Source organism: Pseudomonas sp. S2_H10 (assembly GCF_054668285.1).
Map to the genome: position 1 here is coordinate 3,030,001 of NZ_CP162754.1, position 57,671 is coordinate 3,087,671.

52 protein-coding genes (2 of these 52 only partly in view) are annotated in these 57,671 nt (G+C 60.2%); 27 read left to right on the plus strand and 25 right to left on the minus strand.

Annotation, left to right across the window (positions count from 1 at the left end):
- Positions 1-212, minus strand: partial view of a tyrosine--tRNA ligase gene (tyrS, locus tag AB4O16_RS13575; protein WP_460158059.1) — the beginning only. It extends 988 nt beyond the left edge of the window; 212 of the gene's 1,200 nt are visible here — the first part of the coding sequence; the start codon lies at positions 210-212; its stop codon lies off the left edge, out of view.
- 211 nt (positions 213-423) lie between these two features.
- Here tyrS and AB4O16_RS13580 point away from each other — a divergent pair, with 211 nt between their 5' ends.
- Both AB4O16_RS13580 and AB4O16_RS13585 read left to right on the plus strand, forming a co-directional pair.
- Positions 424-1,854, plus strand: coding sequence for a peptidoglycan DD-metalloendopeptidase family protein (locus AB4O16_RS13580; RefSeq protein ID WP_460157898.1), 1,431 nt, complete (start codon positions 424-426; stop codon positions 1,852-1,854).
- 2 nt (positions 1,855-1,856) lie between these two features.
- Positions 1,857-2,948 carry an anhydro-N-acetylmuramic acid kinase gene (locus tag AB4O16_RS13585; RefSeq protein ID WP_460157899.1) on the plus strand — a complete coding sequence of 364 codons (1,092 nt, stop codon included), beginning with the start codon at positions 1,857-1,859 and terminating at the stop codon, positions 2,946-2,948.
- Between the two features lie 68 nt (positions 2,949-3,016).
- Here AB4O16_RS13585 and erpA read toward each other — a convergent pair whose 3' ends face one another.
- Positions 3,017-3,367 (minus strand): iron-sulfur cluster insertion protein ErpA, encoded by a 351-nt coding sequence (gene erpA, locus AB4O16_RS13590; protein WP_027617200.1) that lies wholly within the window; start codon positions 3,365-3,367, stop codon positions 3,017-3,019.
- A 167-nt stretch (positions 3,368-3,534) separates the two neighbouring features.
- Positions 3,535-4,569 (minus strand): N-acetyl-gamma-glutamyl-phosphate reductase, encoded by a 1,035-nt coding sequence (argC, locus tag AB4O16_RS13595; RefSeq protein ID WP_160388378.1) that lies wholly within the window; start codon positions 4,567-4,569, stop codon positions 3,535-3,537.
- 135 nt (positions 4,570-4,704) lie between these two features.
- On the opposite strand from argC, the gene hemJ reads away from it, so the two are divergent.
- The 6 genes from hemJ (at position 4,705) to coq7 (ending at position 9,255) form a co-directional block, all read left to right on the plus strand.
- Positions 4,705-5,133, plus strand: coding sequence for a protoporphyrinogen oxidase HemJ (gene hemJ, locus AB4O16_RS13600; RefSeq protein ID WP_460157900.1), 429 nt, complete (start codon positions 4,705-4,707; stop codon positions 5,131-5,133).
- Between the two features lie 33 nt (positions 5,134-5,166).
- The gene (locus AB4O16_RS13605; RefSeq protein ID WP_160388380.1) at positions 5,167-6,135 is read left to right on the plus strand and encodes an NAD(P)H-dependent flavin oxidoreductase; all 969 of its coding nucleotides are present in this window, start codon (positions 5,167-5,169) and stop codon (positions 6,133-6,135) included.
- Between the two features lie 89 nt (positions 6,136-6,224).
- Complete coding sequence (locus tag AB4O16_RS13610; protein WP_460157901.1) at positions 6,225-7,190, plus strand: DUF805 domain-containing protein; 966 nt, start codon at positions 6,225-6,227, stop codon at positions 7,188-7,190.
- A 61-nt stretch (positions 7,191-7,251) separates the two neighbouring features.
- Positions 7,252-8,040, plus strand: a complete 789-nt coding sequence (locus AB4O16_RS13615; protein ID WP_460157902.1) for an SDR family NAD(P)-dependent oxidoreductase — start codon at positions 7,252-7,254, stop codon at positions 8,038-8,040.
- Between the two features lie 80 nt (positions 8,041-8,120).
- Complete coding sequence (locus AB4O16_RS13620; RefSeq protein WP_008027110.1) at positions 8,121-8,459, plus strand: histidine triad nucleotide-binding protein; 339 nt, start codon at positions 8,121-8,123, stop codon at positions 8,457-8,459.
- Between the two features lie 148 nt (positions 8,460-8,607).
- Positions 8,608-9,255 (plus strand): 2-polyprenyl-3-methyl-6-methoxy-1,4-benzoquinone monooxygenase, encoded by a 648-nt coding sequence (gene coq7, locus AB4O16_RS13625; protein WP_160388383.1) that lies wholly within the window; start codon positions 8,608-8,610, stop codon positions 9,253-9,255.
- A gap of 110 nt (positions 9,256-9,365) precedes the next feature.
- Here coq7 and speD read toward each other — a convergent pair whose 3' ends face one another.
- Both speD and AB4O16_RS13635 read right to left on the minus strand, forming a co-directional pair.
- Positions 9,366-10,160, minus strand: a complete 795-nt coding sequence (speD, locus tag AB4O16_RS13630) for an adenosylmethionine decarboxylase (protein ID WP_160388384.1) — start codon at positions 10,158-10,160, stop codon at positions 9,366-9,368.
- 239 nt (positions 10,161-10,399) lie between these two features.
- On the minus strand, positions 10,400-10,822 hold the full coding sequence (locus AB4O16_RS13635) for an OsmC family protein (protein WP_008061600.1): 423 nt from the start codon (positions 10,820-10,822) through the stop codon (positions 10,400-10,402).
- A gap of 228 nt (positions 10,823-11,050) precedes the next feature.
- On the opposite strand from AB4O16_RS13635, the gene crp reads away from it, so the two are divergent.
- On the plus strand, positions 11,051-11,695 hold the full coding sequence (gene crp, locus AB4O16_RS13640) for a cAMP-activated global transcriptional regulator CRP (protein ID WP_150719237.1): 645 nt from the start codon (positions 11,051-11,053) through the stop codon (positions 11,693-11,695).
- Positions 11,696-11,705: 10 nt separating this feature from the next.
- On the opposite strand, the gene AB4O16_RS13645 is transcribed toward crp, so the two are convergent.
- The 4 genes from AB4O16_RS13645 to AB4O16_RS13660 form a co-directional block, all read right to left on the minus strand.
- Positions 11,706-12,407: a lipoate--protein ligase family protein gene (locus AB4O16_RS13645; RefSeq protein ID WP_460157903.1), complete on the minus strand. Its 702-nt coding sequence runs from the start codon at positions 12,405-12,407 to the stop codon at positions 11,706-11,708.
- A gap of 99 nt (positions 12,408-12,506) precedes the next feature.
- Positions 12,507-13,343, minus strand: coding sequence for an indole-3-glycerol phosphate synthase TrpC (gene trpC / locus AB4O16_RS13650; RefSeq protein WP_460157904.1), 837 nt, complete (start codon positions 13,341-13,343; stop codon positions 12,507-12,509).
- The gene (trpD, locus tag AB4O16_RS13655) at positions 13,340-14,389 is read right to left on the minus strand and encodes an anthranilate phosphoribosyltransferase (protein ID WP_460157905.1); all 1,050 of its coding nucleotides are present in this window, start codon (positions 14,387-14,389) and stop codon (positions 13,340-13,342) included. The genes trpC and trpD overlap by 4 nt, the downstream gene beginning before the upstream one ends.
- A 9-nt stretch (positions 14,390-14,398) precedes the next feature.
- Positions 14,399-14,992: an aminodeoxychorismate/anthranilate synthase component II gene (locus tag AB4O16_RS13660; protein WP_085727855.1), complete on the minus strand. Its 594-nt coding sequence runs from the start codon at positions 14,990-14,992 to the stop codon at positions 14,399-14,401.
- A gap of 408 nt (positions 14,993-15,400) precedes the next feature.
- On the opposite strand from AB4O16_RS13660, the gene estP reads away from it, so the two are divergent.
- Positions 15,401-17,311: an esterase EstP gene (estP, locus tag AB4O16_RS13665; RefSeq protein WP_160388388.1), complete on the plus strand. Its 1,911-nt coding sequence runs from the start codon at positions 15,401-15,403 to the stop codon at positions 17,309-17,311.
- Between the two features lie 106 nt (positions 17,312-17,417).
- Here the strand turns inward: estP and trpE are convergent, their stop codons facing one another.
- The 10 genes from trpE to AB4O16_RS13715 form a co-directional block, all read right to left on the minus strand.
- Positions 17,418-18,899, minus strand: coding sequence for an anthranilate synthase component I (gene trpE, locus AB4O16_RS13670; protein ID WP_460157906.1), 1,482 nt, complete (start codon positions 18,897-18,899; stop codon positions 17,418-17,420).
- 70 nt (positions 18,900-18,969) lie between these two features.
- Positions 18,970-19,788: a phosphoglycolate phosphatase gene (locus AB4O16_RS13675; RefSeq protein WP_460157907.1), complete on the minus strand. Its 819-nt coding sequence runs from the start codon at positions 19,786-19,788 to the stop codon at positions 18,970-18,972.
- A complete protein-coding gene (gene rpe / locus AB4O16_RS13680) occupies positions 19,785-20,459 on the minus strand; it encodes a ribulose-phosphate 3-epimerase (protein WP_053162900.1) in 675 nt (224 codons plus the stop codon). The genes AB4O16_RS13675 and rpe overlap by 4 nt, the downstream gene beginning before the upstream one ends.
- Before the next feature lie 80 nt (positions 20,460-20,539).
- Positions 20,540-21,688: an iron-containing alcohol dehydrogenase gene (locus AB4O16_RS13685; RefSeq protein WP_460157908.1), complete on the minus strand. Its 1,149-nt coding sequence runs from the start codon at positions 21,686-21,688 to the stop codon at positions 20,540-20,542.
- A gap of 223 nt (positions 21,689-21,911) precedes the next feature.
- Positions 21,912-22,736, minus strand: coding sequence for an ABC transporter permease (locus AB4O16_RS13690; protein ID WP_007980200.1), 825 nt, complete (start codon positions 22,734-22,736; stop codon positions 21,912-21,914).
- Between the two features lie 12 nt (positions 22,737-22,748).
- Positions 22,749-23,996 (minus strand): ABC transporter permease, encoded by a 1,248-nt coding sequence (locus AB4O16_RS13695; protein ID WP_007980201.1) that lies wholly within the window; start codon positions 23,994-23,996, stop codon positions 22,749-22,751.
- A 229-nt stretch (positions 23,997-24,225) separates the two neighbouring features.
- Positions 24,226-25,269 (minus strand): ABC transporter substrate-binding protein, encoded by a 1,044-nt coding sequence (locus tag AB4O16_RS13700; protein WP_160388392.1) that lies wholly within the window; start codon positions 25,267-25,269, stop codon positions 24,226-24,228.
- Positions 25,270-25,317: 48 nt separating this feature from the next.
- Positions 25,318-26,442: an ABC transporter ATP-binding protein gene (locus AB4O16_RS13705; RefSeq protein WP_160388393.1), complete on the minus strand. Its 1,125-nt coding sequence runs from the start codon at positions 26,440-26,442 to the stop codon at positions 25,318-25,320.
- 316 nt (positions 26,443-26,758) lie between these two features.
- On the minus strand, positions 26,759-27,388 hold the full coding sequence (locus AB4O16_RS13710) for a response regulator (RefSeq protein ID WP_103396764.1): 630 nt from the start codon (positions 27,386-27,388) through the stop codon (positions 26,759-26,761).
- 17 nt (positions 27,389-27,405) lie between these two features.
- Positions 27,406-29,808, minus strand: coding sequence for a PAS domain-containing sensor histidine kinase (locus AB4O16_RS13715; RefSeq protein ID WP_460157909.1), 2,403 nt, complete (start codon positions 29,806-29,808; stop codon positions 27,406-27,408).
- 73 nt (positions 29,809-29,881) lie between these two features.
- On the opposite strand from AB4O16_RS13715, the gene AB4O16_RS13720 reads away from it, so the two are divergent.
- Entirely contained in the window at positions 29,882-30,871 is a 990-nt protein-coding gene (locus AB4O16_RS13720) for an alpha/beta hydrolase family protein (protein ID WP_460157910.1), read from the plus strand.
- 106 nt (positions 30,872-30,977) lie between these two features.
- Here AB4O16_RS13720 and AB4O16_RS13725 read toward each other — a convergent pair whose 3' ends face one another.
- The 3 genes from AB4O16_RS13725 to AB4O16_RS13735 are packed head-to-tail and all read right to left on the minus strand — an operon-like array spanning position 30,978 to position 33,434.
- Entirely contained in the window at positions 30,978-31,745 is a 768-nt protein-coding gene (locus AB4O16_RS13725) for a TerB family tellurite resistance protein (RefSeq protein WP_160388396.1), read from the minus strand.
- A gap of 1 nt (position 31,746) precedes the next feature.
- Positions 31,747-32,418, minus strand: coding sequence for an N-acetylmuramate alpha-1-phosphate uridylyltransferase MurU (gene murU, locus AB4O16_RS13730; RefSeq protein WP_460157911.1), 672 nt, complete (start codon positions 32,416-32,418; stop codon positions 31,747-31,749).
- A complete protein-coding gene (locus tag AB4O16_RS13735) occupies positions 32,415-33,434 on the minus strand; it encodes an aminoglycoside phosphotransferase family protein (protein ID WP_460157912.1) in 1,020 nt (339 codons plus the stop codon). Before AB4O16_RS13735 ends, murU begins: the two co-directional genes overlap by 4 nt.
- Before the next feature lie 130 nt (positions 33,435-33,564).
- On the opposite strand from AB4O16_RS13735, the gene AB4O16_RS13740 reads away from it, so the two are divergent.
- From AB4O16_RS13740 to AB4O16_RS13790, 11 genes are all read left to right on the plus strand, one after another.
- Complete coding sequence (locus tag AB4O16_RS13740; protein WP_460157913.1) at positions 33,565-36,378, plus strand: LPS-assembly protein LptD; 2,814 nt, start codon at positions 33,565-33,567, stop codon at positions 36,376-36,378.
- A complete protein-coding gene (gene surA / locus AB4O16_RS13745) occupies positions 36,353-37,675 on the plus strand; it encodes a peptidylprolyl isomerase SurA (protein WP_371925960.1) in 1,323 nt (440 codons plus the stop codon). The genes AB4O16_RS13740 and surA overlap by 26 nt, the downstream gene beginning before the upstream one ends.
- Positions 37,672-38,661, plus strand: coding sequence for a 4-hydroxythreonine-4-phosphate dehydrogenase PdxA (pdxA, locus tag AB4O16_RS13750; protein WP_460157914.1), 990 nt, complete (start codon positions 37,672-37,674; stop codon positions 38,659-38,661). The genes surA and pdxA overlap by 4 nt, the downstream gene beginning before the upstream one ends.
- Positions 38,658-39,476 carry a 16S rRNA (adenine(1518)-N(6)/adenine(1519)-N(6))-dimethyltransferase RsmA gene (gene rsmA, locus AB4O16_RS13755; protein ID WP_460157915.1) on the plus strand — a complete coding sequence of 273 codons (819 nt, stop codon included), beginning with the start codon at positions 38,658-38,660 and terminating at the stop codon, positions 39,474-39,476. Before pdxA ends, rsmA begins: the two co-directional genes overlap by 4 nt.
- Before the next feature lie 115 nt (positions 39,477-39,591).
- Positions 39,592-39,972: a Co2+/Mg2+ efflux protein ApaG gene (apaG, locus tag AB4O16_RS13760; RefSeq protein WP_160388403.1), complete on the plus strand. Its 381-nt coding sequence runs from the start codon at positions 39,592-39,594 to the stop codon at positions 39,970-39,972.
- Positions 39,972-40,853 (plus strand): symmetrical bis(5'-nucleosyl)-tetraphosphatase, encoded by an 882-nt coding sequence (locus tag AB4O16_RS13765; RefSeq protein WP_460157916.1) that lies wholly within the window; start codon positions 39,972-39,974, stop codon positions 40,851-40,853. The genes apaG and AB4O16_RS13765 overlap by 1 nt, the downstream gene beginning before the upstream one ends.
- A 33-nt stretch (positions 40,854-40,886) precedes the next feature.
- Complete coding sequence (glpE, locus tag AB4O16_RS13770; protein WP_060541633.1) at positions 40,887-41,216, plus strand: thiosulfate sulfurtransferase GlpE; 330 nt, start codon at positions 40,887-40,889, stop codon at positions 41,214-41,216.
- Positions 41,217-41,513: 297 nt separating this feature from the next.
- Positions 41,514-43,436: a PrkA family serine protein kinase gene (locus AB4O16_RS13775; RefSeq protein WP_007980217.1), complete on the plus strand. Its 1,923-nt coding sequence runs from the start codon at positions 41,514-41,516 to the stop codon at positions 43,434-43,436.
- Between the two features lie 204 nt (positions 43,437-43,640).
- Positions 43,641-44,912 (plus strand): YeaH/YhbH family protein, encoded by a 1,272-nt coding sequence (locus AB4O16_RS13780; RefSeq protein WP_150717988.1) that lies wholly within the window; start codon positions 43,641-43,643, stop codon positions 44,910-44,912.
- Positions 44,909-46,471: a SpoVR family protein gene (locus tag AB4O16_RS13785; protein WP_460157917.1), complete on the plus strand. Its 1,563-nt coding sequence runs from the start codon at positions 44,909-44,911 to the stop codon at positions 46,469-46,471. Before AB4O16_RS13780 ends, AB4O16_RS13785 begins: the two co-directional genes overlap by 4 nt.
- Positions 46,472-46,534: 63 nt before the next feature.
- Complete coding sequence (locus tag AB4O16_RS13790; RefSeq protein ID WP_460157918.1) at positions 46,535-47,764, plus strand: multifunctional CCA addition/repair protein; 1,230 nt, start codon at positions 46,535-46,537, stop codon at positions 47,762-47,764.
- Between the two features lie 81 nt (positions 47,765-47,845).
- Here AB4O16_RS13790 and folK read toward each other — a convergent pair whose 3' ends face one another.
- Both folK and folB read right to left on the minus strand, forming a co-directional pair.
- Positions 47,846-48,364 (minus strand): 2-amino-4-hydroxy-6-hydroxymethyldihydropteridine diphosphokinase, encoded by a 519-nt coding sequence (gene folK, locus AB4O16_RS13795; protein ID WP_460157919.1) that lies wholly within the window; start codon positions 48,362-48,364, stop codon positions 47,846-47,848.
- On the minus strand, positions 48,355-48,711 hold the full coding sequence (gene folB, locus AB4O16_RS13800) for a dihydroneopterin aldolase (RefSeq protein WP_419708298.1): 357 nt from the start codon (positions 48,709-48,711) through the stop codon (positions 48,355-48,357). The genes folK and folB overlap by 10 nt, the downstream gene beginning before the upstream one ends.
- 74 nt (positions 48,712-48,785) lie before the next feature.
- Between folB and plsY the strand changes: the two genes are divergently transcribed.
- Positions 48,786-49,355, plus strand: a complete 570-nt coding sequence (gene plsY, locus AB4O16_RS13805) for a glycerol-3-phosphate 1-O-acyltransferase PlsY (RefSeq protein WP_007993197.1) — start codon at positions 48,786-48,788, stop codon at positions 49,353-49,355.
- 23 nt (positions 49,356-49,378) lie between these two features.
- Here plsY and tsaD read toward each other — a convergent pair whose 3' ends face one another.
- Positions 49,379-50,404, minus strand: a complete 1,026-nt coding sequence (tsaD, locus tag AB4O16_RS13810) for a tRNA (adenosine(37)-N6)-threonylcarbamoyltransferase complex transferase subunit TsaD (protein WP_460157920.1) — start codon at positions 50,402-50,404, stop codon at positions 49,379-49,381.
- Between the two features lie 199 nt (positions 50,405-50,603).
- Between tsaD and rpsU the strand changes: the two genes are divergently transcribed.
- The 4 genes from rpsU to AB4O16_RS13830 form a co-directional block, all read left to right on the plus strand.
- Positions 50,604-50,819, plus strand: coding sequence for a 30S ribosomal protein S21 (rpsU, locus tag AB4O16_RS13815; RefSeq protein ID WP_002551877.1), 216 nt, complete (start codon positions 50,604-50,606; stop codon positions 50,817-50,819).
- Between the two features lie 481 nt (positions 50,820-51,300).
- Positions 51,301-53,268 (plus strand): DNA primase, encoded by a 1,968-nt coding sequence (gene dnaG, locus AB4O16_RS13820; RefSeq protein WP_460157921.1) that lies wholly within the window; start codon positions 51,301-51,303, stop codon positions 53,266-53,268.
- A 67-nt stretch (positions 53,269-53,335) separates the two neighbouring features.
- Positions 53,336-55,183, plus strand: coding sequence for an RNA polymerase sigma factor RpoD (rpoD, locus tag AB4O16_RS13825; RefSeq protein WP_160388410.1), 1,848 nt, complete (start codon positions 53,336-53,338; stop codon positions 55,181-55,183).
- A 123-nt stretch (positions 55,184-55,306) separates the two neighbouring features.
- Positions 55,307-57,671 carry the 5' portion of an EAL domain-containing protein gene (locus AB4O16_RS13830; RefSeq protein ID WP_460157922.1) on the plus strand. The gene runs 1,382 nt beyond the window's last position, so only the first 2,365 of its 3,747 coding nucleotides appear in the window; its start codon is at positions 55,307-55,309; the stop codon falls past the right edge of the window.

Consider the following 57,671-nt stretch of genomic DNA (forward strand, 5'->3'; position numbering starts at 1 on the left):
AGGAAGATCACCTGATGCCCCAGCTCCTGGAACTGGCGCAGCTTATTAATAAGCACGGTGTGACCCAGATGCAGATCCGGAGCCGTTGGATCGAAGCCCGCCTTAATACGCAGCGGCTGGCCGCGCTTGAGCTTTTCAATCAGCTCGGACTCGACCAACAGTTCTTCCGCACCACGTTTGATCAGCGCTAGCTGCTCTTCAACCGACTTCATAACAGACCCGCAAGGCTCAGATTCAAAGGGAACCAACCATACAAGATCGCGCGTCAAATACAAGGTTTGCCCGGCGCACGGACGCCAATCCGCAGACAGGGTGTCTGCAGACTTGCTTCAGAGATGATTTGGTTATATTTTATACAGTTATTTCATCTTCATCATGTCATTCATCTTTTCCAATTCATCTTTTTCAAAGTCAAAACCACTTATGACCACAGAATCGTCTAAAGCGCCGCCGCTTTACCCGAAAACCCACTTGCTCGCAGCAAGTGGCATCGCCGCCCTTCTCAGCCTGGCGCTCCTGGTATTCCCTTCCAGCGATGTTGAAGCCAAAAAGACGACCCTCAGTCTTGAACTGGAAAGTCCTGCTGAACAACTGACACAAGATCAAGACGCTGCCGAAGCCGCTCAAGCCACAAATGAACCGGCAACATCTCCCTTCGCACAGATCGACAACAGTGCCGAGGACACTCAGGAAACCGCTCAAGCCGAGCCGGTACCAGCACCAGTACCGGCGGTAGAAGAAAAGAAACCGGCAAGCCACAGGGAAGTGATCGTGGCCAAGGGCGACACCCTTTCTACGCTGTTCGGGAAAGTCGGCCTGCCTGCCACCGCCGTGCATGAAATACTGGCCAGCGACAAGCAGGCCAAGCAGTTCAGCCAGCTCAAGCACGGGCAAAAACTCGAATTTGAACTGAGCCCCGAGGGACAGCTGACCAACTTGCACAGCAAGCTCAGCGACCTCGAAAGCATCAGCCTGACCAAGAACGACAAGGGCTACACGTTCAACCGCATCACTGCGAAACCGACCGTGCGCTCCGCTTACGTTCACGGCGTGATCAACAGTTCGCTGTCGCAGTCCGCGGCCCGCGCGGGCCTGTCTCACAGCCTGACCATGGACATGGCCAGCGTGTTTGGCTACGACGTCGACTTCGCCCAGGATATTCGCCAGGGCGACGAGTTCGACGTGATCTACGAACAAAAGGTGGTCAACGGCAAGGCTGTCGGCAACGGCCCGATCCTGTCGGCGCGCTTTACCAACCGCGGCAAGACCTACACCGCCGTGCGCTACACCAACAAACAAGGCAACAGCAGCTACTACACCGCCGACGGCAACAGCATGCGCAAGGCGTTCATCCGTACACCGGTGGACTTCGCCCGCATCAGCTCGAAATTTTCCATGGGGCGCAAACACCCGATCCTGAACAAGATCCGCGCCCACAAAGGCGTCGACTACGCCGCACCACGGGGCACGCCGATCAAGGCCGCCGGTGATGGCAAGGTCCTGCTGGCCGGTCGTCGTGGCGGCTACGGCAACACCGTGATCCTCCAGCACGGCAATACCTACACCACGCTGTACGGCCACATGCAAGGTTTCGCCAAAGGCGTGAAGACTGGCGGCACGGTGAAACAGGGCCAGGTGATTGGCTACATCGGCACCACCGGCCTCTCCACCGGCCCGCACTTGCACTACGAGTTCCAGGTCAATGGTGTGCACGTCGACCCGCTGGGCCAGAAACTGCCAATGGCCGATCCGATCGCCAAGGCTGAGCGCGCACGCTTCCTGGCCCAAAGCCAGCCGCTGATGGCGCGCATGGAACAGGAAAAAGCCACTCTGCTGGCTTCGAGCAAGCGTTAAGCATGGCGCTCTATATAGGTGTGATGTCCGGGACCAGCCTGGATGGCCTGGACATCGCATTGATCGAGCAAGCCCCGGCGATCAGGTTGATCGCCTCCCACTACATCCCGATGCCCGACACCCTGCGCGCCGAGCTTCTCGGCTTGTGCGCCAGCGGCCCGGACGAAATTGCCCGCTCCGCCATCGCCCAGCAGAACTGGGTGAAACTGGCAGCCCAAGGGATTCATGCCCTCCTCGCCCAGCAGCAACTGAAACCTGACGACATACGCGCGATCGGCAGCCATGGCCAGACCATACGCCACGAACCGGCTCGTGGTTTCACCGTGCAAATCGGCAACCCGGCCCTGCTGACGGAGCTGACCAGCATCACCGTGGTCAGCGATTTCCGCAGCCGCGACGTCGCTGCCGGCGGCCAAGGCGCACCACTGGTTCCGGCCTTTCACGAAGCCCTTTTTGAAGAGCAGGCGGGCAATCGCGCAGTGCTTAACGTTGGCGGCTTCAGCAATCTCAGCCTTATCGAGCCCGGCAAGCCGGTTGCCGGTTTCGACTGCGGCCCGGGCAACGTGCTGCTGGACGCCTGGATTCATCAGCAACGCGGCGACCACTTTGACCGTGACGGCCAATGGGCTGCCAGTGGCAAGGTTCAACCGATGCTGCTTACTGCGCTGCTCAGTGATCCGTTCTTTGTGACCAAAGGCCCGAAGAGCACCGGCCGGGAAGTGTTCAACCTGCCATGGCTGACACAGCATCTGGCGAACCTGCCAGCCTTCACTGCCGAAGATGTTCAGGCGACGCTGCTTGAACTGACCGCGTTGACCATCGTCGAATCACTGCAAAGCGCCCAGGCAGATACGCAACAACTGCTGGTCTGTGGCGGAGGTGCCCATAACTCCACGTTGATGAATCGCCTGGCCAACCTGCTGCCAAACGCCAGTGTCGGCAGCACCGCCACTTACGGCGTAGACCCCGACTGGGTTGAAGCCATGGCCTTTGCGTGGCTGGCTCATTGCTGCCTCGAAGGCATCGCGGCCAACCGTCCAAGCGTTACCGGCGCTCGTGGCTTGCGCGTACTCGGCGCCATCTACCCCGCGTAAATCCTCCACACAGCAAAACGCCGCAAGACCCTGAGGCCCTGCGGCGTTTTGTGAAACCGGTGCGTTGATCAGATAGAGAACGAAGAACCGCAGCCACAAGTGGTGGTCGCATTCGGGTTCTTGATGACGAAGCGCGAACCTTCCAGACCTTCCTGGTAGTCCACTTCGGCACCTGCCAGATACTGGTAGCTCATCGGATCGACCACCAGACTCACACCTTCGCGCTCGACAATGGTATCGTCATCGGCCACTTCTTCATCGAAGGTAAAGCCGTACTGAAAACCTGAACAACCGCCGCCCGTAACGAATACGCGCAGCTTCAAGCGATCATTCCCCTCTTCATCGACCAGGCTCTTCACCTTGTGCGCGGCACCGTGGGTGAATTGCAAAGCCGTGGGGGTGAAGGATTCGACGCTCATGCTGACTATCTCCCGGCGTTACGCCGTCATATTGCGTGATGACGCGCATTATCCGCTTCTCCTAGAAAAGCGGTCAACTATTGTTATGGTATATCAGCCAATCGAATCGCCGGCCTGAAATGCAAAAAGGCCCGTCAGACGGGCCTTTTCCTGCGCGGGGTAAAGCCTTACGGCAACATGCCAGCGTGAGACAGGCCCAGACGCTCATCCAGCCCGAACAGAATGTTCATGTTCTGCACAGCCTGACCTGACGCGCCCTTGACCAGGTTATCGATCACCGACAGCACAACCACCAGATCGCCATCCTGAGGGCGATGCACCGCAATACGGCAGACGTTGGCACCCCGTACGCTACGAGTCTCCGGATGGCTGCCGGCCGGCATGACATCGACAAACGGCTCGTTGGCATAACGCTTTTCAAACAGCGCCTGCAGATCCACCGAGCGATCAACAACAGTGGCGTAGAGCGTCGAGTGAATGCCGCGAATCATCGGCGTCAGGTGTGGAACGAAGGTCAGGCCGACGTCCTTGCCTGCCGCACGACGCAACCCTTGGCGAATTTCCGGCAGGTGACGGTGACCTTTGACGGCATAGGCTTTCATGCTTTCCGACGTCTCGGAGTACAGCGAACCTACGGAAGCACCGCGACCGGCACCGCTGACACCGGATTTGCAGTCAGCAATCAGATGAGAAGCATCGGCCAGGCCGGCTTCGAGCAATGGCAGGAAACCCAATTGCGTTGCAGTCGGGTAGCAGCCCGGCACGGCAATCAGGCGCGCTTTCTTGATTTGCTCGCGATTGACTTCCGGCAGGCCGTAGACCGCCTCGTCCAGCAACTCCGGAGCGCCGTGTGGCTGGCCGTACCACTTGGCCCACTCATCCGCGTCCTGCAGACGGAAGTCGGCCGACAGGTCGATGACCTTGGTCCCGGCCGCCAGCAGCTCGCCCGCCAGGGCATGGGCAACACCGTGCGGCGTGGCGAAAAACACCACATCGCAGGCACCGAGGGTCTTGGTGTCCGGAACGCTGAACGCAAGGCCGTCGTAATGGCCTCGCAGGTTCGGGTACATGTCGGCCACGGCCAGGCCAGCCTCGGATCGGGAAGTGATGACAACCACTTCAGCTTGCGGATGTTGCGCCAAAAGACGCAGCAATTCGACACCGGTGTAACCCGTGCCGCCGACGATACCGACCTTGACCATAAACCTGCCCTCAACGAACCCACTGGAAAGCCGTCGATAATAGGGGCCGCGCGCCCCTGCGACAACCGTCAAGGTGACGTGCGGACGCTCAAGCCTCTACTATTCGGGCTACCGTGAATTGGGGAATAACCAAAAATGCTCTATCTGTGGCTCAAAGCGTTTCATATCGTCAGCGTCGTGTGCTGGTTTGCCGGCCTGTTCTACCTGCCACGACTGTTCGTTTATCACGCACAAAGTGAAGACACGATCAGCAAGGAACGCTTCAGCGTCATGGAGCGCAAGCTGTACCGCGGCATCATGGGGCCGGCGATGATCGCTACGCTGATCTTCGGCGGCTGGCTCGTCTACCTCAATCCAGGCATCTTCAGCCAGGGTGGCTGGATACACGCCAAGCTGACTTTGGTCGTGCTCCTGATCGGCTACCACCACATGTGCGGCGCGCAGGCAAAACGTTTTGCCCGTGGCGAAAACACCCGCAGCCATGTCTTTTTTCGCTGGTTCAATGAGGTACCGGTTCTGATATTGCTGGCAATCGTAATTCTGGTCGTCGTTCGGCCGTTCTAAACCCAACAGGCACAACTCACCGGGGTACTTCCAATGTCGCTGCCCGCTTTGCTCGAACAACGTTTGCGTCTGCCCGTGGTGGCTGCGCCGATGTTTCTGATTTCCAACCCGCAATTGGTACTCGCCTGCTGCCGCCAGGGCGTGGTCGGCAGCTTCCCGGCGCTGAATCAACGCGAAAGCAGCGGCTTCAAGGCCTGGCTGGAAGAAATCGAAGCCGGGCTGGCGACAATGGAAAACCCGGCGCCTTACGCCGTGAACCTGATTGTGCACAACAGCAATCCGCGCCTGCAGGCGGATTTGCAGATCTGCGTCGAACATAAGGTGCCCATCGTGATCACCAGCCTCGGCGCCGTGAAAGAAGTGGTCGACGCGGTTCATGGCTACGGCGGCCTGGTGTTCCATGATGTGACAACTCGTCGTCATGCCGAGAAAGCGGCCGAAGCCGGTGTCGATGGCTTGATCGCCGTGGCCGCCGGCGCCGGTGGCCACGCCGGGACCTGGAGCCCGTTCTCGCTGATTGCCGAAATCCGCCAGTTCTTCGACAAGACTTTATTACTGGCCGGCTGCCTGAACCACGGCCACGAAATTCTGGCCGCGCAACTGCTAGGCGCGGACCTGGCCTACTTTGGTACTCGATTTATCGGCACGACCGAAAGTCACGCGCCCGACGCCTACAAAGACATGCTGCTGACCTCCAAAGCGGCAGACATCATCCATACTCCAGCCGTGTCAGGCGTTCCTGCGAGTTTCATGCGCCAGAGCCTGGAAGCCGCCGGTTTCGACATGGCGGCGTTGCAAGGCAAGGGCGAGATCAACTTCGGCTCCAAGCTCAAACCTGTAAGCGATGAAGCCAAGGCCTGGAAAACCGTTTGGTCTGCCGGCCAGGGCGTGGGAGAAATCGAGGACTTGCCGAGTGTCGAGCAGTTGATTGCTCGTCTCGATGCGGAGTACCGCCAAGCCCTGGAGCATGCTGCCCAGTTACCCAAGCGCTGGCCGCGCTGACAAGCTTGGCCAGTCTTGCCCGACTGGCCTTACACTGGCCCGGACACAACATTCTTCTTTGAACCTCTCGCGACAAGGATGCCTCGCACATGGGCGAAAACCGTTTCAAGATCGTCTTCGAAGGAGGCTTGCTGCCGGGTGTCGATAGCACCACAGCAAAGCTCAATCTCGCCGAGCTGTTCAAAAGCGATGTCACGGCTATCGAGCGCCTGTTCAGCGGACGCCCGGTAGCACTCAAACGCAACCTGTCGCAAGCCGATGCCCAGACCTATCTCCAGGCACTGAGCAAAACCGGTATCGACGCCCGCATCGAAGCCGAAACGCCGATCGAGCTGAACCTCGCCGAAGTTCATGACCATACCCCGGCCAGCAGCCAAACCACCTCGGCAGATCCGCAGTCCCCTTACGCCCCGCCTCGCGCCCCCGTCGGCGAAGCCGTGGCGCAGTTCGCCACCCTCCAGCCATTCAGTTTCGATGGCCGTATCGGCCGTTTGCGTTATCTCGCCTGGACGCTGGTACTGACACTCGTACTCATGACTGTTTGCGGGGTGTTTGCCTTGATCGCCCTGGCTCTCATCGGCGCGGACTCGACCGCCGGCCTGATATTGGGCAGCTTGCTGGCCTTTATCCTGTTTGTCGGATTTGCCTTCGTCAGCATCCAGATCACCGTTCAACGTTTGCACGATGCTGGCTGGTCTGGCTGGCTATGGTTGCTGAACCTGGTGCCGTTTGTTGGCAGCTTCTTTCCGTTTGTGATCATGGCCGTACCGGGTAACGAAACTGCCAACCGCTACGGCCCAGCACCTCCGCCGAACAGTGCCGCAGTCAAGGTTTTGTCTTCGCTGTGGCTGGTCGTTATCGCGCTGATTCTGTTCGGCTCGCTGGCCGGCGGTCTCACGGCGATACGCGAAGGATACGAAAACGCCGCCCAGAGCAGCTACGACAGCAGTTCGGTTATCACCGATGAAATCGATGTCGAAGTCGAACCGGTGCCTAATTCCACCGACGATGCAGCCGAAGAGGCCCGCCCCCCTGTAGACTCTGCGAAAGAATGAACAGCGCTCCTGGCCCGTGACACCTGCGTCGCGGCGCGGAGCTGTTGCGATGGAGAACTGCATGACCCGTTACGCTCTGATCACTGGTGCCTCCAGCGGCATCGGCCTGGCAATGGCCGAAGCGCTGGCCCGCCGCGGCCGCAGCCTCATATTGGTGGCCCGACAACGTGATCAGCTGGAAAGCATTGCGATTGAACTGACCCAAAGGTTCGGCGTGGAAGTGTTGTTCCGAGCCTGTGACCTGGGCGAGCCGCTGCGCCTGTCCGGCTTCCTGCTGGAACTGGAAGAAGGCGACCGGCAGATCGATCTGCTGGTCAACTGCGCCGGCATCGGCACATGCGGCCCGTTTCTGGCACAGGACTGGATGACCGAGCAGGACCTGATCGAGGTCAACATCCTCGCCCTCACCCGCCTGTGCCACGCCATCGGCAACAGCATGGCCCTGCAAGGCGGCGGGCAGATTCTGAATGTGGCCTCGGTGGCGGCATTCCAACCGGGGCCGTGGATGAGTACCTATTACGCCAGCAAGGCGTATGTGCTGCACTTTTCCGAAGGATTGCGCGTCGAGCTGAAAAAGTGCGCGGTCAAGGTTTCCGTACTCTGCCCCGGGCCGACCCGCACGGCGTTTTTCCGTACCGCCCAACTCAACAGCGACAAGCTGACCGGCAGCAAGCTATTGATGAGCCCCGAGGAAGTGGCGCTCTATACCGTGCGCGCGCTGGAAAAGAATAAAGCGATCATCATTCCGGGGCGGCGCAACCGCTGGTTCGCCTTCCTGCCAAGGCTCGGCTCACGCTGGCTGACCCGTACAATCGCCGGCATGGTCAACAAGGCCTACTGCCCGCGCTGATCCAACTCAAGGTAAAAGGCTGGGCGCTGGCATAAGCCATGAGTACACTCAGGCCAGCCCAAACAACGGAGAAAACAGCTGTGGATACTCTGTTCACCAAGATCATCAACCGGGAAATCCCGGCGAAGATCATTTACGAGGACGACCAGGTACTGGCCTTCCACGACATTGCCCCACAGGCACCGGTACATTTTCTGGTGATCCCGAAGAAACCGGTTCGCACCTTGAACGACCTGACCGAGGACGACAAGGCACTGGCCGGACACATTCTATTCACCGCCCAGCGCCTGGCACTGGAACTGGGCTGCGAAAAAGGCTTCCGCGTGGTCATGAACTGCAATGAAGAAGGCGGGCAAACCGTCTACCACATTCATATGCACGTGCTGGGTCAGCGCCAGATGCACTGGCCGCCGGGCTGATTGCAGCAAACCCGTTGGGAACGGCGCAGCGTCGCTCCCATTGGGGCATCACAGCATTGTCATCACACCTGCATCACAATGACCCAGCGCAAACCTTCCCCGGCCGATTGGGTTAAACTGGCCGCCGAAATTCCCCCCGGAGGTCAGCATGACTACCCAACGTCACTACTCGCCGATTGACCGCCTGCTGCTGCAAGCCGATGCCGCGATGCGCACCCTGCTGCCCTTCAGCGGCCAGCCGTACCGCCCGTCGCCTGCCATTGTGCAGCCCGACGTGAAGATGAGCGACGAAGACACGCGCCACGTTGCCGGCCTGATGCGCATCAACCATACCGGCGAAGTCTGCGCCCAGGCCCTGTATCAGGGTCAGGCGCTGACGGCCAAGCTGCCGCAAGTGCGTGCCGCCATGGAGCATGCCGCCGAAGAAGAAGTCGATCACCTGGTCTGGTGCGAACAGCGCATTCACCAGTTGGGCAGCCACACCAGCATCCTCAACCCGCTGTTTTATGGCATGTCGTTCGGGATCGGCGCAGTGGCCGGCCTGATCAGCGACAAAGTCAGCCTGGGGTTCGTGGCGGCGACGGAAGATCAGGTCTGCAAACACCTGAACGAACACCTGGAACAACTGCCGGCCGAGGATGAGAAGTCCCGGGCGATTCTCGAGCAGATGCGTATCGATGAAGAACAGCATGCCGAAAGCGCACTGGAGGCCGGCGGGTTCCGGTTTCCGGCGCCAGTGAAATTCGGGATGAGTTTGATGGCCAAGGTGATGACCAAGAGTACTTATCGCATCTGACTTTTGCGCAGTCAGACAGGGCCTCTTCGCGGGCAAGCCCGCTCCCACAGGGGATTTGCGGCAGACATGAAAAAGGCGACCGAAGTCGCCTTTTTTTGTGCTCGCGGTTCTTAGTTCGGCATGTTGCGCGCGTAGAAGATCTCGAGCATTTCGTGTTTCACACGATCGGTCACCTGGGCGCGTTGCTCAGAAGACAGGTTGCTGGTGGCGTCACCGAACAGGTAGTTATCCAGTTCGAAGTTCTTCAGCAGCATCTTGGTGTGGAACAGGTTTTCCTGGTACACGTTCACGTCGGTCATCTGGTACGCGTCGCGGGTGTCTTCGGAGAGGTAGTTCTGGATCGAGTTGATCTCATGATCGATGAAGTGCTTTTTACCTTCAACGTCACGGGTGAAGCCGCGCACACGGTAGTCCACGGTCACGATGTCCGAATCGAACTGGTGAATCAGGAAGTTGAGCGCTTTAAGCGGTGAAATGACCCCGCAAGTCGACACGTCGATATCCACACGGAAGGTCGCAATACCGTCGTCCGGATGGATTTCCGGGTAGGTGTGCACCGTGATGTGGCTCTTGTCGAGGTGGGCCAGGATGATTTCGGGCAATGGGCCCGGGGATTCTTCGATCTGGCTTTCAGTCGGGGTCACCGGCTCTTCCGAGATCAGAATCGTGACGCTGGCGCCCTGTGGCTCATAGTCCTGACTGGCAATGTTCAGGATGTTGGCACCAATGATATCGACAACTTCCGTGAGGATCTGCGTCAGGCGCTTGGCGTTGTACTCTTTATTGATGTACTCGACGTAGGCCTGTTGGTCTTGCGGGGTTTCCGCGTAGCAGATGTCATAGATGTTGAAGCTCAAGGTCTTTGTCAGGTTATTGAACCCGTGGAGCTTGAGTTTGCTTTTCACCGTTAAAAACTCTCTATGTGTTTGCGGCCCGGCCGCGTGATCAAGCATGCCCGTCAGATGCGAACAACGCACCTGCGTAGGACGGTTAACACCTCTTCGCGATGGCGATTTTGGTTGTCTGTTCGGGTGCGAGGCCTGTCGGCTGACAGGCCACTACCCTGAAAAAAGTGGCGCATTATGCAGACGTCAGCAAGGGATCGCCAGAGTCTGCACTGCTTTTATGATAGTTGAATGTCGATTCAACCGAGCTCGATGATTTCGTAGTCGTGGGTAATCTCGACACCGGCCGCGCCCAGCATGATCGAGGCCGAGCAATACTTCTCGGCGGACAGCTCGATAGCACGCTTGACCTGGGCTTCTTTCAAGCCACGGCCCTTGACCACGAAGTGCATGTGGATCTTGGTGAACACCTTTGGATCTTCGGTCGCTCGCTCGGCTTCAAGGAAGGCTTCGCAGCTCTCGACCGCCTGGCGGGATTTCTTGAGGATGCTGACCACGTCGAAATTGCTGCAACCGCCGACACCCAGCAGCAGCATTTCCATCGGCCGGACACCCAGGTTACGTCCGCCGGCATCGGGCGGACCGTCCATGACCACGACATGACCGCTACCGGATTCGCCGAGGAACATGGCTTCGCCAGCCCATTGGATGCGTGCCTTCATCGCCAAGACTCCACTGTATAAAAAAGGGTCGCCAGCTTAGCACAGCCCCCGTGATTGACAGCGCCCGGCGTCCTGGGACATATCCTACGACCCTGTAGGTAAATGCTCGAATATTTCAGGAAGTGTCTGGTAAGCTGACGCCAATCCAATGGCGCATGGCCAGCTTCACTCCAGCTTTCGCTATTCATAAAAACCAAACACACCGTGCAGTCTTTTCGGGATACAACCATGGTTGCTATTGCCCCCACCCCCAGGATCAAAAACCTCGACAAGCTGTTGATGCATTGCCAGCGCCGCCGCTATCAGGCCAAGAGCAACATCATTTGTGCCGGCGACCGCTCGGAAACGCTGTTCTTCATCATCAAAGGCTCAGTCACCATCCTGATCGAGGATGACGACGGACGGGAAATGATCATCTCCTACCTGAACGCCGGGGACTTTTTCGGTGAGCTCGGCCTGTTTGAGCAAGCCGGCCTGGAACAGGAGCGCAGCGCCTGGGTGCGGGCCAAGGTCGAATGTGAAGTTGCGGAAATCAGCTACGCAAAATTCCGCGAGTTGTCTCAGCAGGATCCGGATATTCTTTACGTCCTCAGCGGACAAATCGCACAGCGCCTGCGCAATACCACGCGCAAGGTGGGTGACCTGGCATTTTTTGACGTGACCGGCCGTGTTGCTCGCTGCCTGCTGGAGCTGTGCAAACAGCCAGACGCCATGACTCACCCCGACGGGATGCAGATCAAGGTGACCCGTCAGGAAATCGGGCGGATTGTCGGTTGTTCCCGGGAGATGGTCGGTCGTGTGCTCAAGGATCTGGAAGAGCGCAACCTGGTGGACGTCAAAGGCAAGACCATGGTGGTCTTCGGTACGCGATAAGCTCGAAAACCTAGCTGCTGAACATCTGCGCCAGCATCAACCGGTAGAGTTCGTCGAGACGTGCCAGCGCATGGGGCGCGGCGAACTTCTCATGCAGCGCAATGTGGCTTTCGGCGCGTACTCGTTGTTCCAGGCCGCAGGCCTCGTTGAAAACATTGACCGCTGCGACCATCGATTCCCGCTCGTTATCCACCAGCATCGCGCCATGTACCAGCCCCACCGGACGCTGCCCACCCTGACTCTGGCGCCAGCGCTGGGCGGTACCGACCATCTTGCGTCCATCGAGATTGACGTTGAAGCGACCGTCACAGAATGCGCCTTCGATTTCACCCAGGGACGAAGTACCGCCCAGTTCATCCAGCAACTGGCAAATCGGGTCGCACAGACGACGATAACCGGATTCGATGCGATTCAGATCCCCTTCGCTGCGGGGAGGCGCATAAACCAGTGCGATGTTGATCGTGGTGGCCGATTGCGGTACCGGCTCGCCACCGGTATCGCGCAACAACACGGGCCAACCCGCTGCCGCCGAGACCTCACAGGCGGCTTCGAAGCCTGGTAATCGATTCAAACGACGCGGCATCACCAATGCCTGATCGCTCGGCTGCCAGAACAACAGACCGAACTCCCCATTGCCGGCACAGACCGACGCCAGCAAATCCTGCTCGGCTTGCAGGCCGGCTTCGATGGTCATGGAGGTGGGCAACGACATAGGCGACTCCGGCAGACATGAGGTCTTTAGGGAATTTGAGGGCCTCATCGCGGGCAAGCCCGCTCCCACAGGGAATCGGGTTGCCTGCAATGGCGGGGGTCAGTCGAGAGTTGAGCCGCTGACAGGCAGACCGCGCTCGGGGAAGAACAGACGCTGCAACTCGGTGCCCGGGCTTTCGGCGCGCATGAACGCCTCACCGACCAGGAACGCATAGACTTCGCTGATTTCCATCAGTTCGACATCGGCGCGGTTGAGAATGCCGCTCTCGGTGATGACCAGACGATCACGCGGAATACGCGGCAGCAGATCCAAGGTGGTTTCCAGGCTGACTTCGAAGGTGTGCAGGTTGCGGTTGTTCACACCCACCAGCGGAGTGTCGAGGGTTTTCAAGGCCCGCTCCAGCTCGTCACCGTCGTGAACTTCCACCAGCACGTCGAGGTTGACGCTTTTGGCCACGGCCGCCAGTTCGGCCATTTTCACGTCATCCAGCGCGGATACGATCAACAGCACGCAATCGGCGCCCAGGGCTCGGGCTTCGACGATCTGGTACGGATCGATCATGAAGTCCTTGCGGATAACCGGCAGCTGGCACGCCGCGCGGGCCTGCTGCAGGTAGGCATCGGCACCCTGGAAATAGTCGATGTCGGTGAGCACCGACAGGCAGGTCGCCCCGCCCTTCTCGTAGCTTCTGGCGATATCGGCGGGAACGAAGTTCTCGCGGATCACGCCTTTGCTCGGCGAGGCTTTCTTGATTTCGGCAATGACCGCCGGCTGCTTCAGCTTGGCCTGAGCCAGCAAGGCATTGGCAAAACCACGGGGTGCATCGGCCGCCTTGGCCAGACCTTCCAGCTCGGCGAGGCTGACACGAGCGCTGCGCTCAGCCACTTCCTCGACCTTGCGCGCCAGAATCTTTTCCAGAACCGTCGGTACACTCATCCCTCATTCTCCACTTTGAATACCGCGGTAAACGCACCCAGTTCCTCGAGCTTCTCCCGAGCGAGACCGGTGTGCAGCGCATCGTGCGCAAGTGCGACTCCCTCTTTCAAACTGCTGGCATGGTCGGCGGCGTACAGTGCGGCACCGGCATTGAGCATGATCATCTCGGCCGCTTTCTGACCGTTCTCGGTCTTGCGCTTGCCCAGGGCATCGCGAATCAACTCCAGGGACTCCGCCGGGCTATCCACCGCCAGGCCATGCAGGCTCTGGCTCTTCATGCCCAGGTCTTCCGGTTCGACCCAATACTCGGTGATCTGGTCGTTTTTCAGCTCCGCCACGAAGGTCGGTGCCGCCAGGCTGAATTCGTCCAGGCCATCCTTCGAATGCACCACCAGCACATGCTTGCTGCCCAGACGTTGCAACACTTCCGCCAGCGGCCGGCACAGGGCCTGGGTGAAAACGCCTACCACCTGATGCTTCACACCGGCCGGATTCGTAAGCGGGCCGAGCATGTTGAACAAGGTGCGCAAGCCCAGATCACGACGCGGGCCAGCGGCGTATTTCATCGCAGAGTGATGGGTCTGGGCAAACATGAAACCAATACCAACGTTGTCGATGCAACGCGCCACTTGCACCGGCGTCAGGTTCAGGTAGATGCCGGCCGCCTCCAGCAGATCGGCGCTGCCGCTCTTGCCCGACACCGCACGGTTGCCGTGTTTGGCGACCGTACAACCGGCCGCCGCAACCACGAAAGCGGAAGCGGTCGACACGTTGAAGATATTGGCGCCATCGCCGCCGGTGCCAACCACATCGACCACGCCGTCGAGGGTCTTGAGCTCGACCTTGTCCGCCAGCTCGCGCATCACCGACACCGCGCCGACGATCTCGTCAATGCTTTCGCTCTTCATGCGCATAGCCATCATGAACGCGCCAATCTGCGCGTCAGTGCATTGCCCGGTCATGATTTCGCGCATCACGTCGCGCATTTCTTCGGTGCTGAGGTCGAGCTGTTCGACGATACGGCCCAGGGCTGTCTTGATGTTCATGATGAGTCCTTAGCGCGTGCCGCCGGTTTGTTTGAGGAAGTTGGCGAACAGTTCGTGGCCCTGCTCGGTGAGGATCGACTCAGGGTGGAACTGCACGCCCTCGATGTTCAGGGTCTTGTGGCGCAGGCCCATGATCTCGTCGACCGAGCCGTCTTCGAGCTGGGTCCAGGCCGTCAGCTCCAGGCAATCGGGCAGGGTTTCGCGCTTGACGATCAATGAATGATAGCGGGTCACCGTCAGCGGACGATTCAGGCCTGCGAACACACCCTTGTCCTCGTGAAATACCGGGCTAGTCTTACCGTGCATCACTTGACGGGCGCGCACCACATCACCGCCAAAGGCTTGGCCGATGGACTGGTGACCGAGGCAGACGCCAAGAATCGGCAGCTTGCCGGCGAAATGCTTGATCGCTTCAATCGAGATGCCGGCTTCGGTCGGCGTGCAAGGACCGGGGGACACAACGATGCGCTCAGGGTTGAGGGCTTCGATCTCAGCGATGGTCAATTCATCGTTGCGCACGACCTTGACCTCGGAGCCAAGCTCGCCCAGGTACTGCACAACGTTGTAGGTAAAGGAGTCGTAGTTATCGATCATCAGCAACATGGCGTTTAGAACCTCTTGAATTCACTGACTTTGAAGATGGCCTTCGAATGATTGACCCGCAGAGCGCTGCGCTTTGTCAGGTGCCGGAGTAGCGCCAGCAAAGCGGCATTTCAAACGGGTAAAGAAGGCGAAGCGGTACAGGTCCGGCGAGGCCGGCAAAAGAATTCAGGCGCGCCAACGCCAGCGGGCGTGTGCCTTGATGACTTGATCCAGGAGTTTACTGATGATCAACACGGGGAAGGTCTCGTTCATACGTCCCGGCACAGTAACTTAGCTGGGCAGAGCGTGCAATATCGCCGGGGGTACTGCCTGCGAAACTATTAAAGGCTTCGCGACAGATGGCAAAAGGCCGAAAGTTTTTGGTACTGTCGTTTCGTTCACTAAAACAATAAATAAACGGACTTGCTCATGATCAAACAGTCGTTGTTTGTACCGCTCGCAGGATGCTTGCTCGCGATGGCTTGCGCCCAGGCGAACGCCGCGCCCAATCCTTACACTAACTTTGTGGTCTTCGGGGACAGCCTCAACGACGCCGGGACCTTTGCCGACACCGGCGGGCCTGCGGGGGCGACGCAGCGCTATACCAACCGGACGGGGCCGGTATACCTGGATGGCAGCGGTGAAGTCCGCTCGCTCAACTCCACGCAGATACTGGGCGGAAAACTGGGTTACTCGGCGGACCAGACCGCGTCATCCTCTTCGGCCGTGCGCGCCAACAACGGCCAGCCCGACGGCAATAACTGGGCCGTCGGCGGTTACCGCACCGATCAGATTCTGGATTCGATCACCAGCACGTCCGCCACTGGCGAACGCACTCGGGCCGGCTATCTTCCATCGAACAACTTCCGCGCCGACCCGAACGCGCTGTATTACCTGTCAGGTGGCGGTAACGACTTCCTGCAAGGTCGCGTCACCAGCCTGCCCCAAGCCAGTGCCGCCGCCGACCGACTGGCCGACAGCGTGCAGACGCTGCAAACCGCCGGCGCCAAATACGTCATGGTCTGGTTGCTGCCCGATATCGGCTTTACCCCGGCGTTCAACGGCACCCCGCTGCAGGCCTTCACGTCCCAGCTCAGCGCCCAGTTCAACACTGAACTGGTGAGCCGGCTGCAAAACATCAATGCCGAAATCATCCCGCTCAACATTCCGGTACTGCTCAAGGAGACGTTCGCCAACCCCGCGCAGTTTGGCCTGGCCACCGACCAGAACCTCATCGCCACCTGTTTCAGCGGCAACGGTTGCACCGAGAATGCCCGCTACGGCATCAACAGCGCCACGCCGGACCCGACCAAGCTGATCTACAACGACTCGGTGCATCCCACCGAAGCCGGGCAGCGCCTGATTGCCGACTACGCGTATTCCCTGTTGGCAGCACCATGGGAGCTGACCCTGCTGCCAGAAATGGCCCAGGGCACCGTGCGCGCGCATCAGGATGAACTGCGCAACCAGTGGCTGGCCGATTGGGAAAACTGGCAGGGTGTCGGTCAATGGCGAGCCATTGTTAGCGGCGGCGGACAGCACCAGGACTTTGACAGTCAGGACAGCGCGGTCAGTGCCGACGGCAACGGAGCCAACCTGAACATCGGTGGCAGCTACCGTATCGATGATGCCTGGCGCGTCGGCTTGGCGGCCGGTTTCTATAACCAGAAACTCGAGGCCGGCAGCAACGACTCCGACTACAAGCTCAACACCTACCTGGGCACGGCATTCGCTCAATACCAGCAAAACCGTGTCTGGGCTGACCTGGCGTTGACGGCCGGGCATCTGGATTACGACAGCCTCAAGCGCAAGTTCCAGTTGGGCGTCAACGAACGCGGTGAAAAAGGCGATACCAGTGGCTACGTCGAGGCCTTCAGCGCTCGCCTGGGTTACGACATTGCCCAACAAGCCAGCAGCCCTTGGCATGTGTCGCCGTTTATCAGCGCTGATTTCTCCAAGGCGAAAGTCGACGGCTACTCGGAGGACGGCAACAACTCCACGGCGCTGACCTTTGCCGACCAGGAGGTGATTTCCCGTCGCCTGGGCGCTGGCCTGCAGGGCAAGTACCAGATCACCCCGCAAACCCAGGTGTTCGGCGAGGCGGCAATCGAGCGTGAGTACAACGACGATACCCAGGACGTGGGCATCAACCTCAACACCTTGCCGAACAACCAGTTCACACTGGAAGGCTACACCCCGCAAAGCCACTTGCAACGCGTGAACCTGGGGGTGAGCCACAACCTCACCCGCGACCTGGCATTGCGCGCCAGCTATAACATCCGCAAGGACGACGACTTCACCCAACAGGGCATCAACGTAGGGGTTGCGCTGGACTTCTGATGTGCAGGCAATAAAAAACGCGGCGCCCTCACAGGCGCCGCGTTTTTTTGGCGATGAGATCATTGTGGGAGCGAGCTTGCTCGCTCCCACAGGACTTGTGGTCAGCTCAGCTTTCCGGGGTCTGTTCCGCCAGAGCAACGGCGCGGAACATCGCGCGGCGCTTGTTCAGGGTTTCTTCCCATTCCAGTGCCGGCACCGAGTCGGCGACGATGCCGCCACCGGCCTGCACATGCAGTTCGCCGTTCTTGATCACCGCCGTGCGGATCGCAATGGCGGTGTCCATGTTGCCGTTCCAGGCGAAGTAACCGACCGCGCCACCGTAGACGCCACGCTTGACCGGCTCCAGCTCGTCGATGATTTCCATCGCGCGAATCTTCGGCGCACCGGACAAGGTGCCCGCCGGCAGAATCGCTCGCAGTGCGTCCATCGCCGTCAGCCCGGCCTTCAATTGCCCGGTGACGTTGGACACGATGTGCATCACGTTGGAGTAACGCTCGATGACCATTTTCTCGGTGAGCTTCACCGAACCGATTTCCGAGACGCGACCCGTGTCGTTGCGACCGAGGTCGATCAGCATCAGGTGCTCGGCGATTTCCTTGTCGTCCGACAGCAGGTCTTTTTCCAGCGCCAGGTCAGCCTCTTCGCTGGCGCCCCGCGGACGGGTGCCGGCAATCGGGCGCACGGTGATCAGGTTGTCTTCGACCCGCACCAGCACTTCCGGCGAACTGCCGACAACGTGGAAGTCGCCGAAGTTGAAGAAGTACATGTAGGGCGTCGGGTTGAAGCAGCGCAGCGCCCGGTACAGATCGATCGGCGCAGCCTTGAAGTCGATCGACATGCGCTGGGACGGCACGACCTGCATGCAGTCACCGGCCAGGATGTATTCCTTGATGGTGTCGACGGCTTTTTCGTAATCGCTTTGGGTGAAGCTGGAACGGAACACCGGGTCAGCCGCTTGCTGCTTGCTGAAGTCCAGGCCACGGCGCGGGGTGATCGGCTGACGCAGTTTTTCCAGCAGCTCTTCCAGGCGCGCGCGACCTTGCTCGAAAGCATCTTCCTGCGCTGGGTCGGCCAGGACGATTGCATGCATCTTGCCGGCGAGGTTGTCGAACACCACGACAGCGTCGGAGACCATCAGCAGGATGTCCGGCACGCCCAGCGGATCCGGATTCGGGCACTTGCCCAGACGCTTCTCCACATAACGCACGCAGTCATAACCGAAATAACCCACCAGGCCGCCGTTGAAACGTGGCAGGCCGGCAATGGTCGGCACGTTGTAGCGAGCCTTGAAGGCTTCGACGAAGGCCAGCGGGTCTTCCACGTCATGGCTTTCGGTCTCGACACCGTCGACGGTCACGCTGACGTGATGGTCGTGAACCCGCATCACGGTGCGGCACGGCAGGCCGATGATCGAGTAACGGCCCCACTTCTCGCCGCCCTGTACGGACTCCAGCAAGTAGGAATTGGGCTCGTCAGCCAGCTTCAGGTAGATCGACAGCGGCGTGTCGAAGTCAGCCAGGGTTTCACAGGCAAGCGGGATGCGGTTGTAGCCGGCAGCGGCCAAACGCAGGAATTCTTCGCGGATCATGAGGTGCCTCGTGGCTTGAGGGTCGAACAGTCAGGTATGCAAACGCGCCGGGTAACCGGCCAGGATCAAGTCAGGCGCGCCAACGCCAGCGGGCCAGGGCCTTGATGACTTTCATCCAGAGTTTGCGAGTGACCACCACGATGGCGTTTCCAGAAGGGGGTTGGACAGCGTCGGCCAACGTTATCTCAGCGGCCGGATCCAGGCAACCGGGAATTAGTTTGCGCAGGTCGTCGATCACCAGCGCCGGCGACTCTTCGGCGATCGGCCGGCCGTGGTTATAGCCGTAGCTCAGGGCCACGCACTTGACCCCCGCCGCTTTCGCCGCCAGCACATCGCTGCGCGAATCACCCACGAACAACGATTGCGAAGCCGGAATGTTGGCCATCTTCATCACGAAAAACAGCGCGGCCGGATCGGGTTTTTTCTGTGGCAGGGTGTCGCCGCCGATGATCCAGCGGAAATAACGACCGATTTTCATCTGATCCAGCAACGGTGCGACGAAACGCTCCGGTTTGTTGGTGATCAGTGCCATCTCGACACCCTGTTTTTTCAGCCATCTGAGGGTGTCGCGCACGCCGGGGTAAACCACGGTCAACTCATGGCTCTCGCCATAAGCCTGCATGAAATACTCCAGCGCCCGTTCGGCCTCGACGTCATCGACCGCCGAATGATCGATAGCGCCAGCCAGCGCACGACGCACCAGTACCGGCGCGCCATTGCCGACCCATTCGCGCACAGCTTCCAGGCCGGCAGGTTGGCGACCGAGGTTGAGCAGCATCTTGTCCACAGCCACTGCCAGGTCCGGGACCGAATCGATCAAGGTACCGTCCAGATCGAACATCACCAGCCGTGGCAGTTGCCCCGGGAACAGCTGCTCAAAGCCACTCATGGGCGAGCCAGCGCCAGTTCGGAACGCATCTTGTCGATGACTTCCTGATAGTTCGGCGCATTGAAGATGGCCGAGCCGGCGACGAAGGTGTCAGCGCCAGCCGCAGCGATTTCACGAATGTTGTTCACGTTCACACCGCCGTCGATTTCCAGGCGAATGTCACGGCCCGAAGCATCGATCAACGCCCGCGCTTCGCGCAGCTTGTCGAGGGTGCCGGGGATGAACTTCTGCCCGCCGAAGCCCGGGTTGACGCTCATCAGCAGGATCATGTCGACCTTGTCCATCACGTACTTGAGCACGTCCAGCGGGGTCGCCGGATTGAACACCAGGCCCGACTTGCAGCCGCCTTCGCGGATCAGTTGCAGGGAACGGTCGACGTGCTGGGTGGCTTCCGGGTGGAAGGTGATGTAGGTCGCGCCGGCTTCGATGAAGTCACCGACGATACGATCCACCGGGCTGACCATCAGGTGCGCGTCGATCGGCGCGGTCACGCCGTACTTGCGCAATGCCGCGCAGACCATCGGGCCGATGGTCAGGTTCGGTACATAGTGGTTGTCCATGACATCGAAGTGCACGAAGTCGGCGCCGGCGGCCAGGACGTTGTCCACTTCTTCGCCCAGGCGGGCGAAGTCGGCGGAGAGAATCGACGGAGCAATTACGAAGGGCTGCATGACGCACCTTTTCTGAGCAGAATCACGATGGCGCGCATTGTATACCTCATGCTTTGACGCGCGCACCGTGAGCGCGATGATCAGTAGGCAGCGCGGTAGATCTTCTCGATATCGATCGCGCTCAATTTGCGCGGATTGTTGCGCATCAAGCGCTCAATGCCCGCGGCTTCCACGGCCATGGCAGGAATGGCGTCCTCCGGCACTCCGAAGCTGCGCAGGCCGGACGGGATTTCCACCGCCGCGCACAACTCGCTCATGGCCTCCACGGCTTTGTCGGCCGCTTCGTTGACACTCAGATGGGCGGTCTTCACTCCCATGGCCTCGGCAATATCCTGCATGCGTTCGATGCAGGCCATCTTGTTCCAAGTCATGACATAGGGCAGTAGCAAGGCATTGCTGACGCCATGGGCGATGTTGAAGCGCCCGCCCAATGGATACGCCAGCGCATGCACCGCGCCGACCCCGGCATTGCCGAACGCCATGCCGGCCATCAGGCTGGCGGTGGCCATGTCTTCGCGGGCTTGCAGGTTCGACGGGTTGGCGTAAGCCTTGGGCAGGGCCTTGGCGATCAGCTTGATGGCGCCGATGGCCAGGGCATCGGTAATCGGCGACGCGTTGACCGACAGATAGGACTCGATGGCATGCACCAGCGCATCGACGCCGCTGGCCGCCGTGACGCCTCGCGGGCAGGTCAGGGTCATCTGCGGACTGACCAGCGCCACGTCCGGCAATAGATAGTCGCTGACGATGCCCTTCTTCAGTTGCGCAACCTTGTCGGAAAGGATGGCAACGTTGGTCACTTCCGACCCAGTGCCGGCGGTGGTCGGGATGGCGATCAGCGGCGGGCCTTTGCGCGGCACCTGATCGATACCGAACAAGTCCTCCAGCGCGCCGTGGTACCCGGCGTAGGCTGCCACGCTCTTGGCAATGTCGATGGCACTGCCACCGCCCAGACCGATCAAGCCGTCATGTCCGCCGTCGCGGTACACCTGCATGCAATCTTCGACGATGGCGATTTCCGGGTCCGGCAGGACCCGGTCGAAAATCTCGTAGCTGCGTTCGCCCAGTTGCGCCAGCGCCAGTTCCACCGTGCCGGATTTCACTAAAGCGGCATCGGTAACGATCAACGGGTTATCGATGTCCAGACGCGCCAGCTCGGCGGACAGTTGCTCGATGGCACCTGCGCCGGTGATCAGTTTGTGAGCGATTTTGAAAGAGGAAAGACTCATGTGCGCAGCCTCTTATAGGTAGGGGAGCTGGGCACAATAGTAGCTGGGGATTGGGGTTTGTCTGCCATTCAGGCCATGAATGACCGGGCCTGCCGAAAACTGCCAAAAACACCTGTAGGAGCGAGCCTGCTCGCGATGAACCCGAGAACGCTGCGGGGTGTCAGGTATCCCGCGTTATCGTTGACGTTCATCGCGAGCAGGCTCGCTCCTACAGGGTGTGGTGTCAGACCTGCGCGGTACGCAGTTTTTCGCTACGCCCACGCAGCCATTCCAGGGTCAGCAGCAGGATCACCGAGAAGGCAATCAGCAGCGTCGCGGCGGCGGCGATGGTCGGACTGAGGTTCTCGCGGATACCGCTGAACATCTGCCGTGGCAGGGTCGCTTGCTCGGGACCGGCGAGGAACAGCGTCACCACCACCTCATCGAACGACGTCGCGAAGGCAAACAGCGCGCCCGAGATCACGCCCGGCGCAATCAGCGGCAAGGTCACCCGGCGGAACGTGGTCAGCGGCGAAGCACCCAGGCTCGCAGCAGCCCGCACCAGGTTGTGGTTGAACCCCTGCAAGGTCGCCGACACAGTGATGATCACGAACGGCACACCCAACACCGCATGCACCACGATCAGCGAGAAGAAGCTGTTACCCAACCCCAACGGAGCGAAGAACAGGTAGCTGGCCACGCCGATGATCACCACCGGCACCACCATCGGCGAGATCACCAGCGCCATCACCAGCGCCTTGCCGGGAAAGTCGCCGCGAGTCAGGCCAATGGCCGCCAACGTACCGAAGACCATCGCCAGCACCGTGGCCGCCGGGGCGACGATGATGCTGTTCTTCAGGGCCCGCATCCATTCCGCCGAGGCGAAGAAATCGTGGTACCACTGCAGCGAGAAGCCCTGCAGCGGGTACACCAGGAAACTGCCGGAGTTGAACGACAGCGGAATGATCACCAGCACCGGCAGAATCAGGAACAACAGAATCAAGCCGCAGAGAATCCGCAAGCTGTAGAACCACACCCGTTCGATGGGCGACATGTAAGGACTCAGCATTTCGTTCTCCCCTTAGCTCAGGCGCAGGCGGCTCGCGCCCACCAGCCAGCTGTAAATCAGATAAAGCACGACGGTCGCCAACAGCAGCAGCCCACCGAGTGCGGTCGCCATGCCCCAGTTGATGCTGGTGTTGGTATAGAAGGCGACGAAGTAGCTGACCATTTGATCGTTCGGGCTGCCCAGCAATGCCGGGGTGATGTAGTAGCCGATGGCGAGGATGAACACCAACAGGCAACCGGCGCCGACACCGGCATAGGTCTGCGGGAAGTACACCCGCCAGAAGCTGGCGAACGGATGGCAGCCGAGGGAAATCGCGGCGCGCATGTAGGTCGGCGAGATGCCTTTCATCACGCTGTAGATCGGCAGGATCATGAATGGCAGCAGGATGTGCACCATCGAGATGTAGACGCCGACGCGGTTGAACACCAGTTCGATCGGCTTATCGATGATGCCCATGGCCATCAGGCCGCTGTTGATCAGGCCGCCCGATTGCAGCAACACGATCCACGCCGCGACCCGCACCAGGATCGAGGTCCAGAACGGCAGCAACACCAGGATCATCAGCAGGTTGCTCTGCCGCGATGGCAGGTTCGCCAGCAGGTAAGCCAATGGGTACGCCAGCACCAGGCAGATCACGGTGATGATCAGGCCCATCCAGAAGGTGCGGGCGAAGATGTCGAGGTAGATCGCCTGATCCGGGGTGGCCGGGGCGATTTCGCCGAGGTCGTCGATGCGGTGATCGACAGCCGCCAGCAGGTAATACGGGGTGATGCTGCTGGTGTTGCGGCGTACCGCTTGCCAGTAGGCCGGGTCGCCCCAGCGCTCGTCGAGGCCTTCCAGCGCTTCTTTATAGGAGGCCGGTTCAGTGGCGAGCGGCAAGGCGCGGGCGGTTTTGGTCAGCAGGCTGCGGTAGCCGGCCAGTTCCATGTTCAGGCGCTTGGACAGATCGCCCAGGGTCTGATTCTTGCGAGCCTCGGCGAGGTCTTCAGCCGCTGCTTTGTAAACCGGTTCAGCGGGCAGGCCACGGCCGTCCCAACTGGCGATGGCGGTTACGGTGCGTGGCATGCCGCCGACCACTTCCGGGTTGCCAACGCTTTTGTAGAGCAGCGCCACGATCGGCACCAGGAACACCAGCAACAGAAACAGCACCAGCGGCGCGATCAGCGCCTGGGCCTTCCAGCGGTTGACCCGCTCGGCGTGCTTGAGCCGCTGCTTCAAGGTGGGGCTGGTGCCCTCGTTCAGGGGAACGGCGATAGCCATGACGTACTCCGGGAAATCTTTGATCGATCGTTAATGTGGGAGCGAACTTGTGGCGAGGGGGCTTGCCCCCGTTCGGCTGCGAAGCAGTCGTAAAACATCGCACCCGGTGTATCTGACACATCGCGATTGCAGGTTTGGGGGCCGCTTCGCGGCCCAACGGGGCGGTGCGGCGATCCGACAAGCCCCCTCGCCACAGAAGCCCGCCCTCACAGGAGGGCGAGCCCTCTGCTTATTTCGCAGCCCAGGAATTGAAACGCTGTTCCAGTTGCTCGCCGTTGTCAGCCCAGAAGCTGACGTCGATCTGCACCTGGTTGGCGATGTTTTCCGGGGTGGTCGGCATGTCTTTCAGGACATCCTTGGCCAACAACGGTACGGCCTGGGTGTTGGCCGGGCCGTAGGCGATGTTTTCCGAGTAGGTCTTCTGCTGCTGTGGCATTACCGAGTAGGCGATGAACTTCTTCGCCGCTTCAGCGCGCTTGGCATCCAGACCTTTTGGAATGGCCCATGCGTCGAAGTCGTAGATGCCGCCGTTCCATACGACTTTCAGGTTGCTTTCTTTCTGCACGGCAGCGATTCGACCGTTGTAGGCCGAACTCATGACCACGTCACCCGAAGCAAGGTACTGCGGCGGCTGTGCGCCGGCTTCCCACCACTGGATGTTCGGCTTGAGCTCATCGAGCTTCTTGAACGCACGGTCCTGGCCATCTTTGCCGGCCAGCACTTTGTAGACGTCTTTCGGCGCAACGCCGTCGGCCATCAGTGCGAATTCCAGGGTGTATTTGGCGCCTTTACGCAGGCCACGCTTGCCCGGGAATTTCTTGGTGTCCCAGAAATCGACCCAACTGGTCGGTGCGGATGCCAGTTTGTCAGCGTTGTACGCCAGCACGGTCGACCACACGAAGAAACCTACGCCGCAAGGCTGGATGGCGCCCTTGACGTAGTCTTCGGTCTTGCCGAACAGCGCAGGGTCGAGTTGCTCGAACATGTCTTCGTCGCAACCACGGGACAGTTCCGGCGATTCAACCTCTACCAGGTCCCAGGACACGCTCTTGGTGTCGACCATGGCCTTGACCTTGGCCATTTCGCCGTTGTACTCGCCCGCCACGATCTTGCCGTTGCCTGCCGCTTCCCACGGTGCGTAGAAGGCTTTGACCTGAGCCGCCTTGTTCGCTCCGCCAAAGGACACCACGGTCAGGTCCGGGCCGGCCGCCATTGCGTGTGCCGCGCCCATCATGCCCAGTGCCAAAGCGGTGAATTTCAGGGATCTCAACATTTATTGTTCTCTCCACGTGCAGGGTTGGTGTTGGTATTGCCGGGGCGATCAGTTCGCCTCTAGAAGGGGATCGAGTGCACGAACGTGCTCGACCTGCCAGCCAAGCGGTACCACGTCGCCGACGGCGAGCGCAGGATCGAGCTCGGCAATCGGCTGTTTCACGAAGAAGTCGGTCTTGCCGCAGACTTCCATGCGCACCCGGACGTGGTCGCCCAGATAGATGAATTCCTCGACCCGCCCGGAGAAGCGGTTGACGCATTGGTCGCTGGAGCCATTGAGGCTCACCCGCTCCGGACGAATGGACAGGGTCACCGGCTCACCGGTCTGGCCGACGTTGACCGCCAGGGCTTCCACCTTTTCACCGCGTCCGAGTTCGACAATGCACCGGTCGCCGGTTTGGCTGTGCAGTCGGCCATTGAGGCGGTTGTTCTCACCGATGAAGTTGGCGACGAAGGTGTTTTTCGGCTCTTCGTAGAGGGTACGCGGCGGCGCGATCTGCTGGATTTCGCCCTGATGGAACACCGCCACGCGGTCCGACATGGTCAAGGCTTCGCCCTGATCGTGGGTCACGTAGACCACGGTGACGCCCAGGCGCTGGTGCAGGTGCTTGATTTCCATCTGCATGTGTTCACGCAGTTGTTTGTCGAGTGCGCCGAGGGGCTCGTCCATCAGCACCAGTTGCGGCTCGAACACCAGGGCGCGGGCCAATGCCACACGCTGTTGCTGACCACCGGAAAGCTGCGCCGGGTAGCGCTGGGCGAAGGCATCGAGCTGGACCATGCTCAGCACGCGCTTGACCCGGGCACTGACGTCGCTCTTGTTCATGCCGCGCACGGTCAGCGGGAACGCCAGGTTCTCGGACACCGTCATGTGCGGGAACAAGGCGTAGTTCTGGAACACCATGCCGATGTCGCGCTTGTGCGGCGGCACGTTGTTGATGGAGCGCCCGGCCAACAGGATTTCGCCCGCGGTCGGCGTTTCAAAACCGGCGAGCATCATCAGGCTGGTGGTCTTGCCGGAGCCGGACGGCCCGAGAAGAGTGAGGAATTCGCCTTTGCGAATGTCCAGGTTGAGGTCTTTGACGATCAGGTTCTCGCCGTCGTAGCTCTTCTGCACTCCACGAAAGCTGACCAGAACATCATTGGCCCCTGCGCTTGAATCGACCTGGCTCATACCCACACCTTTGTTATTGATGACTGCTGTGGGATTAAGCCTAGTGGACGCTGGGGACCACGCAAATCGGGGGGCAAGAGAGATTCGCCTCAGCCGGATGGAAGGCTGGGGGTAGGGATTGCCCTACAAGGATGGCGCGTTTTGGCAAATGCAGTGGCAGCGCTCAGCTACAAGCCGCAAGTAATGGCAAAAGCGGTTGTTCGGCATGTCGTAAATGGATATGGCGTGGCGTTAATCCTGTAGGAGCCGGCTTGCTGGCGATAGCGACCTCTAGAACGCCATCGCCAGCAAGCCGGCTCCTACAGGGGATGCGGTATCAGAGGAGCTTGTGCTCCATCGCGTACTTCACCAGTTCCGCCAGCGAGGTGATGTTGAGCTTCTGCATCAACCGCGCCTTGTGCGTGCTGATGGTCTTGCTGCTCAGCGCCAACTGCTGGGCGATGTCGTTGACGTTGGCACCCTGGGCGAGGCGTTCGAACACGGAAAACTCGCGCTCGGAGAGCAACGAGTGCAATGGCCGCGAGTCGGTCAGGCCGACCTCGAAAACCATGCGGTCGGCCAGATCCGGGTCGATGTAACGCCCGCCTGACGCCACTTTGCGAATCGCCGTCAGCAACAGCGCCGGGTCGCTGTCCTTGGTCGCATAACCCGCCGCCCCGACCTTGAGCGCCCGGGCGGCCATCTGCGCTTCGTCGTGCATCGACAACACCAGGATCGCCGGCGGATTGTTCAGGGCGCGGATCCGCGGAATGGCTTCCAGGCCATTGACCCCCGGCATGGAGATGTCCAGCAACACCACTTCGCAGGGCACATGACGCAAGGTGTCGAGCAACTGCTCGCCATTGCTCGCCTCCCCCACCACGAGCAAATCCTTGGCCAGGCCAATCAGTTGCTTGATGCCTTCACGGACGATGGTGTGGTCTTCGGCTACCAGTACACGGATCACTTGCCCTTCCTCATTGATTACGACTGTCGGCGGTCCAGCGGCACGCGCACACTCAGGGTCGTGCCTTCACCCGGTTCACTCTCAAGGGATAACTCACCGCCCAGGATCAATACCCGCTCACGCATTCCGACGATCCCAAAGGACGTTGGCCTGCCAAGTGCGGCAACAAATCCTACACCGTCATCGCTGACCGTCAGGCACAACTCGTCACCCTCCAGCGCCAGTGTCAGTTCGACAGTATGCGCCTGGGCATGGCGCATGACATTGGTCAGCGCTTCCTGAAGGATCCGGAACAGGCCGATGGCCTTGGCGTCGCTGAGCACCGGCAGATTGTCCGGCACCCGCACCAGACACGGAATCTGCGTACGCGCCTCAAAGCGTCGGGCCTGCCATTCGATGGCCGAGGCAATACCGGCATCGAGAATCGGCGGGCGCAAGGCGGTCGCCACGTCGCGAACCAATTGGAACAGTTGAGCGATCAGGCGCTTCATGCTGCCCAGGCGTTCGTTAAGACCCGGATCGAGTTGCGCGTAAGCCAGTTCGCACATGGAGGTTTCCAGCTTGAGCACCGTCAGCATCTGCCCCAATTCGTCATGAACTTCCCGGGCGATGCGCGCCTTTTCTTCTTCGCGCACGCTCTCCAGGTGCGCGGACAACTCGCGCAATTGTTCCCGGGAACTGGCCAGCTCGAGTTCGATGCGCTTGCTCTCACTGATATCCCAGACGATGCCGTCCCAGACGTAGGCGCCGTCTTCCAGCCGCCGGGTGATGGCCTTGATCTCCGCCCAGCGCTGCTCGCCCTGGCGCGTGAGGATGCGCCCTTGCCACGACCAGTCGCTGTCGGTATCCAGCGCATGGTCCTGGGTCTGGTGATAGCTGGCCTTGTCATCCGGATGCACCAGGCTGCGCAGGCCTTTGTCGCGATGGGCCAGCGTGGCCGGCGAGTAACCCACCAGGCTTTCGCTGCCTTCGCTGATGTAGGCAAAGTCGATCTGGCCGGTCACCGGCGCCCGTTCCAGGCGGAAAACCAGCCCCGGAACGTTGGCGGCGATGCCTTGCAGTCGCGCCTCGCTTTCCTGCAGGGCTGCCAGGGCACGACGCCGCTCGGTGACGTCGTTGAGGTAAACCACCAGGTATTCACCGTCGCGAAAACGCAGAAAACTCAACGAGACGTCGGCCGGGAGCACGCTGCCGTCGGCGCGCACGCAGTTGGTTTCGAAGCTTTGCGGGCCTTCTTCACTGGCCCGGGCGCGCTTCCACAGATTGAGCCAGCGGTCCATGTGCAGCCCGGGCTCGAAGTCGATCAAGGGTCGGTCAATGATCCCGCCAGGCGGGTAGCCGAGCATGTTTTCCGCCGCGCGGTTGGCGTAGCGCACATGACTGTCCCAGTTGACCCAGAGAATGCCGACGGTGCTCTGGTCGATGGAAAACTGGGTGAGCCGCAACGCCTCTTCGCCAGCGGCACGCATGGCAATGTCGTCCTGCGCGGCCATCAGGCGTTGCTCCAGACTGTGCTGTTGGCGCCGCTGCCAGAACACGATAGCCATGCAGCTCAACGCCAGTACCACCAGCAACAGACAGAGGTTTTGCCAGAACCCCGGAGACTCGGTGAGGCGCGGATACTTGGGTTGCAGCCATTGATTGTGCAACTGTTCCAGATCCTTGGCCGGAATCGCCCGCAACGCGCTTTCAACGATGCCCGCCAGTTCCGGCTTGTCGCGACGCGTGGCCACCCGTAGCAGTTGCGGCAGGCCGACATCCCCGACCACCACCAGTCCGACGAACTCCGGCTCGACGGACAGGCGCCCCAATTGCGCCTCGTCTACCACCGCATAGGCCGCCTGCTGGCCCGTCAGCAACTGTAACGCCTGGCGCTCCATCGGGACGCCCTGCAGGTTCAGGTGTGGATAGTTGCCGTGCAGATAATCGGCGATGGCGCTGGGCATGCGCACGGCGACGCGGGTCTGGCTGTCGAGCTTTTCCAGTTCTACCGTGCCAGCGCCTTTCTGGTCGCTGACCACCAGTTGCGGCACCCGCATGTAGGGGTCGGAAAACTGCCACAGGCGCAATCCGCCAGGGGTTTGGGTCAGCCCCGGGGCGATGTCGATTTCGCCCTCGCGCGCGGCCGCCTCCAGTTGTTCAAGGTCGGGAAAGTTGCGCCAGCTCAGTTCGACGTTGAGGGTCTTGGCCAGCCACTTCATCAAGTCGACATTCACCCCGGACAGGCGCTGCAAGCGACGATCGTATTGCGCATAGGGCGCCTGCAACACCAGGCCGACCCGCAACTCGCTCTGCTGCGCCAGCCAGGACTGTTGTTTCGGCGTCAGTCGGGCAAGGTGCTCCGGGGGCATGGCCGCCGCCCAGCCCATCAAGGGAAACCACAAGCAGCCGATAACCCACAGGCAGCGAAAACGCATCATTGAACTCTCACACCCTGACAAATACTGACCAACCCATTAGGCTGCCGGAACAACTTCTGGCCTGGAATATCCGATGCCCCCTGTCTACCGCCTGGCACTGCCAGCATTGTGCCTGTCGCTGATCCTGCCTTGCGCTTTTTCCGTCGAGGCGGCCGACCCGGCGCCTGGTGCAACAGAAAAAACCGCCGAAGAAAAACCACTCGAACGTCAGCCGTTGCCTGAGCGTAGTCAGGAAGAAGCGACTGCACTGGAGCGAAAAATCCCGGCTCAGGAACAGCAACAACTGCAAGCGGGCAACGACACGTTTCTGGCCTTGTGGAAACCGGCCAATACCGCCCAACCCAAAGGCGCGGTGATTATCATCCCGGGCGCCGGTGAAACCGTTGACTGGCCGCAAGCGGTCGGTCCTTTGCGGCGCAAATTGCCGGACGTCGAATGGAGCAGCCTGAGTATCACCTTGCCAGACCTGCAAAGCGATGCCATTGCGCCACGAGTCGTGGAAGCGCCACCCGCTCCCAAAGCCGCCGAAAGCGCCAGTAAAGATTCGACCACCGCAGCCCCCATCGAGCAGGTGGCCGGCGGCGAGGCCGATGTGGCCGACAAGGTTGTCGCCGAAACCACCGAGGAACAATCCAAGGCTGATGCCGAGCGCATCTTTGCCCGGATCGACGCGGCGATCGCATTCGCCGAACAGCAAAGCGCTCGTAGCATCGTGGTGTTGGGACATGGTTCGGGCGCCTACTGGGCCGCGCGCTACCTGAGCGAGAGGCAGCCGTCGCAGGTCGAGAAACTGGTGATGGTTGCCGCGCAGACACCCGTGACGGTGAAACCGGAACTGGCGGAACTGACCCCGACGTTGAAGCTGCCGACCGCCGATATCTTCTATAACGACAAACTGTTGGATCGCAATGCGGCTCTGGCCCGTCTGCAGGCCAGCAAACGATTGAAGGCGTCGGCCTTCAGCCAGGTGTCGCTCAAGGCGTTGCCAGACAACAAGGCAGAGCAGGAGCAACTGTTCCGGCGGGTGCGGGGCTGGTTGAGTCCGCTGCCTGCGACAGACTGACAGACCGAGGCGCCTTCATCGCGGGCAAGCCACAGGTTTTGTGTACGACACAAAACCTGTGGCTTGTCCGCGATAGCGGTATCACTGGCGACGCAAATGTTCCGGACTAGCGAAAATCCCGCCGCTCCCGAATCAACGTATAGGCACTGTGCAATTCCCGCGTTCTCTCGGTCGCTTCACGAACCTGCATCGCCGTCGCACCGCTACCGGCAATCTTGTCCGGATGATGCCGACTGAGCAGGCGTCGGTAAGCACGCTTGATCTGCGCCGGCTCGGTGGTAGCCGACACCCCCAAAAGCCTCAGGGCGTCCTGATAACTTGGCACGCTGCTGCTCAATGGCCGCTTCTGCGGCTCATAGTCGTGGGCCAGCGCATTTACCTGGTGAGGTGTCCAGCCCAGCCACCGGCCCCATTGGCTGATCAGCTCACGTTCACTGCTGCCGGCACGACCATCGGCCCAGACCATTCGCCAGCAGGCGCGCAACACGCCTTCGGCCGCATGGGGCTGGGCACTCAGGCGACGCAGATAACCGCGTAGGCGGTCGCGGCCCGACTTGCCGCGATTGAACGCGGCAATCGCACGACGCTGGGCCGGCCCGGACATGTCCAGCGCGCGCATTTCCGCCCGGGCCTGTTCGATGTGCCCGGCCACCACCTGACCGTCGCACTTGGCCAGGCGCCCCAACAGGACAAACAGCAATTCATCGTTACGCAACACCGGGCGACCGCCCAGCTTTTCCCGCAAATGCCCCCAGCTCTGCAAGTGCAGGCGCCGGTCCAGCGCCTGCCCCAACAATGCGCCGAGCAAGGCCCCCGGAATGCTGGCTATGGCAAAACCCGCTCCGGCTCCGATCAGAGTCCCTGGCCACAGCATCTCAGCGGCTCGCGTCTATTAATGTTTCAACTTCGGCCAGGCGTTCGTGAGTGCCGACATCGACCCAGTGGCCTTTCAACTGTTCGCCAGTTACCTGACCGTCAGCCATGGCTTTGCGCAACAGCGGCGCGAGCTTGAAGGCCCCCGCCGTACAGCCGTCGAACAACTGCGGATGCAAAACGGCGATGCCGCTGTAGGTCAGGGTTCCAACCTCTGGCTGACCGTCGCGTACCTGCGTTTCGACCAGGCTGAAGTCCCCGGCCGGGTGATGGGCCGGGTTGCTGGCCAGTACCAGGTGCGCCAGGCCGTTAATGGGCTGATGCAACACGCTGAAGTCGTAATCGGTCCAGATATCACCGTTGACCACCACAAACGCCTCATCCCCCAACAACGGCAAGGCGCGGAAAATCCCCCCGCCGGTTTCCAGGGGCTCACCTTCCGCCGAGTACTGGATGCTCACGCCATATGTCGAACCATCGCCCAGATAGTCTTCGATCTGCTGACCGAGCCAGGCGTGATTGATCACGATGTCGGTGAACCCGGCGGCGGCCAGCGCCCGCAGGTGATACTCGATCAACGGCACACCGCCGGCGCGAACCAGCGGTTTTGGCGTGGTCAGGGTCAGCGGGCGCATGCGCTCGCCTTTGCCCGCGGCCAGGATCATTGCCTTCATGCTTTCACTCCGGCACGCAGACTGGCCAGCAATACATCCAGCTCGGCCAGTTCAGGACGGCGAGCGATCACGGCTTCTATATAGGCAAAGAACCGCGGCACATCGCCCAGATAGCGCGGTTTGCCGTCGCGATGGCAGATGCGCGCGAAAATGCCGATGACTTTCAGGTGACGCTGCACCCCCATCAAGTCACTGGCACGCAGGAAGTCCTCGAACTCTGGCTGCACCGGAATACCAAGGGCGCCCGCCTGCTGCCAGTAGCTTTCGAGCCAGCCGGACACACGCTCCTGAGGCCAGCTGAGGAAAGCGTCCTTGAGCAGGCAGGTCACGTCGTAGGTCACCGGGCCATACACCGCGTCCTGGAAATCCAGCACACCGGGATTGGGCTCGCTGAGCATCAGGTTGCGCGGCATGTAGTCGCGATGCACCAGGACTTTTGGCTGCGCCAGGGCGCTGTCGATCAACAGGTCGCTGACCTGCTGCCACAGCACTTGCTGCGCTGCGTCGAATTCGATGCCCAGTTCACGTTTCACGTACCACTCGGGGAACAGTTCCAGTTCCCGACGCAGCAATGCCACGTCATAGCTCGGCAGCGGCGCAACCATCGGCAACTGCTGGAAAGCCAGCAACGCTTGCAGGGCATCGTTGAACAGATCGTCGGCATTTTCACTGTCGATGACGTCCAGATAGGTCTTGTTGCCCAGGTCATTGAGCAAAAGAAATCCGCGCTCGAGGTCTTCGGCATAAATTTTCGGCACATTTATTCCGGATTTCGCCAGCAAAAAGGCGATATCCACGAAAGGTTTGCAGTTTTCCTGGGGCGGCGGCGCGTCCATCACGATGAAACTTTTGCCATCGCCTTGCCAGCGGAAATACCGCCGAAAACTCGCGTCGCTACTGGCCGCAGTCAATGTGGCCGGGGGGACGGCGCCCCAACCCTGCTCGGCAAAGAGGGTCGCCAATTGTTTATCGAGCCAAACTTTCAGGTGTTGCAAGCGTACATCTTGATCAGGCATTGCAAGGGTCTCCGACGGCGCTAGCCGTCAAGCGGGTCATGCTTTATTATCCAGCATCTTTTTCAGACCATCGAGAGGCGTGCGGCCCACACCGCGGGCAGATGGCACGCAGGAAGCCCGGACTAATAAGATGGCATTGAAATCCCCCGCGTTTCGTAAAAAATTTCCGTTGTTGGTAACCGGCAGTTTGCTGGCGCTGCAACCCCTTGCCACTTCCTACGTGGTCGCCGCGGAACAGTTTGACTGCTCAGTCTCTGCTTCGGGTTCCTGGGACTGTGCGCCAAAAACGCCGGCGGCTGCATTGCCACCGCGTCCCGTCCATGACGGCAGCGCAGTTTCCGCTACCGGCGAAGCTCCGGTCCAGACCGGATCCGGCGAAGACACTGGCGCCAAGCCGGTGCTGGTCACCGAATCCAAAGGCCGTGGCCTGAAGTCGCGTAGCGCAGACTACAGTCACCTCGACTGGGTTCCCCGCGAGCAGCTCACCGCCGCACAATTGGCCGAAACCGGTCCTTATTGCTCTGGTTCCTATATCGAACCGATTCGTCCTGGCATGAATGACAAGACGGATAAAAGTGACGCACCTACCTTTATCGGCGCAAAAGCCTCCCGCTATAAGCAGGATGAGCAGGTCGCGACCCTGGCCGGTGACGTTGTCATGCGCCAGGGCAGCATGCAGGTCGAAGCCGACGAAGCCAACCTGTACCAGGCCGAGAGCCGTGGCGAATTGAGCGGCAACGTGCGCATTCGCGACAACGGTGCACTGATCGTCGGCGACCACGCCGATGTACAGCTCGACACCGGTGAAGCCAAGGTCGACAACGCCGAATACGTGATGCACAAGTCGCGCATCCGCGGCAGTGCGCTGTACGCCAAGCGTGCCGAGAACGCGATCATCCGCCTCAAGGATGGTACGTACACCACGTGCGAACCGAACAGCAACGCCTGGCAGCTCAAGGGCAACAACGTCACGCTGAACCCGGCCACCGGTTTCGGTACCGCGACCAACGTGACACTGCGGGTCAAGGACATTCCGGTCCTGTACACGCCGTACATCTACTTCCCGATCGACGACCGTCGCCAGTCCGGCTTCCTGCCGCCGACCATCGGCACCGGCAGCGATACCGGCTTCATGCTGGTCACCCCGTACTACTTCAACCTGGCGCCGAACTACGATGCCACGTTGTACCCGCGCTACATGGAAAAGCACGGCTTGTTGATGGAAGGCGAATTCCGCTACCTGACCAAGTCCAGCGAAGGCCAGTTCGGTGCGGCGTACCTGAACGACGAAAGCGACGAGCGCGACAAGCAGTCCGACGCCGAAAAAACCCGCTACATGTACAACTGGCAGCACAAGGGTGGTCTCGACTCGCGAGTATTCACGCAAGTCGACTACACCAAGATCAGCGATCCGTATTACTTCCAGGATCTGCAGACCGACCAGATTGGCATCAAGAGCAATGACTACGTGAACCAACAGGGTTCCGTGACCTATCGCGGCGAGGGCTATACCGCTCGCGCGAACGCCCAGGCCTACGAACTGGCGAGCGTATCGAACATTACGCCGTACGACCGCCTGCCGCAGCTCACCCTCGACGGCATGCTGCCTTATCATCCGGAAGGCCTGGATTTCACGTACAACACCGAACTTGTGCGGTTTGATCGCGATCTGCAGAACGGGACATACTTTGACGAAGATGGCGTCGGCAGCCCTCGCCTGGACAACAACGTTCAAGGTCTGGCTCGCGCCAATGGCGACCGCCTGAATCTCGCGCCCGCCATCAGCCTGCCAATGACCACGACCTACGGTTTCCTGACACCGAAGCTCAAGTACCAGTACACCCAGTACCAACTGGACCTGGACGGCACCGGCAAAAGCCAGATCGCGGCTCAGAACCTGAACGCAGCTGCAAACGGGACTGAAAACCTCAACGGCCAGTTCGACAGCAACCAGAATCGCAGCATTCCGATCGCCAGCATCGACAGCGGCCTGTACTTCGATCGCAATACCCAGTATTTCGGCAAGAACTACCGCCAGACCCTCGAGCCGCGCCTGTTCTACCTGTACGTGCCCGAGGTCGACCAGGAAGACATCCCGGTATTCGATACCAGCGAATACACCTTCAACTATGCGTCGCTGTTCCGTGACAACCGCTTCTCCGGCTCCGACCGTGTCGGCGACGAGAACAAGCTGTCGTTGGGCGTGACCAGCCGCTGGATCGAAGACGACGGTTTCGAGCGTCAACGCATCAGCGTCGGCCAGGCCTTGTACTTCAAGGACCGCGAAGTTCAGTTGCCAGGTATCGATGCCAAGACTCGTAAAGATACGCAAGCCAACGTTTCGCCTTACGCCCTGGAATACGAATATCGCTGGAACCGCGACTGGCGGACCACGGCCGACTACAACTGGGACCCGGACAGCCGCAGCCCTCGCTCGGGCAGCGCGATGTTCCACTACCAGCCTGAAGACAACCCGAACAAGGTGGTCAACCTCGGTTATCGCTATCGTAATGACCAGGTCCGTTACGACCAGAACACCGGTCAATGGAGCGTTGGCGGCGGTGACTACGGCACCCCTGGCCAGCCTGGCTACGTGAAGGACTACTACAAGATCGAACAGCACGACTTCTCGGTGATCTGGCCGATCGTGCCGCAATGGAGCGCCATCAGCCGCTGGCAGTATGACTACAACCGCAACCGTACCCTGGAAGCCTTCGGTGGTTTCGAGTACGACAACTGCTGCTGGAAACTGCGCCTGATCAACCGCTACTTCGTTGATTACGACGAGTTCAGCCAGGAAGCACCCGAAAACGAAAAAGGCGACCATGGCGTCTTCCTCCAAATTGTTCTGAAGGGACTCGGCGGCGTGACTGGCGCCAAGGTAGAGAGCTTCCTCGACAAAGGCATTCAAGGTTATCGTGAACGTGAAGACCAAGCTTTCTGATTGTCTGCGCCCGCTGATGCTGGGCGCGCTGTTCCTGAGCACGGCGGCCAGTGCCGCCGTGCAGTCCATCGACAAAGTGGTGGCCATCGTCGACAACGACGTGGTCATGCAGAGCCAACTGGACCATCGCGTCCGTGAAGTTCAGCAAACCATTGCCAAGCGTGGTTCTGCCGTGCCGCCGTCCAGCGTGCTGGAGCAGCAGGTACTTGAACGCCTGATCGTCGAAAACCTGCAATTGCAGATCGGCGAGCGCTCCGGCATCCGCATTACCGATGAAGAGCTGAACCAGGCTGTCGGCACCATTGCCCAGCGCAACAACATGTCGATCGAGCAGTTCCGCGCTGCCCTGACTCACGACGGTCTGTCCTACGACGACGCACGTGAGCAGATTCGCCGCGAAATGGTCATCAGCCGTGTGCGCCAGCGTCGGGTTGCCGAACGCATTCAGGTCTCCGAGCAGGAAGTGAAGAACTTCCTGGCATCGGACCTTGGCAAGATGCAGCTGTCCGAAGAGTTTCACCTGGCCAACATCCTGATTCCAACGCCGGAAAGCGCCAATTCCGAAGCGATTCAGAATGCAGCCAAACAGGCCGATGCGATTTACCAGCAGCTCAAGCAAGGCGCTGACTTCAGTCAGTTGGCAATCGCCAAGTCCGCCAGCGAAACCGCTCTGGAAGGCGGCGACATGGGCTGGCGTAAAGCCGCTCAACTGCCTCCGCCGTTCGATCGCCTGCTGAGCACCATGCCGGTGGGTGATGTCACCCAGCCAATGCGCACGCCGGGCGGCTTCATCATCCTGAAGATCCTCGACAAGCGTGGCGGCGAAACCCAGATGCGCGATGAAGTGCATGTGCGCCACATCCTGGTCAAACCGAGCCCGATCCGCGACGAAGCCAAGACCAAGGCCCTGGCCGAATCGCTCTACAGCCGCATCGAGGCTGGCGAAGACTTCGGCGAACTGGCGAAAAGCTACTCGGAAGACCCGGGTTCTGCCCTCAACGGCGGCGACCTGAACTGGATCGACCCGAACGCACTGGTACCCGAGTTCCGCGAAGTCATGGCCAAGACCCCGCAAGGTCAGCTGTCCAAGCCGTTCCAGACCCAGTACGGCTGGCACGTCCTGGAAGTCCTTGGCCGTCGCGCCACGGACAGCACCTCCCAGGCTCGCGAGCAGCAAGCCATGACCGTGTTGCGTAACCGCAAATACGACGAAGAGCTGCAAACCTGGCTGCGTCAGATCCGTGACGAAGCGTACGTGGAAATCAAACTCCCTGGCGCCGACCAGGCAGCGCAGTGAAACCCCAACGTTTCGCGCTGACACCCGGTGAACCAGCCGGCATAGGTCCCGACCTGTGCCTGCTGCTCGCCTCGCAAGCCCAGCCTCACCCCCTGATCGCCATTACCAGCCGCGACCTGCTCATCGAGCGGGCCGCGCAACTGGGCGTGCCTGTCGATTTGCTGCCGGTCACGCCGGACCACTGGCCGGATACACCCGCGCCAGCCAACAGCCTGTATGTCTGGGATACACCGCTCAACGCCAAGGTCGTCGCCGGGCAACTGGACAAGGCCAACGCCGCCTTCGTCCTGGAAACCCTGACCCGCGCCGGCCAAGGCTGCCTGAGCGGAGATTTCGCCGGCATGATCACCGCGCCGGTGCACAAAGGCGTGATCAACGAATCCGGCATCGCCTTTTCCGGGCACACCGAATTCCTCGCTGACCTGACCCACACCGCACAAGTGGTGATGATGCTGGCCACACACGGCTTGCGCGTAGCCCTGGTGACCACTCACCTGCCCCTTCGCGAGATTGCCGATGCAATCACGCCGGAACGCCTGGAACGCGTTACGCGAATCCTGCACGCCGACCTGCAAAACAAATTCGGCATCGCCCGGCCACGCATCCTGGTCTGCGGGCTCAACCCGCATGCCGGTGAAGGCGGACACCTGGGCCATGAAGAAATCGATATCATCGAACCCACATTAGAGCGCTTGCGCGGCGAGGGCATGGACCTTCGTGGCCCCCTGCCCGCCGACACTCTGTTTACCCCCAAGTATCTGGAGCACTGCGATGCGGTGCTGGCGATGTACCACGACCAGGGCCTGCCGGTGCTGAAGTACAAAGGCTTTGGCGCGGCAGTCAACGTGACCCTCGGCTTGCCGATCATCCGCACCTCGGTCGACCACGGCACAGCCCTGGACCTGGCCGGCAGCGGCAAGATCGACACCGGCAGCCTGCAAGTCGCCCTGGAAACCGCCTACCAGATGGCCGAGACCCGTTTATGACCGAGCAATACCAACACAAGGCGCGCAAACGCTTTGGCCAGAACTTCCTGCATGACGCCGGCGTTATCGACCGCATCCTGCGCTCCATTCATGCCAAGGCCGAAGACCGCCTGCTGGAAATCGGCCCCGGCCAGGGCGCACTGACCCAAGGCCTGCTCAGCAGCGGCGCGCAACTCGACGTGGTGGAGTTGGACAAGGACCTGATCCCGATCCTCAACCAGCAGTTTGCCGGCAAGAGCAATTTCAACCTGCATCAGGGCGATGCGCTGAAGTTCGACTTCAACAGCCTCAACGCAGCGCCAGGCAGCCTGCGAGTGGTCGGCAACCTGCCGTACAACATCTCCACGCCGCTGATTTTTCACCTGCTGCACAACTCGCACCTGATCCGCGACATGCACTTCATGCTGCAAAAGGAAGTGGTCGAACGCCTGGCTGCCGGCCCGGGTGGTGGTGACTGGGGTCGCTTGTCGATCATGGTTCAGTACCACTGCCGGGTCGAGCACCTGTTCAACGTCGGCCCGGGCGCGTTCAACCCGCCGCCGAAAGTCGATTCAGCCATCGTGCGCCTGGTGCCTCACGCGGTGCTGCCGCACCCGGCCAAGGATCACCGCCTGCTCGAGCGCGTCGTGCGTGAAGCGTTCAATCAGCGCCGCAAGACCCTGCGCAACACCCTCAAGCTGCTGCTGAGCAATGCCGAAATCGAAGCCTGCGGCGTCGATGGCAGCCTGCGTCCCGAGCAGCTCGACCTGGCTGCCTTCGTGCGCCTGGCCGACAAGCTCAGCGAACAGGCAGCACAACAGCCCGCCGCGAACTGACAGGCGATGAGCGCTATCGGGTAGGACGCCACTCTGGTCTACTACCCGATACTTGGCCTAGACTGAACTCCATCAGCTAAGCCCCGCGCCCCGCTCCGTTTTTAAGGCCCCTTGCATGTCCGATCCTCGTTATCAGGTCGACGTCAGCGTCGTCACCCGCTATCTGGCAGAACAATCGCAACCCGAGCACGACCGTTTTGCCTTCGCCTACACCATCACCGTGCAAAATAATGGCGAATTGCCCGCCAAGCTGCTTTCACGGCACTGGGTCATCACCGATGGCGACGGGCATGTCGAAGAAGTGCGCGGCGCAGGCGTGGTAGGCCAGCAACCGCTGATCGACCCGGGCAAGAGCCACACCTACAGCAGCGGCACGGTCATGAGCACCAAGGTCGGCACCATGCAAGGCACCTACCAGATGCTTTGCGACGACGGCAAACATTTCGATGCCATCATCGCGCCCTTCCGCCTGGCGGTGCCCGGAGCCCTGCACTGATGGCAACCTACGCTGTCGGCGACCTGCAAGGCTGCCTTCAGGCCCTGCAATGCCTGCTCAAGAAAGTAGCGTTCGACCCTCAACGTGATCGCCTGTGGCTGGTCGGCGACTTGGTCAATCGTGGCCCGGAGTCTCTGGAAACCCTGCGCTACCTCTACAGCATCCGCGAATCGCTGGTGTGCGTGCTCGGCAACCACGACCTGCACCTGCTGGCGGCCGGACGCAACATCGAACGCCTGAAGAAGGCCGATACCCTGCGCGAGATCATCGAAGCGCCCGATAGCGCCGAGCTGCTCGAATGGCTGCGCCAGCAAAAGCTCCTGCACTACGACGAACAGCGCAACGTTGCACTGGTCCATGCCGGCATTCCACCCCAGTGGTCGCTGCGCAAAGCCTTGAAGTGTGCCGCCGAAGTCGAGACTGCCCTGCGTGACGACAACCTGCTGCCGCCTTACCTCGATGGCATGTACGGCAACGATCCGGCGAAATGGGACAGCGACCTCAAAGGCGTGACCCGCCTGCGGGTGATCACCAACTATTTCACCCGTATGCGTTTCTGCACCGCCGAAGGCAAGCTCGACCTCAAGAGCAAGGAAGGCCTCGATAGCGCCCCACCAGGCTACAAACCCTGGTTCCAGCACAAGGAACGCAAGACCCGTGATGTAAAAATCATCTTCGGTCACTGGGCAGCACTGGAAGGCAACATCAATGAGCCGGGCATCTCGGCCCTCGACACCGGCTGTGTCTGGGGCGGCGCCCTGACCCTGATGAACGTCGACAGCTTTGAGCGCCTGTCCTGCAAATGCGACGAACACGGTCATGCCGTGCCGCCAGTCGCCTCAACCATTCCCCAAACATCGCCAGCCAGCGCACCGCGCTAAACTGCCCATTCTGCCGAGCCACAGGAGCCCGCCATGAGCGAATTCAAACGTATTCCCCCGGAACAGGCCCAAGCCCTGCGTGAACAAGGCGCAGTGGTGGTCGACGTCCGCGACCCGGCCACTTTTGCCGCCCTGCACATCGCAGGCTCCAGGCATCTGGACAATCATTCCCTGCACGCCTTCATCCAGGGCGCCGACCTCGACGCCCCCACCGTGGTGGTCTGCTATCACGGCAACTCCAGCCAGGGCGCGGCTGCCTACCTGATCAGCCAGGGCTTCTCCGACGTGTACAGCATGGATGGCGGATTCGAGTTGTGGCGTACGACCTATCCTGCGGAAACGGCGCAAGGCACGTCCGAATAATTTTTTTGTAACGTTGCAGGCCCCGGCTCCCGCGGGCTCGCGTGGTGGCAGACGAACGGTCTGCCACAACAAATTACGTATCTCGCCTTTACCTCCCGAATTCCCAACTATCCTTAAGCCCAGGCCATCCAAAACAGGGGAGAGCCGGTACACCGGCGCACGGGTCATCGGGAGTAGCTTTCGGGGTAGTCAACTCCGGGAGAGTTCTGGGGGGTAAACAGCAATCGCCTGTTCGGTTGCTGCCAGCATCGACTGAGTGATCCGGCGTCGGCTCCACGTATCGAGCGAGGTGACGTCATGAGTATCTTTAGCCACTTCCAACAACGCTTCGAGTCCACACGCCAGGAAGAACTCTCTCTGCAAGAGTATCTTGAGCTGTGCAAAAAAGACCGCAGCGCCTACGTTTCCGCCGCCGAGCGTCTGCTGCTGGCCATCGGTGAACCGGAACTGCTCGACACCTCGACCAACTCGAGACTGTCGCGCATCTTCTCCAACAAGGTAATCCGTCGCTATCCGGCCTTTGAAGACTTCCACGGGATGGAAGAATGCATCGACCAGATCGTGTCGTATTTCCGCCACGCCGCTCAAGGCCTGGAAGAGAAGAAACAAATCCTTTATCTGCTCGGCCCTGTCGGTGGCGGTAAATCGTCCCTGGCCGAGAAGCTGAAACAGTTGATGGAAAAAGTGCCCTTCTATGCGATCAAGGGCTCGCCGGTGTTCGAGTCGCCCCTGGGTCTGTTCAACTCCACTGAAGATGGAGCGATCCTCGAGGAAGATTTTGGCATTCCACGGCGCTACCTCAACACCATCATGTCGCCTTGGGCAACCAAGCGCCTGGCCGAATTCGGTGGTGACATCAGTCAATTCCGCGTGGTGAAACTCTACCCGTCGATCCTCAACCAGATCGCCGTGGCCAAGACCGAACCGGGCGACGAAAACAACCAGGACATCTCGGCGCTGGTGGGCAAGGTCGATATCCGCAAACTGGAGGAATTCCCGCAGAACGACGCCGACGCCTACAGCTACTCGGGCGCCCTGTGCCGGGCCAACCAGGGTCTGATGGAGTTCGTGGAGATGTTCAAGGCACCGATCAAGGTGCTGCACCCACTGCTGACCGCCACCCAGGAAGGTAACTACAACAGCACCGAAGGCCTCGGCGCGATTCCGTTCACCGGGATCCTGCTGGCCCACTCCAACGAATCGGAGTGGCACACCTTCCGCAACAACAAGAACAACGAAGCCTTCATCGACCGGATCTACATCGTCAAGGTGCCGTACTGCCTGCGGGTCAGTGACGAAGTGAAGATCTACGACAAGCTGCTGTTCAACAGCTCGCTGGCCAAGGCGCACTGCGCGCCGGACACCCTGAAGATGCTGGCCCAGTTCACCGTGCTCTCGCGCCTTAAAGAGCCGGAAAACTCCAACATCTACTCGAAGATGCGCGTGTACGACGGCGAGAACCTCAAGGACACGGATCCGAAAGCCAAGTCGATCCAGGAATACCGCGACAACGCCGGTGTCGACGAAGGCATGAATGGTCTGTCGACCCGTTTCGCGTTCAAGATCCTGTCGAAGGTGTTCAACTTCGATCCGCACGAAATCGCCGCCAACCCGGTGCATCTGCTCTACGTGCTGGAACAACAGATCGAACAGGAACAGTTCCAGGCCGAGACCCGCGAACGCTATCTGCGCTTCCTCAAGGAATACCTGGCACCGCGCTACATCGAATTCATCGGCAAGGAGATCCAGACCGCCTACCTCGAGTCCTACAGCGAGTACGGCCAGAACATCTTCGATCGCTACGTGCTGTACGCCGACTTCTGGATCCAGGACCAGGAATACCGCGACCCGGAAACCGGCGAAATCCTCAACCGCGTCGCCTTGAACGAAGAACTGGAGAAAATCGAAAAACCGGCCGGCATCAGCAATCCGAAGGATTTCCGCAACGAAATCGTCAACTTCGTACTGCGCGCCCGGGCCAACAACAACGGCAAGAACCCGACCTGGCTCAGCTACGAAAAACTGCGGGTGGTCATCGAGAAGAAAATGTTCTCCAACACCGAGGACCTGCTGCCAGTCATCAGCTTCAATGCCAAGGCCAGCAAAGAGGACCAGCAGAAACACAACGACTTCGTCACACGGATGGTCGAGCGGGGCTACACCGACAAACAGGTACGACTGCTGTCCGAGTGGTACCTGCGGGTCAGAAAATCACAATAACCCGCTGCCGGTCAGACCGGTTGTCGTCAGCCAGAGACCTGTGTGCGCTTTTTCTGTTACACAGGCCTCTGGAAGGTGTTCGAAAGTCGGTAGCGAGTTCAGGCAGCATCCAAAGCGCTTGGGGGAGCGTTCAATATCCCTCGGCTCTCGGTTCGATGCTGCATCACCGCTCGCCCCTTTCAGGACAGCTTCTAAGGAGCAGTCATGAGCTATGTGATCGACCGACGTCTCAATGGCAAGAATAAAAGCACGGTGAACCGGCAGCGGTTTCTGCGGCGCTACCGTGATCACATTAAAAAGGCTGTCGAAGAGGCGGTCAGTCGGCGTTCCATTACCGATATGGAACACGGCGAACAAATCAGCATTCCCGGGCGCGATATCGACGAGCCGGTGCTTCACCACGGGCGCGGTGGCAAACAGACTGTCGTGCACCCGGGCAACAAGGAATTCACCACTGGCGAACATATCGCCCGCCCACCGGGAGGCGGTGGCGGTCGTGGTCCCGGCAAGGCCGGCAACTCCGGTGAAGGGATGGACGAGTTCGTCTTCCAGATCACCCAGGAAGAGTTCCTCGAATTCATGTTCGAGGATCTCGAACTGCCAAACCTGGTCAAGCGCAACCTGACCGGCACCGATACCTTCAAGACCGTACGCGCCGGCATCAGCAATGAGGGCAACCCATCGCGGATCAACATCATCCGCACCCTGCGTTCAGCCCACGCCCGACGGATCGCCCTGTCCGGCAGCAGCCGGGCAAAACTGCGTGAAGCCAAAGAAGAACTTCTGCGACTCAAGCAGGAAGAACCAGACAACTTCGGCGATATTCAGGAAATCGAAGCGGAAATCGAAAAACTCAGCGCGCGCATTCACCGCGTACCGTTTCTCGACACATTCGACCTCAAGTACAACCTGCTCATCAAGCAACCCAACCCCAGCTCCAAGGCGGTGATGTTCTGCCTGATGGACGTGTCCGGCTCGATGACCCAGGCGACCAAGGACATCGCCAAGCGTTTCTTTATCCTGCTGTACCTGTTTCTCAAGCGAAACTACGACAAGATCGACGTCGTGTTCATCCGCCATCACACCAGCGCCCGCGAAGTGGATGAAGAGGAGTTTTTCTACTCCCGGGAGACCGGCGGCACCATCGTCTCCAGCGCCCTGAAGCTGATGCAGGAGATCATGGCCGAGCGTTATCCGAGCAACGAGTGGAACATCTACGCCGCCCAGGCCTCCGACGGTGACAACTGGAACGACGACTCTCCGATCTGCCGCGACATCCTGATCAACCAGATCATGCCATTCGTGCAGTACTACACTTACGTTGAGATCACCCCGCGCGAACACCAGGCCCTGTGGTTCGAGTACGAGCGCATCGCCGAAGCCTTTTCCGACACTTTTGCCCAGCAACAACTGGTCTCGGCCGGGGATATCTATCCGGTCTTCCGTGAACTCTTCCAGCGCAGGTTAGTGACATGACCGCCAAAGAGCAGAAGCGCCAACCCATTTCCACCGGCTCCGAATGGACATTCGAGCTGATCCAGGCGTACGACCGCGAAATCAGCCGTATTGCGGCCGGCTACGCCCTCGACACCTACCCCAACCAGATCGAAGTAATCACAGCTGAACAGATGATGGATGCCTACGCCTCCGTCGGTATGCCGCTGGGTTATCACCACTGGTCCTACGGCAAGCACTTCCTGAGCACTGAAAAATCCTACACCCGCGGCCAGATGGGCCTGGCGTACGAGATCGTGATCAACTCCGACCCGTGCATCGCCTACCTGATGGAAGAAAACACCATTTGCATGCAGGCGCTGGTGGTGGCCCATGCCTGCTACGGCCACAACAGCTTTTTCAAAGGCAATTACCTGTTCCGCACCTGGACCGACGCCAGCTCGATCATCGATTACCTGGTGTTTGCCAAGCAGTACATCATGCAATGCGAGGAGCGCCACGGTATCGACGCGGTCGAGGACCTGCTCGATTCCTGCCACGCCCTGATGAATTATGGAGTCGACCGCTACAAACGCCCCTACCCGATTTCCGCGGAAGAAGAACGTCGCCGGCAAAAGGACCGGGAGGAGCACTTGCAGAAACAGATCAACGATCTGTGGCGCACCATCCCCAAAGGCGCGGACAAGTACAGCGACAAGGATAACGCACGCTTCCCCGCCGAACCTCAGGAAAACATCCTGTACTTCATCGAAAAACATGCGCCGCTGCTGGAACCGTGGCAGCGGGAAATCGTGCGCATCGTGCGCAAGATCGCCCAGTATTTTTATCCACAGCGTCAGACCCAGGTGATGAACGAGGGCTGGGCCACATTCTGGCACTACACCCTGATGAACGACCTGTACGACGAAGGCCTGGTCACCGACGGCTTCATGATGGAGTTCCTGACGTCTCACACGAGCGTGGTGTTCCAGCCTGGTTTCGACAGCCCTTATTACAGCGGCATCAACCCTTATACGCTGGGATTTGCCATGTACCGTGATATCCGGCGCATGTGCGAGGAACCCACCGAGGAAGACCGGCGCTGGTTCCCTGACATTGCCGGTACGGACTGGCTGGCAGCCATCAAGTTCGCCATGAGCAGCTTCAAGGATGAGAGCTTCATCCTGCAGTACCTGTCACCCAAGGTAATCCGCGACCTGAAATTGTTCAGCATTCTCGATGATGACCAGAAGGACGACCTGCTGGTGCCGGCGATTCACGACGAAGACGGTTATCGCATCATTCGTGAAACCCTGGCCGCCCAGTACAACCTGGGCAATCGCGAACCCAACGTGCAGATCTACAGCATTGACCGGCGTGGTGACCGCTCCCTCACCCTGCGCCACCAGCAACACGACCGCAAACCGTTGGGCGAGTCCACCGAAGAAGTGCTCAAACACCTGCACCGCCTCTGGGGCTTCGACATTCACCTGGAAACCCTGCAAGGGGAAACCGTGATGAAAACCCATCATGTGCCGCCCAGAAACGAGCACAGCGAAGGTGATTACGGCCGACTGGACCTGGCCGTCATCCATCTTTGATCAGGCTTGTGCCTCCGCAAGCTCGATGCAGCGGTTATCCTGTCGAGCTAACGGAGGTTTTTCATGCGTATTTATAAAGTCGGCGGCGCGGTACGCGATCGCCTGCTGGGCAAACCGGTTACCGATATCGACTGGGTCGTGGTCGGCGCCACCACCGAAGAAATGCTCGCCAAGGGCTTTCGCCCGGTAGGCGCGGATTTCCCGGTGTTCCTTCATCCAAAAAGCGGTGAGGAGTACGCCCTCGCCCGCACCGAGCGCAAAAGCGGGCGCGGCTACGGCGGGTTCACTTTCCACGCCAGCCCGGAAGTCACCCTCGAAGAAGACCTGATCCGTCGCGACCTGACCATCAACGCCATGGCCGAAGACGATCAGCAGAACCTGACCGACCCCTACCACGGCCAGCGTGATCTCGAAGCGCGCCTGCTTCGTCATGTTTCCCCGGCATTTGCCGAAGATCCCCTCAGGGTCCTGCGTGTCGCCCGCTTCGCGGCGCGGTATGCGACCTTGGGTTTTACCGTAGCCCCGGAAACCCTGGCGCTGATGCGCCAACTCAGCGAGTCAGGCGAGCTTGAGGCGCTGACCCCGGAGCGCAGCTGGAAAGAAATTTCTCGCGCCCTGATGGAGGATCAGCCACAGGTGTTTGTCGAGGTTCTGCGTGCATGCGGCGCACTCAAGGTACTGATGCCGGAGGTCGACGCGCTATTTGGTGTTCCGCAACCCCCGGCCCACCACCCGGAAATCGATACCGGCACGCATACCCTGAGCGTTTTGCAGCAAGCAGCCCTGCACAAGCAGCCGCTGACCGTACGCTGGGCCTGCCTGCTGCACGATCTGGGCAAGGGCCTGACGCCAGAGGAAGAATGGCCGCGGCACATCGCTCATGAGTTCAAGGGCCTGAAGCTGATCAAAGCGGTCAATGAACGCTTCAAGGTACCCAGGGACTGCCAGGAACTGGCGTTACTGGTGGGCGAATATCACACCCACGGGCATCGCGCCCTTGAACTCAAACCATCGACTCTGCTGGAATTGCTGCAAAGCTTCGACGTTTACCGTCGGCCACAGCGCTTCGAGGAGTTCATCGCGGCATGCGAGATGGATGCGCGTGGACGCAAAGGACTGGAACAAAGACGTTATCCACAGGCGGATTATTTACGCGGCGCGGCATCTGCGGCTCGTAGCGTGGCGGTCCAGCCGCTGCTGGAGAAAGGCTTCAAGGGGCCGGAGTTGGGGGAAGCGATCAAGCGCGAGCGGCTAAAAGCCTTGAAAGCCTACAAAGAGACCGCGTCGATCTGAAAAGCTTCGCGAGCAGGCTCGCTCCCACAGGTTTACGCAAACCCTGTGGGAGCGGGCTTGCCCGCGATGGCGTCATCACTGTCACAACAAATCTGAAGGTGTCAGTTGCTCACCGCGCCATTCGAAAGCCACCGGCGCCAACACCTGATCGATCTGCGCTTCACCCCACAAGGTCGCAAAGCTCTTGCCTACACCCGGGTGCATCCGATCCGGCGCAATCAACGACAACGGCCACAGAACGAACGCATTTTTCAGGATTTCTGCCCGCGGCAAGATCAGGCCATCGAAGTTGCCCACCAGATCACCGAACAACAACACGTCGATATCCAGCGGCAAACCTCGGCGATCCGGCGCATAACGACCGTTATCCGCCTCGATGAACTTCAATCGACGGTCGAGCTCCATCAGCGGTAAATCGGTATATGCCGACACCACGAAATTGAAGAAAGGCCCGCTCTTGATGCCCACAGGCTGGCTTTCGAACACCGCCGAACAGCGGATATCCACAAGGAACGACGCCAACGCATCGAGCCCCGCCCGCAAATGAGTTTCACGCTCGATATTGCTACCGAGCCCGAGGTACACCTGAGTCAGCGACATCCGCGCTCGATCTCCACGCCCACACCGCCGCTGGCAGCCGGGACCGCGCCGGGCTTGGTCAGCTTCAGGCGCATCCAGGTGATCTTGAATTCGCTCATCAGCACTTCAACCAGGCGTTCGGCAAAGGTCTCGACCAGTTGGAACTGCGCCTGCTCGGCAAATGCCTGGATGCGCGAGGAAACACTGGCGTAGTCGAGCGCCAGGGTCAGGTCATCACCGGCCGCGGCCGGGCGGTTATCCCAGGCGAAGCTCAGATCAAGACGCAAGCACTGTCGGATGCCTCGTTCCCAGTCGTAGGCACCGATCACCGTGTCGACTTCCAGGCCCTCGATAAACACTCTGTCCAAGCACTTCTCTCCGCTACACGACAAGGGCGCAATGCGCCGTTAGAATCAGGGCTTCCTCGCCCGGAATAGTTAGCATGTTTTGGTTATTGGCGATCCTCGCCTACCTGCTCGGCTCTCTGTCCTTCGCCATTTTGCTCAGCCGCCTGACCGGTAACCCCGATCCGCGAATGAGTGGATCGGGCAATGCCGGCGCCACCAACATGTTGCGCCTGGCCGGCAAGAAACTCGCCATCCTGACCCTGCTCGGCGACCTTTGCAAAGGCCTGCTGCCGGTACTGATTGCGCGTCTTGCGGGCCTTTCGCAGCAGGAACAGGCCTGGATCGGCGTCTATGCCGTCATCGGCCACCTGTTCCCGTTGTACTTTCGCTTTCGCGGCGGCAAGGGTGTCGCCACCGCTGCCGGCATGCTGCTGGGACTGTACCCGCCCGCAGCCCTTCTGGCGGTCTGCGCCTGGCTCCTGACGTTCTACCTGACCCGCACCAGCTCCCTGGCCGCCTTGATCGCCACACCGCTGACCCTGCCGTTGCTGGCCTGGCAAGAACCGGCGGCCCTGCTGCCGATGAGCACGCTGACCGGGCTGATCGTCTGGCGTCATCGCGGCAATCTACGCGACCTGTTTGCCGGGCGCGAACGGCATTTTTAGTTGCCCGGCATGAGCGCCGCTCATCACAACGGCGACAACTGCTCCATCGGCCAACGCGCCTGAACACTGATCGCCAGGCTTTCGCGCTGTCCGGCCTGCAAACGCTGGCAGCCGGCAAAGGCGATCATCGCGCCGTTATCGGTGCAGAACTGCGGACGGGCATAAAACACATCGCCCTTCATGTCGCCGAGCATTTTTTCCAGGGAAACGCGCAACGCCTTGTTGGCGCTGACGCCCCCTGCGATCACCAGGCGCTTCATGCCGGCGGCTTTCAGGGCACGCTTGCACTTGATGGTCAAAGTCTCTACCACGGCCTGCTGGAACGCCAGCGCGATGTCGCATTGGGCTTGCTCGCCGTCGTCCCCGGCGCTGACACACTGCTGCCAGGTGTTCAATGCGAAGGTTTTCAGTCCGCTGAAGCTGAAATCCAGGCCCGGACGGTCACACATCGGACGCGGGAAGACGAAACGTCCTGCAACGCCCTGCTCTGCAAGGCGAGCAATCTCCGGTCCGCCCGGATAATTGAGACCCATCATCTTGGCCGTCTTGTCGAAGGCTTCGCCGGCAGCGTCGTCCAGGGTCTCGCCCAAGAGCGTGTACTGACCGATTCCGTCGACCTGAACCAGCTGCGTATGGCCACCCGAGACCAACAAAGCGACGAACGGAAATTCCGGCGGTTGCGACTCCAGCATCGGCGCCAGCAAATGGCCTTCCATGTGGTGCACGCCAAGGGCCGGAATGCCCCAGGCAAAGGCCAGCGCCTGAGCGCAGGAAGCCCCCACCAGCAAAGCCCCCACCAGGCCAGGACCCGCGGTGTAGGCGATCGCATCGATCTCGGTCGGCACGCAGTCGGCCTCGGCCAACACCTGACGAATCAAGGGCAGCATGCGTTTGACGTGATCGCGCGAAGCCAGCTCCGGCACCACGCCACCATAGGCGCGATGCAGGTCGATCTGACTGAACAGCGCATCGGCCAGCAGCCCGCGTTCACTGTCATATAATGCGACGCCGGTTTCGTCGCAGGAGGTTTCTAATCCCAGTACTAGCATGGGTTTGCGCCTTGTTTAGGCTGAATTCGAAGGCGCGCATAATAGTCGTCGCGTGATGCCCCGACCAGCGGTTTTCGATCAGAGGCTTTGCATTCCGAGCGTTGAGGGGTTAACATCCGCAACCCTTAAAAACCGACGTCTTCAAGTGCTCTTTTGCCGCGAGGATGTTGACCCCGGTAATGAATGAAGGTAGCTCTGGATGCCAGCCGTCAAAGTAAAAGAGAACGAACCCTTCGACGTAGCTCTGCGTCGTTTCAAGCGCTCCTGCGAAAAAGCCGGTGTACTGGCTGAAGTTCGTAGCCGCGAATTTTACGAGAAGCCAACTTCTGAGCGTAAGCGCAAAGCAGCAGCCGCTGTTAAGCGTCACGCCAAGAAAGTTCAGCGCGAACAGCGCCGCGCCGTTCGTCTGTACTAATACACAGACGATCGTAGCAAGCTTCTGCCAAGCCCGGCCCTCAGCCGGGCTTATGGCATTTGCGTAAAACGCTTGATGCTTCACCGTCAAAGCCGCAGATGCGACCGAGACAAATCTGCTTCATCGCGTCAGACCTGGCTCTTTTGCCAGCGGTGCACGTCTTTTCTGACGAGCCTTTCAAGGCTACTGACGAGCACACCCACTGATTCCTCTCACGACGATCAGCCCAAGGCACCTGCTTGCGTGCCAGATGATGAGCTATCCGAGGCCGACAATTGGCTGCAGCGGATTCAGCGCAATACATTCAAACAGTCGAATACTGATAGGCATTAACGTCAGTGGACTTTCGGCAGATACACTTCCCGACAGCGATTACGCAGACGACACTGGTCGAGCCGCACATTTTGCGCGCCTCAAACAATGACCGCCGTTCGGTCGCCGTTCGTTTCGGGTTCCTTTCAGCGCAGATGACGAGAACGCCATGGCCGGGCTAATTCCCCAGAGCTTCATTGACGACCTTCTGAACCGCACCGACATCGTCGATGTGGTCAGCTCGCGCCTGCAGCTGAAAAAAGCCGGCAAGAACCACACCGCCTGCTGCCCGTTCCACAAGGAAAAGACGCCATCGTTCAGCGTCAGCCCCGACAAGCAGTTCTATTACTGCTTTGGCTGCGGCGCTGGCGGCAACGCCCTCGGCTTCATCATGGACCACGACAACCTGGATTTCGTCCAGGCTGTCGAAGAACTGGCCAAAGCCGCCGGCATGGAAATCCCCCGCGAAGAAAGCGGCCGACCGCACAAACCGCGACAGCCGACCGATTCGCCGCTGTATCCGCTACTCAGCGCCGCCGCCGATTTTTATCGCCAGGCCCTGAAAAGCCATCCATCGCGCAAAGCCGCCGTGGACTACCTGAAAGGTCGCGGGCTGACCGGCGAAATCGCCAGGGACTTCGGCCTCGGTTTTGCACCGCCGGGCTGGGACAACCTGTTCAAGCACTTGAGCAGCGACACCCTGCAACAAAAGGCCATGATCGACGCCGGCCTGCTGATCGAAAACGCCGAAAGCGGCAAACGTTACGACCGCTTTCGCGACCGCGTGATGTTCCCCATCCGCGACAGTCGCGGGCGTGTCATCGCCTTTGGCGGCCGGGTACTGGGCGACGACAAGCCGAAGTACCTGAACTCCCCGGAAACCCCGGTGTTCCATAAAGGCCAGGAACTCTACGGCCTTTATGAAGCGCGCAAGACCAACCGCAATCTCGACGAGATCATCGTCGTCGAGGGTTACATGGACGTCATTGCCCTGGCCCAGCAAGGCCTGCGCAATGCTGTCGCGACCCTGGGCACCGCCACCAGCGAAGAACACCTAAAGCGACTGTTTCGCGTGGTGCCCAACGTGCTGTTCTGCTTCGACGGCGACCAGGCCGGCCGCAACGCTGCATGGCGGGCACTGGAGGCGACACTGTCGAGCCTGCAGGACGGGCGCCGCGCGCGCTTCCTGTTCCTGCCCGAGGGCGAGGATCCGGACACCCTGGTGCGCTCCGAAGGCACCGATGCCTTTCGCGCACGCATCAACCAGCACGCGCAGCCACTGGCCGATTACTTCTTCCAGCAACTGACGGAAGAAGCCGATCCTCGCTCGCTCGAGGGCAAGGCCCACATGGCCACCCTCGCCGCGCCGCTGATCGACAAAGTCCCGGGCGCGAACCTGCGCATCTTGATGCGCCAGCGCCTGAGCGAAATCACCGGCCTGAGTGGCGAAGCGGTGAGCCAGCTGGCCCAAAGCGCCCCGCAGGAAGCACCGCCGGCGTACGATCCGGGCATCGATTACGACGCAATGCCCGATTACAGCGACTATCATCAGCCGCAGGCACAGGAAATGTATGTGCCGCAGCAGGAATGGACGCCGAAGAAACCCGGTGCAGGAGGCAAGAAATGGGACAAGAAACCCTGGGACAAGAATGGCAAACGCGGCGGTGATCGTGATCAACCCCGCGCGCCACGGGTGCCCGCCGCCGTAGAACCGCCGACCCTCGCCGCCTTGCGCACGCTACTGCATCACCCGCAGCTGGCCGAAAAAGTCGAGGATGCCGGGCACTTCGCCGCCGAGGATCACACCAACACACAATTGCTGGTGGCGCTGCTCGAAGCCGTGCAGAAGAATCCCAAGCTAAACTCAATTCAGCTGATTGCCCGCTGGCACGGCACAGAACAAGGCCGTTTGCTCAAGGCCCTGGCGGAAAAGGAATGGCTGATTGATGGAGATAACCTTGAACAACAGTTTTTCGACACCATTACTAGCTTGTCAGCCCGCCAACGCGAGCGAAACCTGGAACAACTTCTGCGAAAAGCGCGTCAAAGCGAATTGACCAGCGAAGAAAAAAATCAACTGCGCGACCTCTTGAGTCGCAATGTTTCCGCATCAAACCCGACCTCAACTGGCGCGTGAGGTCATAGCTCAGGTATAATCCTCGGCTTGTTTTTTGCCCGCCAAGACCTTCAGTGGATAGGGTGTTATGTCCGGAAAAGCGCAACAGCAGTCTCGTATCAAAGAGTTGATCACACTTGGTCGTGAGCAGGGCTACCTGACTTACGCGGAGGTCAACGACCACCTGCCGGAGGATATTTCAGATCCGGAACAGGTGGAAGACATCATCCGCATGATCAATGACATGGGGATCAACGTATTCGAGGTTGCGCCAGATAAGGATTCCCTTATGCTGGCCGACGCCGATACCGACGAAGCCGCAGCCGAAGAGGCCGCTGCAGCGTTGGCTGCGGTCGAGACCGACATTGGTCGCACTACCGACCCGGTGCGCATGTACATGCGCGAAATGGGTACGGTGGAGCTCCTCACTCGTGAAGGCGAAATTGAAATCGCCAAGCGTATTGAAGAGGGCATCCGTGAAGTGATGAGCGCAATCGCGCACTTCCCTGGCACGGTTGATCATATTCTCTCCGAGTACACCCGCGTCACCACCGAAGGTGGTCGCCTGTCCGACGTTCTGAGCGGTTATATCGACCCGGACGACGGCATCGCGCCGCCTGCGGCAGAAGTGCCGCCGCCGATCGATGCGAAAGCCGTGAAAGCGGATGACGACACCGACGACGATGAAGCCGAATCTTCCGATGACGAAGAAGAAGCCGAAAGCGGTCCGGATCCGGTCATCGCTGCCCAGCGCTTCGGCGCTGTGGCCGATCAGATGGAAATCACCCGCAAGGCGCTGAAAAAGCACGGTCGCAACAACAAGGCAACGATTGCCGAGTTGTTGGCCCTGGCCGAACTGTTCATGCCGATCAAGCTGGTTCCGAAGCAATTCGAAGGCCTGGTCGAGCGTGTTCGCAGTGCTCTGGATCGCCTGCGTCAGCAAGAGCGCGCAATCATGCAGCTCTGCGTTCGTGATGCACGCATGCCGCGTGCAGACTTCCTGCGCCAGTTCCCGGGCAACGAAGTCGACGAAAGCTGGAGTGATGCCCTGGCCAAAGGCAAAAGCAAATACGCTGAAGCCATTGGTCGTCTGCAGCCGGACATCATCCGTTGCCAGCAGAAGCTGACCGCGCTGGAAACCGAAACCGGTTTGACCATCGCTGAAATCAAGGACATCAACCGTCGTATGTCGATCGGTGAGGCCAAGGCCCGCCGCGCGAAGAAAGAGATGGTTGAAGCCAACCTGCGTCTGGTGATCTCGATCGCCAAGAAGTACACCAACCGTGGCCTGCAATTCCTCGATCTGATCCAGGAAGGCAACATCGGCTTGATGAAAGCGGTAGACAAGTTCGAATACCGTCGCGGCTACAAGTTCTCGACTTATGCCACCTGGTGGATCCGTCAGGCGATCACTCGCTCGATCGCCGACCAGGCCCGCACCATCCGTATTCCGGTGCACATGATCGAGACGATCAACAAGCTCAACCGCATTTCCCGCCAGATGCTGCAGGAAATGGGTCGCGAACCGACCCCGGAAGAGCTGGGCGAACGCATGGAAATGCCTGAGGACAAGATCCGCAAGGTATTGAAGATCGCTAAAGAGCCGATCTCCATGGAAACCCCGATCGGTGATGACGAAGACTCCCATCTGGGTGACTTCATCGAAGACTCGACCATGCAGTCGCCAATCGATGTTGCAACCGTTGAGAGCCTTAAAGAAGCGACTCGCGAAGTGCTGTCCGGCCTCACTGCCCGTGAAGCCAAGGTACTGCGCATGCGCTTCGGCATCGACATGAATACCGACCACACCCTCGAGGAGGTTGGTAAGCAGTTCGACGTGACCCGTGAGCGGATTCGTCAGATCGAAGCCAAGGCGCTGCGCAAGCTGCGCCACCCGACGAGAAGCGAGCATCTGCGCTCCTTCCTCGACGAGTGATACCAGAACCCCCGGCCCAGGCCGGGGGTTTTGTTTTATGGCAGATTAATATCTCAGCACCTCCCCCTCCGCCCCTAGCCCGTCTACACTCGAAACATTCCCCCGAGCCATAACGAGACCGTTATGCCCAGACTGCCGACCGTGCTTTTTTTGCTGTCGCTGATGACCTGGACCGCAACGGCTGGCGCTCTGACTCTCACTGACGATGAACGTAGCTGGCTGGCGGCTCACCCGGAATTGCGCCTGGGTGTCGATGCGTCGTGGCCGCCTTTCGAGTTCCGTGACGATGAGGGCCGCTATCAGGGCCTTGCCGCGGATTACATCGAGGTCATCCGAAAAAGGCTGGGGACCAGGCTCACGCCGATCGAGCCGGTCAGTTGGACCATCGTTCTGGAACAAGCCAAAAAGGGCAAAATCGATCTGCTGCCGGGCATCATGTCGACGCCGGAACGCCAGAACTACCTGTCGTTCACCCGCCCTTACCTGGACTTCCCGATTGTCATCCTGGCCCATGTCGGAGGCCCCCAACCACATAACCTGCAAGACCTGTACGGTCTGAAAATCGCCGTGGTGGAGAACTACGCTCCCCACGAACTGCTGCGCACCCACAATCCCGACCTGAACCTGGTGGCGATGCCCAACGTCAGCTCGGCGTTGCAGGCACTGGCCACCGACGCAGTGGATGCAGTCGTGGGCGACCTGGCATCGAGCGTCTGGAGCCTGCGCCAGCTCAAGCTCGACGGGCTGTATGTCAGCGGTGAAACGCCCTATCGCTATCAACTGGCCATGGCTGTACCTCGCGACAACACCATGCTCGTCGGCATTCTCGACAAAGTCCTGGCGGACATGAGCCCCGCCGAAATCAGTGCGATCCAGGAGCATTGGGTCGGTAACGTCCTCGATCATCGAACGTTCTGGAATGACCTGCTGGTATACGGCCTGCCCGGACTGCTGGTGCTGACCCTCGTACTGGCCGCGGTTATCCGCATCAACCGCCGCTTGAGCTCGGAAATCGCCCGCCGGGTCGATCTTGAACAGGAACTGCGCAGCAGCGAATACCACTACCGCGGCCTGGTCGAGAGCCTGTCGGCCATCGCCTGGGAAGCCAAGGTCACCGACTACACCTACAGCTATGTATCGCCCCACGCCGAAGACCTGCTCGGCTATCCCCTCTCCCATTGGCTGATTCCCGGCTTCTGGCGCAACATCATTCACCCCGCCGACCTGATCCGCGCCCAGACTTTCTGCGATCACGAAGTGCTGGCCGGTCGCGATCACCGGCTCGACTACCGGGTGATCACCGCCGACGGCCGTACCCTCTGGGTGCGCGATATCGTCAGCCTGATCGAACACGGCCACGAGCCGGTGATGCGCGGGTTGATGATCGACATCACCGACGCCAAGCGCACCGAAGAAGCACTGCGCCTGTCGGAGCAGAAATTCGCCTCCGTGTTCCAGCAGTGCCCCGACATCCTGGTGATCGCGCGCCTCAGCGACGGTTGCTTGCTGGAGGTCAACGAAGCATTCGAAGAACAGATCGGCCTCAAGGCCGAGGACGTCATTGGCCTGACCGCCACCGACCTGAACATCTGGGGCATTCCCGGCGTCGGGCCGGGCCTGTTGCAACGTTTGCAGGCCGGCAGCATCCGCAACCTGGAGATGCCCTTTCGTCGCAGCAACGGCCAGGTGTTTACCGGCCTGATCTCCGCCGAACCGTTCGACCTCGACATGACACCGGCGCTGGTGGTCGTGGTGCGCGACATCACCCAGCTCAAGGAAACCCAGCAGCAACTGCAAACGTCCGAAGAAAAGTTCGCCAAGGCCTTCCATGCCTCCCCCGACGGCTTGCTACTGTCGCGGCAAAGCGATGGCTTGCTGATGGAAGTCAACGAGGGCTTTAGCCGCATCACCGGATTCAACAGTGCCATGTCGGTGGATCGCTCGGCGCTGGACCTGGGGATCTGGGTCAACCTCAATGAACGCAAGCAAATGCTCGACCTGCTGCACCGCGACGGCTTTGTCCGCGACTTCAGTTGCCATATCCGCCGCAGCGACGGGCAGATTCGCCTCTGTGAAGTGTCCAGCCGTCCGCTGCCGATTGGCGATGAAGACTGCATGCTGACCATCGCCAGGGACATCACCGAGCGCCACCTGATGCAGGAAAAACTGCAGCAGGCCGCCACCGTGTTCGAGAGCACCGCCGAAGGCGTGTTGATCACCGATACCCAACAGCACATCAGCGCGGTCAACCGTGCGTTCACTGAAATTACCGGTTACAGCGAAAGCGAAGCACTGGGTCACACGCCGCGACTGCTCGCTTCGGGCCTGCATGACAGCGCGTTCTACGCGGCCATGTGGCATCAATTGACCGCCGAAGGTCATTGGCAGGGCGAGATTTCCAATCGGCGCAAGAACGGTGAGCTCTATCCGAGCTGGCTGACCATCAGCGCCGTGCGCAACCGCGACAAGTTCATCACCCACTTTGTCG

Coding starts and splice junctions, on each gene's coding strand:
- folK (WP_460157919.1), bottom strand. CDS start 48,364: ATGTCGCTGACTCAGGTGTACCTCGGGCTCGGTAGCAATATCGAGCGT.
- AB4O16_RS13695 (WP_007980201.1), bottom strand. CDS start 23,996: ATGGCTATCGCCGTTCCCCTGAACGAGGGCACCAGCCCCACCTTGAAG.
- AB4O16_RS13765 (WP_460157916.1), top strand. CDS start 39,972: ATGGCAACCTACGCTGTCGGCGACCTGCAAGGCTGCCTTCAGGCCCTG.
- AB4O16_RS13780 (WP_150717988.1), top strand. CDS start 43,641: ATGAGCTATGTGATCGACCGACGTCTCAATGGCAAGAATAAAAGCACG.
- rsmA (WP_460157915.1), top strand. CDS start 38,658: ATGACCGAGCAATACCAACACAAGGCGCGCAAACGCTTTGGCCAGAAC.
- estP (WP_160388388.1), top strand. CDS start 15,401: ATGATCAAACAGTCGTTGTTTGTACCGCTCGCAGGATGCTTGCTCGCG.
- trpC (WP_460157904.1), bottom strand. CDS start 13,343: ATGAGTGTACCGACGGTTCTGGAAAAGATTCTGGCGCGCAAGGTCGAG.
- hemJ (WP_460157900.1), top strand. CDS start 4,705: ATGCTCTATCTGTGGCTCAAAGCGTTTCATATCGTCAGCGTCGTGTGC.
- AB4O16_RS13580 (WP_460157898.1), top strand. CDS start 424: ATGACCACAGAATCGTCTAAAGCGCCGCCGCTTTACCCGAAAACCCAC.
- glpE (WP_060541633.1), top strand. CDS start 40,887: ATGAGCGAATTCAAACGTATTCCCCCGGAACAGGCCCAAGCCCTGCGT.
- AB4O16_RS13740 (WP_460157913.1), top strand. CDS start 33,565: ATGGCATTGAAATCCCCCGCGTTTCGTAAAAAATTTCCGTTGTTGGTA.
- crp (WP_150719237.1), top strand. CDS start 11,051: ATGGTTGCTATTGCCCCCACCCCCAGGATCAAAAACCTCGACAAGCTG.
- AB4O16_RS13725 (WP_160388396.1), bottom strand. CDS start 31,745: ATGCTGTGGCCAGGGACTCTGATCGGAGCCGGAGCGGGTTTTGCCATA.
- AB4O16_RS13605 (WP_160388380.1), top strand. CDS start 5,167: ATGTCGCTGCCCGCTTTGCTCGAACAACGTTTGCGTCTGCCCGTGGTG.
- AB4O16_RS13720 (WP_460157910.1), top strand. CDS start 29,882: ATGCCCCCTGTCTACCGCCTGGCACTGCCAGCATTGTGCCTGTCGCTG.
- dnaG (WP_460157921.1), top strand. CDS start 51,301: ATGGCCGGGCTAATTCCCCAGAGCTTCATTGACGACCTTCTGAACCGC.
- apaG (WP_160388403.1), top strand. CDS start 39,592: ATGTCCGATCCTCGTTATCAGGTCGACGTCAGCGTCGTCACCCGCTAT.
- AB4O16_RS13790 (WP_460157918.1), top strand. CDS start 46,535: ATGCGTATTTATAAAGTCGGCGGCGCGGTACGCGATCGCCTGCTGGGC.
- AB4O16_RS13735 (WP_460157912.1), bottom strand. CDS start 33,434: ATGCCTGATCAAGATGTACGCTTGCAACACCTGAAAGTTTGGCTCGAT.
- coq7 (WP_160388383.1), top strand. CDS start 8,608: ATGACTACCCAACGTCACTACTCGCCGATTGACCGCCTGCTGCTGCAA.
- AB4O16_RS13705 (WP_160388393.1), bottom strand. CDS start 26,442: ATGAGCCAGGTCGATTCAAGCGCAGGGGCCAATGATGTTCTGGTCAGC.
- AB4O16_RS13615 (WP_460157902.1), top strand. CDS start 7,252: ATGACCCGTTACGCTCTGATCACTGGTGCCTCCAGCGGCATCGGCCTG.
- AB4O16_RS13685 (WP_460157908.1), bottom strand. CDS start 21,688: ATGAGTCTTTCCTCTTTCAAAATCGCTCACAAACTGATCACCGGCGCA.
- AB4O16_RS13645 (WP_460157903.1), bottom strand. CDS start 12,407: ATGTCGTTGCCCACCTCCATGACCATCGAAGCCGGCCTGCAAGCCGAG.
- AB4O16_RS13610 (WP_460157901.1), top strand. CDS start 6,225: ATGGGCGAAAACCGTTTCAAGATCGTCTTCGAAGGAGGCTTGCTGCCG.
- AB4O16_RS13775 (WP_007980217.1), top strand. CDS start 41,514: ATGAGTATCTTTAGCCACTTCCAACAACGCTTCGAGTCCACACGCCAG.
- AB4O16_RS13660 (WP_085727855.1), bottom strand. CDS start 14,992: ATGTTGCTGATGATCGATAACTACGACTCCTTTACCTACAACGTTGTG.
- rpe (WP_053162900.1), bottom strand. CDS start 20,459: ATGCAGCCCTTCGTAATTGCTCCGTCGATTCTCTCCGCCGACTTCGCC.
- argC (WP_160388378.1), bottom strand. CDS start 4,569: ATGGTCAAGGTCGGTATCGTCGGCGGCACGGGTTACACCGGTGTCGAA.
- AB4O16_RS13785 (WP_460157917.1), top strand. CDS start 44,909: ATGACCGCCAAAGAGCAGAAGCGCCAACCCATTTCCACCGGCTCCGAA.
- tsaD (WP_460157920.1), bottom strand. CDS start 50,404: ATGCTAGTACTGGGATTAGAAACCTCCTGCGACGAAACCGGCGTCGCA.
- AB4O16_RS13635 (WP_008061600.1), bottom strand. CDS start 10,822: ATGAAGGCACGCATCCAATGGGCTGGCGAAGCCATGTTCCTCGGCGAA.
- rpoD (WP_160388410.1), top strand. CDS start 53,336: ATGTCCGGAAAAGCGCAACAGCAGTCTCGTATCAAAGAGTTGATCACA.
- rpsU (WP_002551877.1), top strand. CDS start 50,604: ATGCCAGCCGTCAAAGTAAAAGAGAACGAACCCTTCGACGTAGCTCTG.
- AB4O16_RS13675 (WP_460157907.1), bottom strand. CDS start 19,788: ATGAGTGGCTTTGAGCAGCTGTTCCCGGGGCAACTGCCACGGCTGGTG.
- erpA (WP_027617200.1), bottom strand. CDS start 3,367: ATGAGCGTCGAATCCTTCACCCCCACGGCTTTGCAATTCACCCACGGT.
- trpE (WP_460157906.1), bottom strand. CDS start 18,899: ATGATCCGCGAAGAATTCCTGCGTTTGGCCGCTGCCGGCTACAACCGC.
- AB4O16_RS13700 (WP_160388392.1), bottom strand. CDS start 25,269: ATGTTGAGATCCCTGAAATTCACCGCTTTGGCACTGGGCATGATGGGC.
- AB4O16_RS13690 (WP_007980200.1), bottom strand. CDS start 22,736: ATGCTGAGTCCTTACATGTCGCCCATCGAACGGGTGTGGTTCTACAGC.
- murU (WP_460157911.1), bottom strand. CDS start 32,418: ATGAAGGCAATGATCCTGGCCGCGGGCAAAGGCGAGCGCATGCGCCCG.
- AB4O16_RS13585 (WP_460157899.1), top strand. CDS start 1,857: ATGGCGCTCTATATAGGTGTGATGTCCGGGACCAGCCTGGATGGCCTG.
- AB4O16_RS13715 (WP_460157909.1), bottom strand. CDS start 29,808: ATGATGCGTTTTCGCTGCCTGTGGGTTATCGGCTGCTTGTGGTTTCCC.
- trpD (WP_460157905.1), bottom strand. CDS start 14,389: ATGAACATCAAGACAGCCCTGGGCCGTATCGTCGAACAGCTCGACCTC.
- plsY (WP_007993197.1), top strand. CDS start 48,786: ATGTTTTGGTTATTGGCGATCCTCGCCTACCTGCTCGGCTCTCTGTCC.